Source organism: Levilactobacillus lindianensis (assembly GCF_003946095.1).
Taxonomy (GTDB): Bacteria; Bacillota; Bacilli; order Lactobacillales; family Lactobacillaceae; genus Levilactobacillus; species Levilactobacillus lindianensis.
Window position 1 is genome coordinate 1 of sequence record NZ_RHOD01000008.1, and the last position, 57,671, is coordinate 57,671.

Annotated in this window: 53 protein-coding genes (1 of these 53 running past the window's edge); 47 read left to right on the forward strand and 6 right to left on the reverse strand. The window is 50.7% G+C overall.

Annotated elements, in window-relative coordinates; all coding sequences use genetic code 11:
• Positions 1 to 134: helix-turn-helix domain-containing protein (locus EKM70_RS11645; RefSeq protein ID WP_164506290.1), on the reverse strand; the 134-nt coding region annotated here is incomplete at its 3' end.
• 152 nt (positions 135 to 286) lie between these two features.
• Complete coding sequence (mscL, locus tag EKM70_RS04480; RefSeq protein WP_125545652.1) at positions 287 to 658, reverse strand: large-conductance mechanosensitive channel protein MscL; 372 nt, start codon at positions 656 to 658, stop codon at positions 287 to 289.
• A gap of 322 nt (positions 659 to 980) precedes the next feature.
• Here mscL and EKM70_RS04485 point away from each other — a divergent pair, with 322 nt between their 5' ends.
• The 7 genes from EKM70_RS04485 (at position 981) to EKM70_RS04515 (ending at position 6,914) form a co-directional block, all read left to right on the forward strand.
• Complete coding sequence (locus tag EKM70_RS04485; RefSeq protein ID WP_057879152.1) at positions 981 to 1,298, forward strand: hypothetical protein; 318 nt, start codon at positions 981 to 983, stop codon at positions 1,296 to 1,298.
• Between the two features lie 92 nt (positions 1,299 to 1,390).
• A complete protein-coding gene (prmA, locus tag EKM70_RS04490; protein WP_125545654.1) occupies positions 1,391 to 2,341 on the forward strand; it encodes a 50S ribosomal protein L11 methyltransferase in 951 nt (316 codons plus the stop codon).
• Between the two features lie 2 nt (positions 2,342 to 2,343).
• Positions 2,344 to 3,093: a 16S rRNA (uracil(1498)-N(3))-methyltransferase gene (locus tag EKM70_RS04495; RefSeq protein ID WP_125545656.1), complete on the forward strand. Its 750-nt coding sequence runs from the start codon at positions 2,344 to 2,346 to the stop codon at positions 3,091 to 3,093.
• A 67-nt stretch (positions 3,094 to 3,160) separates the two neighbouring features.
• Positions 3,161 to 3,496 carry a hypothetical protein gene (locus EKM70_RS04500; protein WP_125545658.1) on the forward strand — a complete coding sequence of 112 codons (336 nt, stop codon included), beginning with the start codon at positions 3,161 to 3,163 and terminating at the stop codon, positions 3,494 to 3,496.
• A 31-nt stretch (positions 3,497 to 3,527) separates the two neighbouring features.
• A complete protein-coding gene (locus EKM70_RS04505) occupies positions 3,528 to 5,759 on the forward strand; it encodes a RelA/SpoT family protein (protein WP_125545660.1) in 2,232 nt (743 codons plus the stop codon).
• Between the two features lie 12 nt (positions 5,760 to 5,771).
• Positions 5,772 to 6,218, forward strand: a complete 447-nt coding sequence (gene dtd / locus EKM70_RS04510) for a D-aminoacyl-tRNA deacylase (protein ID WP_125545662.1) — start codon at positions 5,772 to 5,774, stop codon at positions 6,216 to 6,218.
• 54 nt (positions 6,219 to 6,272) lie between these two features.
• On the forward strand, positions 6,273 to 6,914 hold the full coding sequence (locus EKM70_RS04515) for an HAD-IA family hydrolase (RefSeq protein WP_125545664.1): 642 nt from the start codon (positions 6,273 to 6,275) through the stop codon (positions 6,912 to 6,914).
• A gap of 183 nt (positions 6,915 to 7,097) precedes the next feature.
• Here EKM70_RS04515 and EKM70_RS04520 read toward each other — a convergent pair whose 3' ends face one another.
• Positions 7,098 to 7,937, reverse strand: coding sequence for a fructosamine kinase family protein (locus tag EKM70_RS04520; protein ID WP_125545666.1), 840 nt, complete (start codon positions 7,935 to 7,937; stop codon positions 7,098 to 7,100).
• A gap of 92 nt (positions 7,938 to 8,029) precedes the next feature.
• Positions 8,030 to 8,884: an N-acetylmuramoyl-L-alanine amidase gene (locus EKM70_RS04525; protein ID WP_125545668.1), complete on the reverse strand. Its 855-nt coding sequence runs from the start codon at positions 8,882 to 8,884 to the stop codon at positions 8,030 to 8,032.
• 360 nt (positions 8,885 to 9,244) lie between these two features.
• Between EKM70_RS04525 and hisS the strand changes: the two genes are divergently transcribed.
• From hisS to EKM70_RS04565, 8 genes are all read left to right on the forward strand, one after another.
• Positions 9,245 to 10,540, forward strand: a complete 1,296-nt coding sequence (hisS, locus tag EKM70_RS04530) for a histidine--tRNA ligase (protein ID WP_125545670.1) — start codon at positions 9,245 to 9,247, stop codon at positions 10,538 to 10,540.
• Between the two features lie 13 nt (positions 10,541 to 10,553).
• Complete coding sequence (gene aspS, locus EKM70_RS04535) at positions 10,554 to 12,353, forward strand: aspartate--tRNA ligase (RefSeq protein WP_125545672.1); 1,800 nt, start codon at positions 10,554 to 10,556, stop codon at positions 12,351 to 12,353.
• Between the two features lie 189 nt (positions 12,354 to 12,542).
• Positions 12,543 to 13,067 (forward strand): peptide-methionine (S)-S-oxide reductase MsrA, encoded by a 525-nt coding sequence (gene msrA / locus EKM70_RS04540; protein WP_125545674.1) that lies wholly within the window; start codon positions 12,543 to 12,545, stop codon positions 13,065 to 13,067.
• A gap of 104 nt (positions 13,068 to 13,171) precedes the next feature.
• Entirely contained in the window at positions 13,172 to 14,047 is an 876-nt protein-coding gene (locus tag EKM70_RS04545; protein ID WP_125545676.1) for a YitT family protein, read from the forward strand.
• Positions 14,048 to 14,413: 366 nt separating this feature from the next.
• Positions 14,414 to 15,538 (forward strand): CDP-glycerol glycerophosphotransferase family protein, encoded by a 1,125-nt coding sequence (locus tag EKM70_RS04550; RefSeq protein WP_125545678.1) that lies wholly within the window; start codon positions 14,414 to 14,416, stop codon positions 15,536 to 15,538.
• A gap of 21 nt (positions 15,539 to 15,559) precedes the next feature.
• Positions 15,560 to 16,369 carry an ABC transporter permease gene (locus EKM70_RS04555; RefSeq protein ID WP_125545680.1) on the forward strand — a complete coding sequence of 270 codons (810 nt, stop codon included), beginning with the start codon at positions 15,560 to 15,562 and terminating at the stop codon, positions 16,367 to 16,369.
• 24 nt (positions 16,370 to 16,393) lie between these two features.
• A complete protein-coding gene (locus EKM70_RS04560) occupies positions 16,394 to 17,614 on the forward strand; it encodes a CDP-glycerol glycerophosphotransferase family protein (RefSeq protein ID WP_125545682.1) in 1,221 nt (406 codons plus the stop codon).
• Between the two features lie 2 nt (positions 17,615 to 17,616).
• Complete coding sequence (locus tag EKM70_RS04565) at positions 17,617 to 18,546, forward strand: deoxyribonuclease IV (RefSeq protein WP_125545684.1); 930 nt, start codon at positions 17,617 to 17,619, stop codon at positions 18,544 to 18,546.
• A gap of 62 nt (positions 18,547 to 18,608) precedes the next feature.
• On the opposite strand, the gene EKM70_RS04570 is transcribed toward EKM70_RS04565, so the two are convergent.
• On the reverse strand, positions 18,609 to 19,436 hold the full coding sequence (locus tag EKM70_RS04570) for a pyruvate, water dikinase regulatory protein (RefSeq protein WP_125545686.1): 828 nt from the start codon (positions 19,434 to 19,436) through the stop codon (positions 18,609 to 18,611).
• Between the two features lie 180 nt (positions 19,437 to 19,616).
• On the opposite strand from EKM70_RS04570, the gene rpsU reads away from it, so the two are divergent.
• Positions 19,617 to 19,805, forward strand: coding sequence for a 30S ribosomal protein S21 (gene rpsU / locus EKM70_RS04575; protein ID WP_011667518.1), 189 nt, complete (start codon positions 19,617 to 19,619; stop codon positions 19,803 to 19,805).
• 60 nt (positions 19,806 to 19,865) lie between these two features.
• Here the strand turns inward: rpsU and EKM70_RS04580 are convergent, their stop codons facing one another.
• Positions 19,866 to 20,891 (reverse strand): zinc-binding alcohol dehydrogenase family protein, encoded by a 1,026-nt coding sequence (locus EKM70_RS04580; protein ID WP_164506332.1) that lies wholly within the window; start codon positions 20,889 to 20,891, stop codon positions 19,866 to 19,868.
• Positions 20,892 to 21,046: 155 nt separating this feature from the next.
• Here EKM70_RS04580 and EKM70_RS04585 point away from each other — a divergent pair, with 155 nt between their 5' ends.
• The 31 genes from EKM70_RS04585 to EKM70_RS04725 all read left to right on the forward strand — a co-directional run.
• Positions 21,047 to 21,493: a GatB/YqeY domain-containing protein gene (locus EKM70_RS04585; RefSeq protein ID WP_125545690.1), complete on the forward strand. Its 447-nt coding sequence runs from the start codon at positions 21,047 to 21,049 to the stop codon at positions 21,491 to 21,493.
• Positions 21,494 to 21,583: 90 nt separating this feature from the next.
• On the forward strand, positions 21,584 to 22,066 hold the full coding sequence (locus tag EKM70_RS04590) for a GNAT family N-acetyltransferase (RefSeq protein ID WP_125545692.1): 483 nt from the start codon (positions 21,584 to 21,586) through the stop codon (positions 22,064 to 22,066).
• Between the two features lie 98 nt (positions 22,067 to 22,164).
• Entirely contained in the window at positions 22,165 to 23,151 is a 987-nt protein-coding gene (locus EKM70_RS04595) for a PhoH family protein (protein WP_057878761.1), read from the forward strand.
• Positions 23,151 to 23,639 carry an rRNA maturation RNase YbeY gene (gene ybeY, locus EKM70_RS04600; RefSeq protein ID WP_125545694.1) on the forward strand — a complete coding sequence of 163 codons (489 nt, stop codon included), beginning with the start codon at positions 23,151 to 23,153 and terminating at the stop codon, positions 23,637 to 23,639. The genes EKM70_RS04595 and ybeY overlap by 1 nt, the downstream gene beginning before the upstream one ends.
• The gene (locus tag EKM70_RS04605) at positions 23,617 to 24,018 is read left to right on the forward strand and encodes a diacylglycerol kinase family protein (protein ID WP_125545696.1); all 402 of its coding nucleotides are present in this window, start codon (positions 23,617 to 23,619) and stop codon (positions 24,016 to 24,018) included. Before ybeY ends, EKM70_RS04605 begins: the two co-directional genes overlap by 23 nt.
• Positions 24,019 to 24,030: 12 nt before the next feature.
• Positions 24,031 to 24,936, forward strand: a complete 906-nt coding sequence (era, locus tag EKM70_RS04610) for a GTPase Era (RefSeq protein WP_125545698.1) — start codon at positions 24,031 to 24,033, stop codon at positions 24,934 to 24,936.
• A gap of 25 nt (positions 24,937 to 24,961) precedes the next feature.
• Positions 24,962 to 25,759 carry a DNA repair protein RecO gene (gene recO, locus EKM70_RS04615; RefSeq protein ID WP_125545700.1) on the forward strand — a complete coding sequence of 266 codons (798 nt, stop codon included), beginning with the start codon at positions 24,962 to 24,964 and terminating at the stop codon, positions 25,757 to 25,759.
• A 186-nt stretch (positions 25,760 to 25,945) separates the two neighbouring features.
• On the forward strand, positions 25,946 to 26,371 hold the full coding sequence (locus tag EKM70_RS04620) for a MarR family winged helix-turn-helix transcriptional regulator (RefSeq protein WP_125545702.1): 426 nt from the start codon (positions 25,946 to 25,948) through the stop codon (positions 26,369 to 26,371).
• A 6-nt stretch (positions 26,372 to 26,377) separates the two neighbouring features.
• Positions 26,378 to 27,535 (forward strand): MFS transporter, encoded by a 1,158-nt coding sequence (locus EKM70_RS04625; RefSeq protein ID WP_125545704.1) that lies wholly within the window; start codon positions 26,378 to 26,380, stop codon positions 27,533 to 27,535.
• A 116-nt stretch (positions 27,536 to 27,651) separates the two neighbouring features.
• The gene (locus tag EKM70_RS04630; RefSeq protein ID WP_125545706.1) at positions 27,652 to 28,617 is read left to right on the forward strand and encodes an aldo/keto reductase family protein; all 966 of its coding nucleotides are present in this window, start codon (positions 27,652 to 27,654) and stop codon (positions 28,615 to 28,617) included.
• Positions 28,618 to 28,951: 334 nt separating this feature from the next.
• Entirely contained in the window at positions 28,952 to 31,246 is a 2,295-nt protein-coding gene (locus EKM70_RS04635) for a leucine-rich repeat domain-containing protein (protein ID WP_125545709.1), read from the forward strand.
• Positions 31,247 to 31,603: 357 nt separating this feature from the next.
• Entirely contained in the window at positions 31,604 to 32,533 is a 930-nt protein-coding gene (gene glyQ, locus EKM70_RS04640) for a glycine--tRNA ligase subunit alpha (RefSeq protein ID WP_125545711.1), read from the forward strand.
• Positions 32,533 to 34,608, forward strand: coding sequence for a glycine--tRNA ligase subunit beta (glyS, locus tag EKM70_RS04645; RefSeq protein ID WP_125545713.1), 2,076 nt, complete (start codon positions 32,533 to 32,535; stop codon positions 34,606 to 34,608). Before glyQ ends, glyS begins: the two co-directional genes overlap by 1 nt.
• Before the next feature lie 371 nt (positions 34,609 to 34,979).
• A complete protein-coding gene (locus EKM70_RS04650; protein WP_164506331.1) occupies positions 34,980 to 35,582 on the forward strand; it encodes an SdpI family protein in 603 nt (200 codons plus the stop codon).
• Positions 35,583 to 35,850: 268 nt separating this feature from the next.
• Positions 35,851 to 37,695, forward strand: a complete 1,845-nt coding sequence (gene dnaG, locus EKM70_RS04655; protein ID WP_125545716.1) for a DNA primase — start codon at positions 35,851 to 35,853, stop codon at positions 37,693 to 37,695.
• Positions 37,696 to 37,705: 10 nt separating this feature from the next.
• Positions 37,706 to 38,836: an RNA polymerase sigma factor RpoD gene (rpoD, locus tag EKM70_RS04660; RefSeq protein WP_404819856.1), complete on the forward strand. Its 1,131-nt coding sequence runs from the start codon at positions 37,706 to 37,708 to the stop codon at positions 38,834 to 38,836.
• Between the two features lie 270 nt (positions 38,837 to 39,106).
• Complete coding sequence (locus EKM70_RS04665; protein WP_125545718.1) at positions 39,107 to 39,625, forward strand: RrF2 family transcriptional regulator; 519 nt, start codon at positions 39,107 to 39,109, stop codon at positions 39,623 to 39,625.
• A 36-nt stretch (positions 39,626 to 39,661) separates the two neighbouring features.
• A complete protein-coding gene (locus EKM70_RS11485) occupies positions 39,662 to 39,916 on the forward strand; it encodes a hypothetical protein (protein WP_225416377.1) in 255 nt (84 codons plus the stop codon).
• Between the two features lie 57 nt (positions 39,917 to 39,973).
• Positions 39,974 to 42,724, forward strand: a complete 2,751-nt coding sequence (locus EKM70_RS04670) for an MMPL family transporter (RefSeq protein ID WP_225416382.1) — start codon at positions 39,974 to 39,976, stop codon at positions 42,722 to 42,724.
• Positions 42,697 to 42,936: a hypothetical protein gene (locus EKM70_RS11490; RefSeq protein ID WP_225416378.1), complete on the forward strand. Its 240-nt coding sequence runs from the start codon at positions 42,697 to 42,699 to the stop codon at positions 42,934 to 42,936. Before EKM70_RS04670 ends, EKM70_RS11490 begins: the two co-directional genes overlap by 28 nt.
• A 152-nt stretch (positions 42,937 to 43,088) precedes the next feature.
• On the forward strand, positions 43,089 to 43,796 hold the full coding sequence (locus EKM70_RS04675) for a tRNA (adenine(22)-N(1))-methyltransferase (protein WP_125545720.1): 708 nt from the start codon (positions 43,089 to 43,091) through the stop codon (positions 43,794 to 43,796).
• Positions 43,783 to 44,589, forward strand: coding sequence for a Nif3-like dinuclear metal center hexameric protein (locus EKM70_RS04680; RefSeq protein ID WP_125545722.1), 807 nt, complete (start codon positions 43,783 to 43,785; stop codon positions 44,587 to 44,589). The genes EKM70_RS04675 and EKM70_RS04680 overlap by 14 nt, the downstream gene beginning before the upstream one ends.
• Positions 44,590 to 44,645: 56 nt before the next feature.
• Positions 44,646 to 45,887, forward strand: coding sequence for a peptidase T (gene pepT, locus EKM70_RS04685; protein WP_125545724.1), 1,242 nt, complete (start codon positions 44,646 to 44,648; stop codon positions 45,885 to 45,887).
• Between the two features lie 141 nt (positions 45,888 to 46,028).
• Complete coding sequence (gene clpB, locus EKM70_RS04690) at positions 46,029 to 48,629, forward strand: ATP-dependent chaperone ClpB (RefSeq protein ID WP_125545726.1); 2,601 nt, start codon at positions 46,029 to 46,031, stop codon at positions 48,627 to 48,629.
• 139 nt (positions 48,630 to 48,768) lie between these two features.
• A complete protein-coding gene (dnaE, locus tag EKM70_RS04695) occupies positions 48,769 to 52,113 on the forward strand; it encodes a DNA polymerase III subunit alpha (protein WP_125545728.1) in 3,345 nt (1,114 codons plus the stop codon).
• 96 nt (positions 52,114 to 52,209) lie between these two features.
• Positions 52,210 to 52,938, forward strand: a complete 729-nt coding sequence (locus tag EKM70_RS04700; RefSeq protein WP_125545730.1) for a transaldolase — start codon at positions 52,210 to 52,212, stop codon at positions 52,936 to 52,938.
• 260 nt (positions 52,939 to 53,198) lie between these two features.
• On the forward strand, positions 53,199 to 54,956 hold the full coding sequence (gene pyk, locus EKM70_RS04705) for a pyruvate kinase (RefSeq protein ID WP_125545732.1): 1,758 nt from the start codon (positions 53,199 to 53,201) through the stop codon (positions 54,954 to 54,956).
• Positions 54,957 to 55,157: 201 nt separating this feature from the next.
• Positions 55,158 to 56,039, forward strand: coding sequence for a CvfB family protein (locus tag EKM70_RS04710; RefSeq protein WP_125545734.1), 882 nt, complete (start codon positions 55,158 to 55,160; stop codon positions 56,037 to 56,039).
• An 11-nt stretch (positions 56,040 to 56,050) separates the two neighbouring features.
• Complete coding sequence (gene xerD / locus EKM70_RS04715) at positions 56,051 to 56,947, forward strand: site-specific tyrosine recombinase XerD (protein ID WP_125545736.1); 897 nt, start codon at positions 56,051 to 56,053, stop codon at positions 56,945 to 56,947.
• A 54-nt stretch (positions 56,948 to 57,001) separates the two neighbouring features.
• Positions 57,002 to 57,397: an N-acetyltransferase gene (locus tag EKM70_RS04720; protein WP_125545738.1), complete on the forward strand. Its 396-nt coding sequence runs from the start codon at positions 57,002 to 57,004 to the stop codon at positions 57,395 to 57,397.
• A protein-coding gene (locus tag EKM70_RS04725) for a segregation and condensation protein A (RefSeq protein ID WP_125545740.1) crosses the window boundary here: on the forward strand, positions 57,351 to 57,671 show its start. 468 nt of this gene lie beyond the right edge of the window; only the first 321 of its 789 coding nucleotides appear in the window; it begins with the start codon at positions 57,351 to 57,353; the stop codon falls past the right edge of the window. The genes EKM70_RS04720 and EKM70_RS04725 overlap by 47 nt, the downstream gene beginning before the upstream one ends.

Genomic DNA, 57,671 nt, shown 5'->3' on the forward strand with positions numbered 1-57,671 from the left:
CGTCTAATTTCTCGTGATACAGTTGCCTTAGAGCATCCTACTTTCTTAGCAATAAGCCGAAGGGAATATTTTAAAGTTAAACCTGTCAGTATGATTTCTCGTTCTTTTAAGGTAAGATGATGATACAGGCTCATAGTCTGAGTCCTCCTTGTAATGGTGTTGTGGTGATTCCATTTTACAAGGGCTCAGGCTATGAGTCTTCTTTTATGTTCTAATTAGCGTTGCACTTCAATTGTAAATTCGTCGTACAAAAAAACATCTCCATTGCTGGGGATGTCCGATAACTCTAATTCTTTTCCTTAAGCAGGTCCACGATTTCCTTGAGATAACGTTCCTCTGCCGTAGTACTATCCACTTCTGGTTCGGGTTTCTTGGCCACGAGCTTATTAATCAATTTGATTAAGAGGAAGACGACGAAGGCAATAATGAGGAAGTTAATAATCGAGTTGATGAAGGCCCCATACTTGAAATGCGCCTTGCCAACGCTGAAGACTAGATCAGAGAAATCGATGCTACCAATGAAGATTCCTAGCAGGGGGTTGATGAGGTTGTCCACCAGGGAATTCACAATGGCGGTAAAGGCAGCCCCAACGATGACCCCAACGGCTAGGTCCATGACGTTTCCTCGGGCGATAAACTCCTTAAATTCTTTAAGCAAAATGACTCCTCCTTCACAAAAATAGTTCTTATTTATATTTTTAACGATCTTATTATAAATTGCAACCAATATGCGGGGGTTGGACCGCTGGGAGACAAGACTTTTGATAGAAGCCCATCTAAAACTATGGTAAAATGTAAGTGGTTTCAGAGGGAGACCACGTTTTTGGAAATCGGCGATCAAAAATTGCTGGATTCCGCGTCGTTTCGCTTGCAATCGTTAGTAAAATCAACTATTATCAATTATTGATACATTTTAATCCGCCTGGGTTTCGGGCGATTGGAATGAGGAACGAGTAAATAGTCATTAGGAGGTGATTACCATGCTGAGTCGAACCAAGCAATTCTTACGGCAACATAACTATCGTTACGAAAAGTCGTATATTCGGCCGTTGATGGCACCCGAAAGTGTGTATGTCTTCAAATTTGGTCGAGATTCGCTCAATAACCGGGTAATCATTCGTTATGGGCATACGTGGACCGGACGGCAGCGAATTAACGAAATTGATTTGCGGCTGCACAAACAGAAGCATCCGCGTGTATTCCAAAATGAGGCGGATATGTTAGATTACTTAGAAACACGTCTAGCCCAGCGGGATCACAAGGACGCTGAAAATCCGACCGATGCCGAAAAGATCTAAAGCGATATTTTTAAATGTTTTAGTGGTGAGCTAGCGACAAGTTGTTGTCCTGGCTCTTTTTTTAATTAAATTTTTCAAGGAGGACGTCACTTATGGAATGGACAGCAGTCAGCGTGCTGACGACCAATGAAGCGGTCGAAGCCGTCAGTAACATTTTACAGGAAGCCGGGGCCAGTGGAGTCAAAATTGACGACGCCGCGGACTTCAAGAATTTAAAAGCCGGTAAGTTCGGCGAAATTATGGATTTGGCAACGATTCCGCATCGCGATCATGGGGCCGAGATTACCGCGTACTATCCAGAAACGGTCTTCATCCCCGAGGTTCTCCCCACGATTAAGCAACGAGTTGCCGATCTGGCTAAGTTTGGCCTAGATCCATTACCGGGTACCGTAACAACGGCCGCCGTCGATGACGTGAGTTGGGCCACGGCTTGGCAGAAATACTACCATCCCGTCCGGGTGACTCGCTATCTAACGGTAACGCCAAGTTGGGAAGATTACCAACCTGAACAGGCCGAGGAAAAAGTGATTCGGTTGGACCCCGGGATGGCCTTTGGCACGGGAACTCACCCGACCACGCGGCTGTCACTGACGGCCTTAGAAATGGTGGTTCGCGGTGGCGAAACCATGTATGACGTGGGAACGGGTTCTGGTGTGTTGAGTATTGCCGCCAAGCTCATGGGAGTTAAGGACATTACCGCCTTTGACCTCGACGAGGTGGCAGTGCGTTCGGCTAAGACCAACCTCGATTTGAATCCCGCAGCCAGTGATGTCGTGGCTAAACCCAATGACCTCTTGAAAGGGATTCACCAACCGGTCAATCTGGTTGTGGCTAACATTTTGGCCGAGATTATTCTGCCACTGGTCCCACAAGCTTGGGAAAACCTGACCCCTGGCGGTTACTTTCTGACGTCGGGGATCATTGCCGACAAGCTTGAGACCGTCGTGGCCGCGCAGAAGAAACAAGGCTTTATTATTGATAACATTCTACAAATGAAGGATTGGCGTGGCGTGATTGCCCACAAACCAACGGAGGATGAGTAGGCATGCAACGTTATTTCTTAGATGATCCGCATCAGACTGGCGATCAACTAGCCTTACCGGAAACGATTGCCCGTCACTGGCTCCGAGTTATGCGGGCTCAAGTAGGCGATCGAGCGGAATTCGTCGATGATACGGCCCACCTCTTTGTGGGAGCACTCACGGGCATGGAACCCGCCCCTACGGTGACGCTGACGGCGGTGCCGACACCAGAGGTTGAATTACCGGTGGCCGTGACCATTGCCTGTGGATTACCGAAGCAAGAGAAGGCCGAATGGATTACCCAGAAGGCCACGGAATTAGGCGTTACCAACATTATCTTTTACGCTGCCGATTGGTCGGTGGCTAAATGGCAAGGTAATAAAGTTGGTAAGAAGGTCGCACGATTGAATAAGATCGCCGCGGCGGCGGCCGAACAATCTCATCGTCTACACCGGCCAGAGGTCACCTATGCGGCGAGCCTGGCTGACGTGCTTAAGCAGCCGGTGGACGTCCGTTTGATGGCTTATGAGGAATCAGCCAAACAAGGGGAGCAGAGTGCCTTAAATCAACAGCTAACGGCTTTGACGCCAGGGCAAACGCTCCTGACGATCTTCGGTCCAGAGGGTGGGATTAGTCCCGCCGAAGTTGCTCAGGCGACGGCAGCCCAGACGACACTGGTAGGCCTGGGACCGCGAATTTTACGGACCGAAACGGCCCCGTTGTATCTCTTGGCGGCTACATCAATGGTCTTGGAGTTACAAACCCCAAGATAACTTAATGAAATCTAGCTGAAAACATGCTAAAATGGTTGCAATTATCATGAGAGATGGGTGAGGGCATATGGCAGTTCTAGAAAGAATCGGCTGGCGCTACTGGCTGGTTAGCCTGGGAATGGGTTTAGTAGTCCCGGCATTAGCAACTTGGATTGGAATTAGCCCGGTTTGGCGTTTTGGGGGTCTCTTAATCGTTATTAATGGGCTGTTAGCCGTGATGTTGGGGCGCTGGATCTTTCGCCGGTCACAACCCGGTTGGTGGGTCATCGTTTGGCCGGTTGTTTATTTAATCGGGTCAATGCTTTTCTTACCACAATATACCCGGTATTTTGCAATTGTTTATCTCTGCCTGTCCTATTTAGGCTACGGGTTAACACAAACGAAGAAATCTGTCGAATCATAAATTTTAAAATTTAAGGGTGGTGGCGTTCAATATGACCAAGGAACGCGTCTGGACAGCTGAAGAAGTAATTGCTCGAGTTAGCAAATATATGAATGCACAACACGTGGAAATGGTGGTTAAAGCCTGTCATTTTGCGACGGTGGCTCATAAGGATCAATTCCGTCAATCTGGCGAACCTTACATCATGCATCCGATTCAGGTGGCAGGAATTTTGGCCGATCTGAACATGGATCCCGAAACGGTTTCCGCCGGGTTCTTACACGACATCGTGGAAGATACCGGGGTGACGTTGAGTGACGTGCGTGAACTCTTCGGTGACGACGTGGCCTTGATTGTGGACGGCGTTACCAAGCTCGGGAAGATTAAATACAAGTCGAACCGAGAGCAGTTGGCGGAAAATCACCGTAAGCTCCTGCTGGCGATGTCCAAGGATATTCGGGTCATGATTGTCAAATTGGCCGATCGCCTTCATAACATGCGGACCTTGCAACACCTACGACCGGACAAGCAACGGCGGATTGCCAATGAAACGTTGGAGATTTACGCCCCACTGGCCGATCGCTTAGGGATTAGTACGATCAAGTGGGAGCTCGAGGACGTTTCACTGCGCTACCTGAACCCACAACAGTATTACCGGATCGTGCACCTCATGAATTCACGGCGAGACCAACGGGAACAGTACATTGCGGCCGCCATCAAGGTGATTCAGTCGTCCATTGCGGACCTGAATTTAAAGCCCGAGATCTATGGGCGGCCCAAGCACATCTATTCCGTTTACCGGAAGATGAAGGATCAACACAAGCAATTTAGCCAAATCTATGATCTCCTGGCCATCCGTGTCATCGTGGACACCATCAAGGATTGTTACGCGGTGCTCGGGGCGATCCACTCTCAGTGGAAGCCCATGCCTGGTCGTTTCAAGGACTACATCGCGATGCCGAAGGCTAACATGTACCAATCCCTGCATACCACGGTGATTGGACCCGAAGGTAAGCCGCTCGAAGTGCAAATCCGAACTAAGGAAATGCATGCCGTGGCCGAATATGGGGTTGCGGCACACTGGGCTTACAAAGAAGGGGTCAAGGACAAGGTTCAAGAAACCAACTCCGGTGACAAGCTCAACATTTTCAAGCACATTATTGAATTACAAGAAGATACCGATGATGCCTCCGACTTTATGGACAGCGTCAAGGGAGAACTCTTCGGCGACCACGTCTACGCGTTTACCCCTAAGGGTGACGTGCTGGAACTACCGAAGGGGGCTGGACCATTGGACATGGCCTATGCCATCCACACCGAGGTGGGGCACCATACCACCGGAGCGACCATCAACGGGAAGATTGTTCCCCTGAACTATGAGATTAAGAACGGGGATATCGTGGATATTCGCACGTCGTCCAGTTCGGCCGGTCCCAGTCGGGATTGGATGAAGCTGGTCTCGACGCGGCGAGCCCGAAACAAGATCAAGCAGTTCTTCCGGCAGAGTGATCGCGAAAAGAATATCGTTCAAGGACAGGATTCTATCGAACGGCTCTTACGTGAAATGGGTTATGATCCTAAGGCCCTGATGACCAAGGCCAACATGGAAAAGGTCATTGGTAAGATGCACTATCAACACGCCGATGACCTGTTAGCGGCGATTGGTTTCGGGGATGTTCAGCCACGCGGTGTAGTGAACCGGTTGACGGATGATGTCCGTCAAGCCGCTGAAAATGAACGCCGCCGGCAAGAAGAACATGAATTGTTGGAAGAGCATCAAACGATCAAGAATGATTCCGACAATGACAAGAAGGATCGTAAGAATAAAGACAGCGATGGCGTAGTTATCGAAGGTGTCGACAACCTGTTGATTCGGTTGAGTCACTGTTGTTCACCGGTTCCCGGCGATGACATCATCGGGTACATCACCAAGGGGCGCGGGGTTTCCGTGCACCGGAAGGATTGTCCGAATGTCCGGCATGCCGAGGATAATGGCGAACGAATTGTGGCGGTTCGCTGGGGGAATCTGGCGGGCGATAAGACCAACTACAACGCCGATATCGAAGTCCAAGGGTACAACCGTAACGGGCTACTGAACGATGTGTTGCGGTCCATTAACAACAGTACTAAATACCTCACGTCGATTAATGGGAAGGTTGACCACAACAAGATGGCCACCATCTCCATTAGCTTGGGCACGCGGAATCTGGTCGAACTACAGCGTATTATGGATACAATTAAAAACATTGCGGACGTCTATGTTGTTAAGCGGGCGTTCCACTAAAAGAGGGTCAATATGCGAATTTTATTGCAAAAAGTAAGTGAGGCTTCCGTTACCATTGATGGTGAAGTTCACGGTGCTATCAAGAAGGGTTTTTGCTTGTTGGTGGGTGCCGAGGATAGCGACACTAGCGAAGAGGTTGACTACCTGGTACGCAAGATTAGCAAGTTGCGGGTATTTGAAGACGCCGATGACAAGATGAATCTGAGTCTAAACGACGTCGATGGCAGCGTGCTGTCGGTATCCCAATTCACACTCTATGCCAACACCAAGAAGGGGAATCGGCCGAGCTTCGTGGATGCCGGTGACCCGGCCCATGCCGAAAAGATTTATGACGAGTTCAACCAAAAGATGGCGGCCACGGGGATTCCCGTCGCAACCGGTATCTTTGGGGCGGACATGCAGGTGGCCCTAGTGAATGACGGGCCAGTCACGATCTGGTTTGACACGGATCATAAATAAACCAATGATCACGAGGGGTCGGCACAGTCCGGCTCCTTTTTTAGGAGGAAAATGATGCGTTATCAACATTATTTTTGGGATTTTGATGGCACGCTGGTGAACACCTACCCGGGGATGGTGCGGGCCTTTAGCGACGCCCTGGTAGCCAGTGGGGTCAATGATTTTGAGATTGATACGGAGGCCATCTATCAAGCCATGCGGCAACACAGTGTGGGCACGGCCTTTCAACGGTTCACAGCCGAATACCAGCTGGATGAAGCCCGCCTGCGAAAGATTTATCAACGGTCTGTGGGTGAGGCAATTGCCGATGCCGGGGTCTTCGCTGGGGTGACCGATCTGTTGTCAGCGATCGTGGCTGCTGGCGGTCATAACTATCTGGAAACGCATCGTGATAAGGGCGCATTAGACTTCTTAGCGGATCTGGGCTTAGCGGATGACTTCACCGACATGGTAACGGCCGATGACCACTTTCCCCGTAAGCCTGATCCCAGTGGACTCCAGTCCCTGTTGACACGTTATGATATCGACCCCAAGACAGCTATTATGGTTGGTGACCGCAACTTGGATATCGCCGCGGGTCACCGCGCTGGTATGGCCGGGGCACTGTTTGATCCAGAGCACATGATTGTCGATGAGAGCCAACCAGAGGTTCGGGTGACCCAGATGGCTGAGCTGCAGGAATGGCTAAGAGTGTAAAAAAGGCGTTTAACCGGCGAGTATTAACGGTGATAACCGAGAAATCTCGTTTTGGGATCTCTTGGCTATCAGTGTTAAGCGGAGTCGGCTGTCTTTTTTATACGGTTTCGACCATGTAGAATTGCTCAAAAATAAGGCGTCCCACCCGATCCCGGTAGGACGCCTTTAACTCACCTAAAATTTTTAGCCGCGGGCCAATACACTATCCACAGCCCCGCCATAGGTTTCCCCGAAGAGATTCAGATGGGCCAAGAGGTAATAGAGTTGGTAGTGTGGCAGTCGTTCCTGATAGCCCGCCGTCAACGGATAACGTTCCTGATAACCACGATAGAAATCGGCGGAGAAGCCACCGAAGATGGTGGTCATGGCGAGATCAAACTCACGGTCACCGTACAACACGTCGGGATCGATCAAGGTCGGGGTGCCATCGGCCGTGAAGAGGTAATTGCCGGACCACAGATCGCCATGAAGTAAGGCTGGCGTAATCTTTCGGTCGCGGTTCTCATCGATGATGTTCTGGCGAACCCGATCGTAAGCTTGTTGCCGGTTGGCATTCCAGAGGTGATGTTCCTGGGCGCGTTTAACCAGGGGATCGAGACGTTGTTTCAGATAAAACGTCGTCCAGTCGTCCTGCCAAGCATTGTTCTTAGGTAGCTTATCGGTTAAATTGTTCTGATCAAAGCCAAATTGTGGGGCAGTAATTTGGTGAACCCGAGCTACGGCCGCACCCAGTTCGCGCTGACTACCTTGGCCAATTTCCAGAAATTCCAGCAGCAGATAGGCATCGCCGTCGATTTGACCCGAGCCAATGACCTCGGGCACATTGATGGCCTGACCCAAGGCCTGGAGACCCGCGACCTCGTGGTCATAAAAAGCGGCCGGTGTGTGCGGTTGAACCAGCAGAAAGTAGGGTCCCTCGGCAGTCTGGAGGCGGTAGGCATCGTTGATGTCGCCACCGGAGACCGGATCAACTCCGGTGACCTGTTGGAGGGGAAGCTGTGCTAGCCATTCAGAAGATAACATTGAAAAACCTTCTTTCACGAAAATAAAGGACGCCGTGAGCCAGATGATCCTGACTAACGACGCCCTCTGACAAGTCTATTGTAACACCACGGCTAAGCGTTACCGGCCTTAAAGTAGGTGTTCAAACCCTTGACGACCCGGGTCGCCACTTGTTTTTGATACTGGGTACTTTGAATGTAGTGGAAGTCCTTCTTGGTGTTGATATAACCCATTTCGAGCAACAGGGAAGGCCGATTATTGTCCCGAATAACCTCGAAGTTGCCGTACTTAATGCCGCGGTTCTGGAGAGGCAGATCGTTCATCTCACCATTGATGTCTTCAGCCAACTCATAGGACGTGTCGCGGTGGTAATAGTAGGTCGTAGCCCCGGAAGCTAAGTTACTGGAGGGTGAGGAGTCAAAATGAAAGCTGATGAAGGCACTGGCCTGTTTGGTATTGGCCAACGACGGCCGATCCGCCAGGCTGACGTACTTGTCACTGTCACGGGTCATGATAACGTGAGCCCCGGTTGCGCGGAGTTGCTTGGCTACCTGTTGTGCTAGGGCCAACGTGTAAGTTTTCTCGTTATGTTTCTGATCGATGGAGAGGGCGCCGGAGTCGTTGCCCCCGTGTCCCGGATCGAGAACGATGGTGGCTTCGGAGAGGCTGGTGGCTCGCTTCAATTTGCCAGGATGATCGACCAGCCAGCTAGCGACCCACCCGAAGTGGTTGTTGTGATCGCGGACGTGGTACCAGTTATCCTTTTCACCGATAATGGTGAGGCGGGTATTTTTTTCAATTTTATGGGTGACCTTGTAGGTCAATCCGGGCCCGTCACGCAGGTTAAGGTTACTAATGGTGGCGGTCACAGAGTTGTTGCGGGTGAAGCTAAAGAGTAGCCCGCCGGCAACCAAGAGGATGGCTAGCGCGGTGATAATTCCCGGCCAGTTGCGTGGTTTAAAATGCATATGAAATCTCCTTAAATAAATTAGCTTTTATTATACCACGCCAGGCTTTCATTCCCGTTAAATTTCAGGTAAGTCGCCTTGACTTTTCACGTCCATTTCAGTAAGCTTAGGAAGAATAAAATAGATTGCCAATGAGAAAGATTAGTAGAGGAAAGCCCGTTTCCAGAGAGACCGTGTTGCTGAGAGCGGTTAGCGGTGTGACTTCGAAGACACTTTTGAGGCTAATGACGGTTGTCCGTCATTCGTTTGCAACGTTATCCTGCAGAGAAATTATTAAAGGTGGTACCGTGCATACCTGCGCCCTTGTCTATTGACAGGGGCGTTTTTTATTTTCAGCAGGCGTAGAAAGGGAGAATGCTCATGCGTTATCAACGACCAAAGGGAACGGCCGACATCTTACCCGGTGATTCACAGATCTGGCAGTACGTCGAAGCCACGGCCCGCAAGCTGTTTGCGACTTACCGTTTCGATGAGATTCGGACCCCCATGTTTGAAAATTTTGAGGTCTTCTCACGTACCTCGGGTGATACGTCCGACATTGTGACTAAGGAAATGTATGACTTTAAGGACAAGGGTGATCGCCACCTCTCCTTACGGCCAGAAGGAACGGCCGGCGTTGTTCGGGCGTTTGTTGAAAACAAGCTTTACGGTCCCGAGACCCAGAAGCCTTACAAGGTTTACTACATGGGACCGATGTTCCGTTACGAACGGCCCCAATCAGGTCGGCAACGTCAATTCCATCAGATCGGGGTGGAAGCCTTTGGGAGTGATGCTCCTGAATTAGATGTTGAAGTCATTGCCCTGGGGATGACACTCCTCAGTAAGTTAGGCTTGAAGCATTTGCGGTTGGCCTTGAACACCTTGGGTGACAAGGAATCTCGTGACGCTTATCGTCAAGCCTTGATCGACTTCTTGGAACCTCACTTTGATGAACTGAGTGACGACTCCAAAGTCCGTCTGCACAAGAACCCATTGCGAGTTCTCGACAGCAAGGACCAGCATGACCAGGCGATTGTAGCCGATGCGCCGTCCATCTTGGACTTTCTAACGCCAGCCGCTACCAGTCACTTCGACCGGGTTAAGGCCAGCTTAGACGCGCTAGGCATTGCCTATGACGTCGATGCCACCATGGTGCGGGGACTGGATTACTACAACCACACCATCTTTGAAATCATGGCCGATTCACCGGCCTTGGGTGAAGGCTACACCACGGTTCTTGCCGGGGGCCGCTACAACGGTCTCGTGGAAGAACTGGGTGGACCTGACATGCCTGGTGTTGGTTTCGGTCTTGGGGTGGAACGTCTTGTCTTACTGATGCAAGCCGAGAAGGTCGCTGTGCCCAACGACAACGCCTTAGATGTCTACGTCGTCGGCATCGGTGACGAAACGTCATTGGAAACCCTGAAGTTGGTTCAGTCGATCAGAGCGGCTGGTTTAACCGCCGACAGAGACTACCTGGGTCGTAAGCCTAAGGCCCAATTCAAGACGGCCAACCGGTTGTCGGCAGCTTACACGTTGACGATTGGGAGTCAGGAACTGGCTGACCAAACGGCTAACCTGAAGTCCATGGCCACGGGTGAAGAAATCAGCGTCCCATTAGCCGATATTTATCAAGATTTTGAAAACGTCGTGGCTACCAAGTTTACGGCAAAATAAGAGGGGAAAAGTTATGGAAAAGAATTTAAAGCGGACCACTTACGCCGGTTTAGTCGATGAACAATACCTCGATCAGACTGTCGTTTTAAAGGGTTGGGTGCAGAAGCGCCGGGACCTTGGGAGCCTGATCTTCGTCGATCTACGCGACCGTGAAGGCTTAGTTCAATTGGTCTTCAGTGAAGAATACGACAAAGAAGCCTTAGCCGTGGCCGACCAGCTTCGTAGCGAATACGTGATCGAAGTTCAAGGAACGGTTGTGGCCCGGACGCCAAAGGAAATCAATCCTGACATGCGGACCGGGAAGGTTGAAGTTCGGGTTACCGGCATCAACCTCTTAAACAAGGCCAAAGATTTACCATTTGAAATCAAAGATAACGTCAATGCCTCCGATGACTTACGGTTGAAGTACCGTTACCTGGACTTACGTCGTCCAGAAATGCAACGGTCATTGATGCTGCGTAACCGGATCGTGCAATCCGTTCACAGTTACTTCGACCAAAATGGTTTTGTCGATATCGAGACGCCAGACTTAACCAAGTCGACGCCAGAAGGTGCCCGCGACTACCTAGTGCCTTCACGGATCTACAAGGGTCACTTCTACGCTTTGCCACAATCCCCACAACTGTTCAAACAGTTGTTAATGGGTTCTGGCTTTGACCGCTACTACCAAATTGCCCGTTGTTTCCGTGACGAAGACTTACGGGGTGACCGTCAACCTGAATTTACGCAGATCGATATGGAAACATCTTTCCTGACCGCTGAAGAAATTCAAGACATCACCGAAGGCTTGATCGCAAAGGTCATGAAGGACACGTTGAACGTGGACGTCAAGTTACCATTCGAACGGATGGACTGGGACGACTCCATGGCGCGCTTCGGGACCGACCAACCAGATGTCCGGTTCGGGATGGAATTGAAGGACTTGTCGGCTATCATGGCCAACACCGACTTCAAGGTCTTCTCTGGCGCCGTTGCTAACGGTGGTCAAGTCAAGGCGATCGCCGTTCCTGGTGGTGCTGACAAGTACAGCCGTAAGGATATCGACAAGTACGGCCAATACATCGAACGCTTCGGTGCTAAGGGTTTGGCTTGGATGAAGGTGACCGATGACGGTTTCAGTGGCCCAATCGCGAAGTTCTTCAAGGAAGGTGACTGGTTCGACCAGATCACCGCAGCTACCGGTGCTAAGAGTGGTGACCTGCTGTTGTTTGCCGCTGACTCCAAGCGTGTCGTTGCCCAGACTCTGGGTTACTTACGGGTTGCCATTGCTAAGGAATTAGACATGATCGACCAGAACAAGTGGGCCTTCCTTTGGATCGTCAACTGGCCACTGTTCGACTACGATGTCGACTTGAAGCGTTGGGTTCCCGCCCATCACCCATTCACGATGCCTGCTGAAGGGGATGCGCACTACTTGAACGACGGCGAAGATCCACACAAGGCCTATGCACAGAGTTACGACATCATCCTGAACGGTTTGGAATTAGGTGGGGGATCCATCCGGATTCACACCCGTGAACTCCAAATGAAGATGCTGAAGGCCTTAGGCTTTACGCCTGAACGTGCCGACAAGCAATTTGGCTTCTTACTGAGAGCCTTGGATTACGGGTTCCCACCTCATGGTGGTTTAGCTATCGGGTTGGACCGTTTCGCCCGTCTGTTGGCTAAGCGCGACAACATTCGCGATGTGATTGCCTTCCCTAAGAATTCGAAGGCCACTGAACCTATGACAGAAGCGCCAAGCACGGTTGCTGATAAGCAATTGGTTGACTTGGACTTACAGATTACGCCCGACGAACCAGCCGATAAGTAGGCCATATTCCGGACAACTAAGAGACTAAGTTAATGAGACCGAGCGATCACTCATCTGGGTGATCGCTCGGTCTTTTTCTAATAGAGATCCCCCTAAACATTGGGCACTGATGGTGGTTCACCCGGTGACGGGTTGACCTGGGCGGCGAAAAGACGTTTAATAGAAGCATTAGAAATTGGAGTGATTATGATGAGTGAAACGGAAACAGCGATTTTTGCGGGTGGGTGTTTTTGGTGCATGGTCCAACCTTTTGAAACGTTACCTGGTATTCAAAAAGTTCTGTCGGGCTATACCGGAGGAACTGTCCCTAATCCGACCTACGAACAGGTCAAAAGTCAGACAACCGGTCACACGGAGGCCGTGAAGATTTGGTTCGATCCGCAGGTTATTTCTTACGATAAATTGGTCAGCCTGTATTGGCAACAAACGGACCCAACCGACGCTAGTGGCCAGTTTCAGGACAGGGGTGACAACTACCGCCCCGTTATCTTTGTCAGCAGTCCGAACCAACGTGCCGTCGCCGAGGCCTCTCGTCAGGCCCTCCAGGATCGCGAGCAGTTTGACCAGCCAATTGTTACCAAAATTGAGGATGTTAAACCGTTTTATGTGGCGGAAGAACGGCATCAAGAATTCTATAAGAAGAATCCTCGTGTTTTTGCCGAACAGGAAGCCGGGGGTCGGGCGGCCTTCATTGCCCAGAACTGGAAAGATTAGAAGTCACTAAGAGACCAGTTTGGCCGTGGCCGCCACGGGGGATAAATGCTATACTAAGCCGAGCAATAACAACGATGGAAATAAGTGAGGTCGGGTTTTAAATCATGGATGATGTGCAGCAGTTAATGAAACGGCATACCTACACGACAAAGTTTTCCGTAGCGTTCTTTTATGGATTGCTGGTGTCGATCGCGGTGAACTTCTTCTGGACGCCTGGTAAAATTTATTCTTCAGGGGTGACCGGACTGGCCCAATTGGTTAACACGTTAACCACGGGTCTCGGAGCCTTTCACATCAACACCGCCTTGGGATTGTTCTTGATTAACATCCCCATGTTCGTGTTGGCGTGGAAACAGATTGGTAAAACGTTCACTGTGTTTACCTTTATTTGTGTGCTATTTGCGTCGATTATGATTCGGTTGATTCAACCAATCCATTTAACCAGTGACCCCATTATCTGTGCGATCTTCGGGGGAGCTGTCAACGGCTTCGGAACCGGGTTCGCGTTGAAAAATGGGATCTCTACCGGTGGGTTGGATATCATTGGAATTGTTGTTCGGCGGAAGACCGGGCGAAGCATGGGGACCATTAACATTGCCTTCAACAGTCTGATTGTAATCAGTGCGGGCTTCGTTTATGGCTGGCCGTACGCCCTGTATTCAGCACTGGGACTCTACGTGAATGCCAAGGTTATCGACATGACGTTTACGCGGCAGCAGCGGATGCAGGTCATGGTCATTACGGATCGACCTAAGACGGTTATCGATAGTATTCAGAACCACATGCGACGGGGGATCACGATTGTCCACGGCGCAGAAGGGGCGTACCATCACGATGAGAAGACGATTCTCTTCACGGTGATTACGCGTTACGAAATGGACGCGTTAGAAACAGCAATGGAAGAGGCCGATCCTAAGGCCTTCGTCAGCATCTCCGATACAGTGAAGGTGTTGGGGCATTTCTATGAACCTAAGTGGTAAAAGATCAGAGTGCGCTCAAGGGCGGTTAGCTGGCGAGCATTAAGGCTGATAAGCAGATAATCCTGGTCTTGGATTATTTGCTTATCAGGTTTAAGCGGAACCAGCTGCCCTTGAGTGCACGTTTCGACCACATAAATTCAAAGAACCTAGAACCACAAAAACAAAAATCACCAAAGGTGAGGGACTGTGACCATTGTCATGGTCCCTCACGGTGATCAAATAGGCTTCACGCCCGTTTCTTAAGCCTTTTTAAAATTCTCTAGGTTCACCGGGCAGATGTGGTATAATTCTCGGTGTTATGGGTAGCGAAAATAAGTGATATTGGTGATGAACGTGAAAGAGATTTATTTATGGTTAGTTCGACTAATGTCGCAGCTATGGCGTTGGCAGTCTCGGCGAGATGTGGTTTACCTCATGAGCTTCGACGACAACGTCCCTTTTATACGGGCAATGGCCCAGTCGTTACCGCCAGATCGGCAGTTGTGGGTGCTCTATCGGCCTAAGCAACGTGCTGCGGCGAAACGATTGGTAGCCGACGGGATTCGAATACAAGAATTTCAGGATGGGTTACGGTTCGTGCTGACGGGAATTCCCGTTGTCATGCGGGCCAGGGTCCTATTCTGCGATAATTATTATGCGTTTCTCGGTGGGCTAGCTCATCCGGCAAATCTGCGGATCGTGCAGCTGTGGCATGCCGCTGGAGCCATCAAACGCTTTGGTTGGGAGGATCCCACGACACCAGAACGTTCGGCAAGTGATCAGCGGCGGTTCCAAGCCGTCTATGACCACTTCGACGAGTATGTTGTGGGCGCGCCGGCCATGGCCCAAGTATTTGAACGCAGCTACCGGGCGTCAGCCCAGCGGATGCACGTTCTTGGTTACCCACGTTCCGATCGGTTGTTAGACCCCAACTGGCGAGACCAGACCCACGAACGGGTTGTGCGGTTAGCACCAGAGTTGGTTGACCAGCGGGTTATTCTGTATGCACCAACGTATCGCGAAGGGGTCACATTTACCCCCCCGAAAGGGTTAGCGGAAGCGTTGCGTGCGGATCCTAAGGCTAAGGTGGTGGTTAAGCTCCACCCGGCCCTAGCGAACGCCGCGGAACAGTTACAGCGTGAATTGGGCCCCCAGGTTGTGGTGGCGAAACACCTGAGTACGACGGAATTATTGACGGTTGCCGAAACCTTGGTAACCGATTATTCTTCCGTGGCATTCGACTACAGCCTCTTGCCTAATGCACACAGTTTGCTATTTTATCTTTTTGATTTACCAGCCTATCAACAAAATCCTGGAGTTCAAAGCGACCTTGCTGACTGGCTGCCAAGTCCAATGCTCACGACGAATGCGCAATTGGCAGCAGCAATTACGGCTGACGAAGCGACTGACTTGACTCAGTTTAACCGTCACTGGAATACTGCTAACGACGGTGCCGCTACGACACGGGTTGTCCGGCGTTACGTTGATCTACTTAACGAGGTTAACGATTAAAAATTAAAGGAGTGCAGTGCCTTGAAAGAGGTTATCACCTTATTTAAAGAGCAAATTTCAAGCTTGGGGATTATCTTACGGATCTCTCGTTATGAGGACCAAGCCAGCTATCAGAGTCATTACTTAGGTTTAATGTGGGAATACTTATATCCCTTAATTCAAATCGGGATTTACTGGTTGGTGTTCGGTGTTGGTCTGAAGCATGGTCAACCATTGAACGGGGTCAGTTACTTACCATGGATGGTTATCGGGTACTCGGCATGGTTCTTCATGAACCGGGCAACTTTGGATGCCTCAAAGAGTATCTTCCAACGGGTCAACATGGTGGCCAAGATGAAGTTCCCAGTCTCTGCTTTACCAACGATTAAGATCGTCAGCAATCTGAGTTCTTTCTGGACGATGATGGTCTTCTCCGTCTTCATCGGGGCCTTGAATGGCGTTTACCCCAAGGTGTCTTGGTTACAGTGGATCTACTACTTCTTCGCAATGATCTGCATGTTAGTGGCCTTAGGGATCTTCAACTCTTGTATCAGTGTGTTGGTTCGAGACTACCACATCTTGCTGCAATCCCTGATGCGGATGTTATTCTACATGTCCGGGGTGCTGTTTAACTTCGTGACGACGTCGTTCCCCGCACCATTCGTGCACTTGTTGGAATTGAACCCTTACTACTACATCGTTTCTGGTTTCCGGGAATCCTTCCTGGGAACGGGCTGGTTCTGGGATCGGCCACTGTTGACGTTAGAATTTTGGTTATTCGTGTTCATCGTCTTCTTAGTGGGATCACACCTGCACTTCAAGTTCCGGTCACGGTTCGTTGATTTAATCTAGTTGAATTTGAAAGGAGCACGCGTCATGACTAAGGCAGTTCGCAAGATTACTCAGTCATTGAAGCTAGTTGCTCGTTATGGGCTCATCGTCTTGAACGATGGGCTTATTTGTTTACCCATTAAACAGCGACTAGTCCTCTTTGAAAGCTTTAACGGGAAGGACGTCAACGACAATCCGGCAGCGATTTACCGGGCGTTGGTGGCCAGTGACCCGCGGTATCGCCAGACAGCTTACTTCAGTGTGAAACCTAGGGAGTACGCCAAACTAAGGCGGCAGTATCCTGAGGTCCAATTGGTTCGACGGTTCACGCCTAAATGGGTCTGGCTCATGGCTAGAGCGCAATACTGGGTGTTGAATTCGCGGTTACCCAATTGGTGGCGGTCTAACCGCCACACCCGGACCATTCAGACGTGGCACGGGACCCCGCTGAAGAAATTGGGAGCCGATATCGAACACGTAGCCATACCGGGAACGTCTACAGCTGATTACCATCAGCAGTTTGTTACGGCATCTTCGCGGTGGGACTACCTGATTGCGCCGAACCAGTATTCACGGGATATCTTTAAACGGGCGTTTGGTTATCGAGGACATTTTCTCACGGTGGGCTATCCCAGAAATGATGTACTCTATACCGAAAATCAGCCGGCTAAGTTGGCCGCTCTTCGGCAACGGTTACTGGGGTCGGTGAAAGGCCCCGTCGTGACGTACGCCCCAACTTGGCGTGACGACATGGCCGTGAGCGAGGGCGTCTATCGCTTTGATTTGCCGTTTGACCTGGGGGAGTTCTTCAAGCATGTGCCAGCGGGAACCCACCTGATCATTCGGCCCCATTATCTGGTCAAGGATGCCGTGAATATTCGCGGCTATGAGGACCGCGTCACCGTGTTGGCCGATACGGACATTGCCGAACTCTATCTGATTACGGATCTCCTGATTACGGACTATTCGTCGGTCATGTTCGACTTTGCGAATTTAAAACGGCCCCAACTCTTCTTTGCCTACGACCTGGAACACTATCGCGATCAGCTTCGCGGGTTCTATTTCGACTATCAAAAGGAAATTCCAGGTCCCTTAGTCACCACAGCGGCGGCCTTCTACGACCAGCTGGACGAATGGCGACAACAGGGAGGCTTCCCGGACTATCGTGAGAAACAGGCGGCCTTTACCCACAAATTCTGCGAGTGGGAAGATGGGACAGCCAGTCAACGAGTCGCAGGCTTAATCATCAGTGGAAAGGACGAATAAATATGTCAGAATTTCTAATTGGTTCACACGTCAGCATGAAGGGAAAACCCATGTTTCTGGGGTCGGCCCAGGAGGCGGCTCAATACGGTGAAAATGTCTTCATGATTTATACCGGGGCGCCACAGAATACCCGGCGTAAGCCCATCGAAGAGCTCAACATTCCGGCGGGTCAGGCCTTTATGGCCGACCACAACCAACGCGCAGTGGTGATCCATGCGCCTTACGTGGTTAATCTTGGGAATACGCTCAAACCTCAGAATTTTGGCTTTGCAGTAGCTTTTTTGACGGCTGAAATCAAGCGGGCCGCAGCGTTGGGGGCCACTCAGATTGTCTTGCACCCGGGCGCACACGTTGGGGCGGGGCCAGATGCCGCGATTGCTCAGATTGCCAAGGGTCTCGATGAGATTCTGGCGGCAGCAGATGAGCCGGTTCAGATTGCCTTGGAAACCATGGCGGGTAAGGGAACCGAAGTTGGCCGGAGCTTTGAAGAACTGGCCGCAATTATGGATGCTACCAGCGCCAACGACCGGCTGTCGGTCTGCTTCGACACTTGTCATACGAGCGATGCGGGTTATGACATTGCTACGGACTTTGATGGGGTACTCAATGAATTCGACCATATCATTGGCGTCGATCGGCTGAAGGTCATTCACCTTAACGACTCCAAGAATCCGCAAGGAAGTCATAAGGACCGCCACACCAACATCGGATTGGGAACGTTAGGCTTTGATGTGCTAAATAGCATTGCTCATCATCCCCAATTGACGGCGGTGCCGAAGATTATGGAGACGCCCGTGATCGGTCCCGATCGTAAACACGGTGTCAATCCTCACGGGTACGAAGTGGCCATGTTGAAGGCCCAACAGTTCAATCCAGATTTAGAGGCCGATGTGTTAGCTGGAAATCCGGTAGATGCCTATTTGATTCGATAACACCATAAAAAATCACGTTCTGCCCAACAAAGGCGGAACGTGATTTTAGATTTAGAGTCTGGTTAATCGGTCAAGGAGTGGGGAATCAAATCATAATCTACGCTCTCCATGATGAGCGTAGCGGTCTCTTCAATTGACTTGTTGGACACGTCGATGACCAGGCACCCGATCTTCTTGTAGAGCTGTTGCGCGTAATCGAGTTCTAAACTGATCTTGTCGGTATCTGAATAGGCACTGTCGGCTGGAAGGCCATAGGACAGCATCCGTTCCTGTCGAATCTTACGCAGAATTTCGGGTCGGTTAGTCAGGCCGAAGATCCGCTTGGGGTCAACTTGCCAGAGTTCGTCTGGTAGCTGCGTCGTGGGCCCCAGAGGGAGGTTTGCGACACGCAAGCCCCGGTTGGCCAAGAAGAGTGACAGTGGGGTCTTAGACGTCCGGGAGACGCCGAGAATGACCAGGTCGGCCTTAAGCAGGCCGGTGGGGTCTTTCCCATCATCATAAGCCACGGCAAATTCCATGGCAGCAATGCGGTCGAAGTAGGTGTCATTTAAGTTGTGCACCAGACCGGGGACCTCGACGGGGGTCAATCCCGTGGCCGCTTGCAGGACGCCCATGGCTGGTTGAATACAATCGAATTGTTGTAACCGGTTGGCAGTCGCAAAGTCTTTGACGTGGGCACTTAATTTTGCATTAACCAACGTGTGAAAAATCATGGCACGTTGTTTTTTCGCCAGGTTGAGAATCCCTTCCAGGATGGAATCCGTCTGAATGAAGGGGAAGCGTTGATAGCTGGCTTCGACCTTGGGAAACTGCGAGACGGCCGTCTGGGCCACGGTTAGCGCGGTCTCACCGGATGAATCGGAGATAATAAATATGGCAATCTTTGGCATAGCACCCAACTCCTCTAGTTATTTCTTATAGTGTACCCCGGCGACCAAATCCGTTCAAATTTTATTTGCTGGCATTATTGACGCGGTTTAGCAGTTTATGTATAATAGTTAAGAACCGTTACGCCGATGGATGAAATCCAATTGGTGTTATTATTTGTGCTCGGAGGGAGGGAATTTTATATGGCAAAGACAGTCGTTCGCAAAAACGAGTCTTTTGACGACGCTCTTCGGCGCTTCAAACGTACGGTTTCCCGTAGCGGTACTTTACAAGAATACCGTAAGCGTGAATTTTACGAAAAACCAAGTGTGAAGAAAAAGTTAAAATCAGAAGCTGCGCGTAAGCGTAAGGCCAAAAAGAAGCGTTTCTAAGTTCTTTTTGCAAGCTTAAAGAAAAACCATCAACCGTTTTCGGTTGGTGGTTTTTTGTTGTTACTCGAGTTCGTTAGTCAGGACCACTTTGCCCATCATGTGGTGGCTTTCAACGAGCTGATGGGCGGCTCGTAAATTGGCGGCATCGATGGGATGCAGGGTCTTGGTCAAGGTCGATTGTAATTTACCGTTATCGAGAAATTGGCTAATTTGTTCGAGAATTTCGTGTTGGCTGATCATATCGGCTGTTTGATAGTAGGACTTGGTATACATCCATTCCCAGGCGAAGGTGGCGCGCTTCTGCTTTAGGGCGCGTAGATCGAGGGGCTGGTCGCTTCCCGTAATGGAAACGATGTGTCCGCTGGGAGCAATGAGGGCCGTGATCTCCTGCCAATGCTGGTTGAGGTCGCTGAGCTCTAGGATATAGTCGACGTACTGGTAACCGAGATCACTTACCTGCCGGACGAGGTCTTGCCGGTGGTTGACCACGGCATCTGCGCCATGAGCCTTGGTCCAAGCAATGGTTTCTGGGCGAGAAGCCGTGGCGATGACCTTGAGACCAGCTAGGTGGGCCAATTGCGTCGCCACGGATCCGACGCCACCGGCACCGTTGATGATGAGGATGGTCTTGGGTGCCGGTTCAGCGTCAGGGGTTAGTGGTAGCCCAAGTTGCTCGAAGAGTGCCTCCCAAGCCGTGAGACTGGTTAGGGGCATGGCCGCAATCTCTGCAGGCTTTAAATTCTTGGGGGCGTGACCCACGAGGCGTTCGTCCACGAGCTGGTACTCACTGTCCGTTCCTGGACGAATGAAGGAACCGGCATAAAAGACCCGGTCCCCTGGTTGAAAGAGGTTGACGGCCTCGCCAGTGGCCTCTACGGTACCGTAAGCATCCCATCCCAGGACCTTGGGCTGATCTAGCGGATCTTGAATTCCTTGGCGAACGCCAGTATCGACCGGATTGACCGAAGTTGCGATAATTTTAACCAATAAATCATGGTTAGTGGGTGTCGGTTTCGGTTCGAAGAAGGTCGTAAAACTCTTCGGATCTGCGATCGGCCGATACTGAGTGACACCGATGGCGCGCATATCTGTCATACTAAGACTTCCCTTCATGTTTTCCAGACTACCGCATCGTTCCCGGAAAGACAATTTTAGCCCCTCGGGAAAGGTATCTTTACCTGACGCCACCGCCAATAAGGTGTAAACTTAATCTTAAGATTGAATTTTTAGGAGGAAATGTAATGAGTTTAGAAACCCAACTCAACACTGATTTAAAGACCGCTATGAAGGCTCACGACAAGTTATCCCTGAATGTTATTCGGATGATGAAGGCTGCTTTGACCAACGAAAAGGTTAAGCAGGGCCATGACCTATCAAGTGACGAAGAGTTAACCATTGTTTCCCGTGAGTTGAAGCAACGTAAGGAATCCATGGAAGAATTTGCCAAGGGTAACCGCGACGACTTGGTTGAAGGCGTTAAGGCAGAAATTGCGATCGTTGAAAAGTATGCTCCCAAGCAATTGAGCGAAGACGAAATCACTAAGATCGTGGTTGATGGTATTGCCAAGGTTTCCGCTAGCGGCATGAGCGACTTCGGTAAAGTCATGGGTGTTGTGATGCCACAGGTTAAGGGCAAGGCCGATGGCGCCTTGGTCAACAAGACCGTTAAGGCGCAATTGAACAAGTAATGAAGAGACCCGACGTGGTGTAACAGGCCAACGGGTTGTGGCCGTCACGAGCTCTCGTGGCGGCCTTTTCAATCTGAGGAGGTGGACGCAATGGTGTTAACTTATCAACGGGTGACAACGCCGACAACCGAAGAGAATCGGCTTTTATTGTTGGCAGATCCTAGCCAGCGGTTAATCGATAACTACGTGCCGGTCAGTACCGTTTATGCGGCGAAGGACGTCACGGGTCTTGCAGGGATGCTGGTCTTAAAGCCTCAGGCGCCATTGACAGTGGAAATCATGGCCCTGGCGGTCACGCCGGCTAAGCAACGACAGGGATACGGCCGTGCCTTACTGGTCTTTGCCAAACAGTGGGCCATCGAGCATGGCTATCGCACGGTGCGGATTGCGACAGGAACCACCAGTCTGATGCAGCTGTACCTCTACCAGCAACAGGGATTTCGCGTGGTGCGGGTCGACACAGATTACTTTACTCGAAACTACAGTCAAACGATTCTCGAAAATGGCTTAGTTTTGCGGGATCGCTTGGTGTTGGAACGGACAATTCACTTGCCCAAGTTGCCAATCAACTGAGCACCAGCGACTTTTCACGCCGAATCCTTTTACAATCCCCGGCAGTATGCTAAAATTTGTCTATCAGACACTAATTAAAAACAAAGGAGCCACCGTATTTGACTGAGAACGCAACGATTGAAAAAGAATATATCTTAGAACGGCCCGAGGACGAAATGGGGTTATTGGGCGCTCAGGATCAATTTGTAACGATCCTTGAGGAAGGGCTTAACGTGACGATCAAGCCCTTTGGCAATTCAATCAAAGTCGCTGGTACGACCGAAGCGGTTGACCAAACGTTGGCTATTCTAGGCAACATGAGTGATCTCCTGGCCAAGGGCATCAAGCTGAACAGCGCCGATGTCCTCAGTGCGATGAAGATGTCTCAGAAGGGCACGCTGACTTACTTTAAAGACTTCTACACCGAAACGCTGATTCGTGATGCGAAGGGCCGCTCTGTGCGGGTCAAGAACTTCGGTCAACGCCAGTATATTGATTCGATCAAACACAATGATATTACCTTCGGCATTGGACCAGCCGGGACTGGGAAGACTTTCCTGGCTGTCGTGATGGCCGTGGCCGCACTGAAGAGTGGGGATGTGGAGAAGCTCATCATCACCCGTCCGGCCGTCGAAGCCGGTGAAAGTCTTGGGTTCTTGCCAGGGGACTTGAAGGAGAAGGTCGACCCTTACTTGCGACCAATCTATGACGCCTTGTATGCTATTCTCGGGGCAGAACATACGACGCGGCTAATGGATCGCGGCGTGATTGAAATCGCCCCATTAGCCTATATGCGGGGGCGGACATTGGAATCAGCTTTCGTTATTTTGGACGAAGCGCAAAATACCACGAACATGCAGATGAAGATGTTTCTGACGCGGCTAGGCTTTGGGTCCAAAATGATCGTCAACGGGGATATCTCCCAGATTGACTTGCCCCACAATGCGAAGTCGGGGTTGATTCAGGCGCAACACATTTTACAAAACGTTAAACACATTAACTTCGTCACCTTTAGCTCAGATGATGTGGTCCGGCATCCCGTCGTGGCCAGCATCATCAACGCTTACGAGGCTAACGATACTAAACCAAATGGAGCTAAAAAATAATGGATTTAGAGATTTTTGATAAGACCAAAGATGGCGTGCCTGCAGAGCACGTGAAGCTGATTCAAGACGTGTTAACCTATGCCGGAGACTACCTAAAGTTGGCCGACAATACGGAAATGTCGGTTACGTTAATGAATAACGAAGACATTCACCGGATCAACAAGCAATACCGCGGTGTTGACCGGGCAACCGATGTCATTAGCTTTGCGATTGAAGATGACGACGATGAAGCCGCTGAATTTCCACTTGTCATGGATGACGAGCTGGCAGCGGAGATTCCCGAAAACATCGGGGATATCTTTGTCTCGATGGATAAGGTTGAAGAACAGGCGGAATACTTGGGTCATTCCTACGAACGGGAACTCGGTTTTCTCGTGGTCCACGGATTCCTACACCTCAACGGCTACGATCACATGAAGCCGGAAGATGAAAAGGTGATGTTTAAGCTTCAGGCGGACATCTTGGATGCCTATGGCCTCAAGCGATAAACGAAAACAAACCGGGAAGAATCGGGCCTTTGTTCAGTCGTTGGGTCACGCGTGGGATGGCCTACGGGCCCTGTTTCACTATGAACGCAACTTTCGTAAGCACCTGGCCTTCGGCACGGTAGCCGTGTTGGCCGGCCTGGTCTTACGACTCGATGTTAACGAGTGGTTGTGGCTGATGTTAGCGATCTTTCTGGTGTTAATCGCGGAGACCCTCAATACCATTGTGGAGGCCGTCGTGGATCTAGTGGTGGGGACAACCTATCATGATTTAGCGAAACGTGCCAAGGATGTGGCCGCCGGCGGGGTGCTGCTGGCCGCGACCTTTGCGGTGATTGTTGGGGCACTCGTGATGTTACCAGCGCTGAGTCGTTGGTTTTAAGTGGAGGAAAATATGGATAATCCAAATTACAAATCAGGGTTCGTGGCCATTGTTGGCCGGCCTAACGTGGGGAAGTCAACGTTTTTAAACCGCGTGATTGGCCAAAAGATTGCCATCATGTCGGATACGGCACAGACTACCCGGAACAAGATTCAAGGAATTTACACGACAGACGAAGCACAAATCGTCTTTATCGATACGCCTGGGGTGCATAAGCCGAAGCACAAGCTGGGTGACTACATGGTCAAGTCGGCCCTGTCAGCCTTAAACGAAGTCGATGCCGTGTTGTTCATGATTAACGCCGCCGAGAAGCGGGGAGCCGGAGACAACTTTATCATTGACCGCTTGAAAGATATCAAGGCACCGGTCTATCTGTTAATCAACAAGATCGACCAGATCCATCCCGACGATCTGTTGCCAATCATGGAACAGTACAAGACCGCCATCCCATGGAAGGCCGTTTACCCAATCTCCGCTCTGGAGGGGAATAACGTCGATGAGTTCCTGAGTGATCTGGTTGACCAGATGCCAAATGGGCCGCAATATTACCCCGAAGATCAAGTGACCGATCATCCGGAACGTTTCGTGGTAAGTGAACTCATTCGTGAAAAAATCTTCATGTTAACGCGTGAGGAAGTGCCGCATTCAGTGGCCGTTGAAATCGAAAGCATGAAGCAAGAGGACACGGATCACGTCCACATCGAAGCTACAATCATTGTCGATCGCCCAACTCAAAAGGGTATTATGATCGGTAAGGGTGGAAGCATGCTCAAGAAGATCGGGACGTTAGCGCGTCGCGATATTGAACACTTGCTCGGTAGCAAGGTTTACCTGCAACTGTGGGTCAAGGTTCAGCCCAATTGGCGCGACAAGTCCACGTTGCTGAAGAGCTACGGTTACCGGAAAGACGATCTTTAAAACTGAAGGAAAGTAGGGATGCGGTGTGGCACGTCATGTTACGGATTTTCACGGCATCCTTTTATTTCGCCGTGACTATGCCGAACGAGACTTCCTGGTGAAGTTTTTGACGCAAGAGTTCGGTAAAAAAATGTTTTTGGTTCGTGGAGCTAAGAAACGAGGCTTCAAGATGGTGGCGGATATTCTTCCGTTTACCGTGGGCGGTTATGTCGGTGATATTGCCGACGATGGGCTCTCCTACATTCGAACGGCCCGTGAGACACATCAGTTTCAGAATATCTCTGCCGATATCTTTAAGAATGCCTATGCGACCTACGTCATGAGTCTGGTCGATGCAGCTTTTCCGGATAGCCAACCGTTGCCGGAATGGTATCACAAGGTTGAACGGGCGCTGACGTTGATTGACGACGGGGTGAATGCTGCTATCGTCACCAACATCATGGAGATCCAGTTGATGCCGTCCTTCGGGGTGGCACCGCAGCTCCAGGGGTGTGCGATCTGTGGCCGGAACGATTTGCCATTCGACTACTCGGAAAGTTACGGGGGTCTGTTGTGTCAACAGCATTGGCAACGCGATCCCCGGCGACTCCACTTAGCCCAGCGGACGATCTACTATCTGCGGCAGTTCTCCGTCTTGGACCTAGATCGACTGCATTCCATCAAGGTAAAACCGCAGACGGAACATGCCTTGCGACAACTGATGGATGAGATCTACGACAGTCAGATCGGGGTTCATCCCCGTAGTAAGCGTTTCTTGGATCAGATGCAATCCTGGTCGGCTCGGATGACGATGCCACCGGCAGACAAACCCAAAGAACAATAAGCTTAAAGCGATTCAGACCGACTCCTGGCGAGTGGTTTGAACCGCTTTTTTGGTTTAGATTGGGTGTGCTCTGACGACTAGATGGTGGATGAGATCCAACTGGGGGAAGCTATGGGGATCGGTGTTTGGGGCCGATGCTTTTAAAATTATACAGCTAGTTGTACAATTAACTGTAGAGGTGATCACATGGATAGCAATCAACTGGTGTCTTGGAAACTGGTCCTACTGGGACGGAAGATTCGCAATCGGCGGAATCGGTTCGTGCGACACCTGAATTTAACGAGTGAACAGGCCGATGCCTTACGTTTCTTCGGTGATTTTCCCCACAGCACCATCACCGATTTTAAAGATCGCCAACAGGTGACTCACCAGACAGCTCGGTTAGTTGTGAAGCGGATGGTCGATCGGAACCTGCTGGTGTTAGAAGCCAATCCGGCCGACCGGCGCGAAAAGTTAGTCGGGTTTACCGAAGCCGGGTTAGCGAAACGCCACCAACTAGATGATTACATTAAAGATACGAGTCAAGCCTTATTTACCGGATTTACGGGTGCTGAACAGCAAGCGGTCCTCACTATGTTGGACCGAATCGAACAGAATTTAGAAAGGGACTGAGGGCGTTTGAAGACACGGCTGTATACAAGAGATGTCAAATTGGTTTTGGCGTCGAGTTTTTTCTTCCTGATGAGTCCCATGATGGTCAATCCCATCATCGCTGGCTTCTCGAATAACGTGGGAGCGAACAGTGTTCTCGCCGGAATTGTGGCGGGGATGATGAACCTCACTTCGTTACTGCTACGACCAGTGGCTGGGAATCTCACCGACCGTTTTTCGAAGTATCGGTTGAGTTTGATTGGGGGCAGTCTGATTCTCATTGCCTGTATTGGGTATGGGGTCACGACGTCGGTACCTCTAATTATGTTGTGGCGAGTCGTCAATGGGGTTGGCTATACGTTGTGCTCCGTCTGCATGGCCACTTGGATGGCTAGTCTGCTACCAGCCGACAGAATCGGTGCCGGAATGGGAATCTATGGAATTGCCAATGCCCTGGGAATGGCGATTGGTCCTGCAGTGAGTGTTTACCTGTATCATCGTCTTGGCTATCGTAGTGTCTTTTGGGTGGCCGCAGGCTTTGTGACCTTACTCTTGGTGACCATTCAATTTGTCGGGGATAAGAGTGTTCCGCATCCCGATTATCAAAAGACTAAGCGACAGCACCCGAAGATTCGGTTGGTTCAACCCAAGGTCGTACCGGTTGCCGCCATTCTCTTGCTGTTTTCACTTCCTTACTTTGCGACGCAGACCTATATCGTGAGCTACGTCTTTCACCGGGGGTTTGCGATCCCAGCCGGGGCCTTCTTCCCGGTCTACGCGTTGGTGTTACTGGCCATGCGGCTCATTCTTCGCGACGCCTTTGACCGCGTTCCCTTTAAAAAGTTTTTTTGGATCTGTCTCGGTTGTAACCTCATTGGGATCGTCGGCCTAACCGATATGGATAATTGGCTGATGCTCATCGTCGGCGCTGTGGGTCTGGCTGCCGGCTATGGTCTGATGTTTTCCATTTGTCAGGCTAAATCGCTGACATTGGTTCCTAAGGCCGATCGGGGGTTGGCCAACAGTACCTTCTACATTGGGATTGACCTGGGGATGACCCTGGGACCCATGCTGGCGGGGGTCATCACAACCTATCTACCATGGTCCTGGCTCTATCCCGTCATGGCCGTGACCTTACCGGCAATCGCGCTGGTTTACTGGGATAATCGCCGAGGATTGGCCTGAAATAGTGGCCGGCCTGACTGAATAATTGGTCGCACGAGTTCAGACGTGGTAAACTAACTTCATATCGTTTTCTAATCAAAATCTTATTGTTTTCCAATGAATAGGAGGGCGTACAGATGAAGTATCGGCAATTAGGCAAGTCAGGTTTAAAGGTGAGTGAAATTGCATTAGGAAGTTGGTTGACGGATGTCAGTGATCCGGCCAAACAGGAACTGGCAGCGCAGAGCGTCCAATTAGCCTATGACCGTGGGATTAATTATTTTGATTGTGCGGATGTGTATAGTGGCGGCGGGGCCGAACGGTTTCTGGGCCAGGCGTTGCAACAGTTTCCCCGTAAGGAATTGGTCGTCTCGAGTAAGGTTTATTTTCCTTCAGGCAAAGGGGTTAATGACCGCGGCCTGTCGCGGAAACACATTACCGAGTCGATTGATCAGTCATTGACTAATTTACAAACAGATTATTTGGATCTGTATTTCTGTCATCGTTTTGATACCCAGACACCGTTGGCAGAGACGCTGGAGACCTTGAGTGGGTTAGTCGACCAAGGAAAGATCCTGTATTACGGGGTCAGCGAGTGGACACCGGTACAGATTCTTAAGGCAGAACTGATTATTCAGGAACGGGGACTCCACCCGATTACCGTGGTGCAACCTGAATACAACCTCTTTGACCGCTACATTGAACATGAATTGTTGGATTTGTGTGGCGAACTGGGTTTGGGGGTCGTGCCATTCTCGCCACTGGCTCAGGGCTTACTGACGGGTAAATACCGTCAAGGACAGCCGGTTCCAGCGGGGTCACGCGGATCGTTCCAACCAGACTTACAGGCACAGTTAGTTCCTGAAAATCTAGCGAAGGTTGAAGAACTGTCGAAGATGGCCGCAGAGTTAAATACGGACCTGGCAACCTTTGCTTTGGCTTGGGACAAACGAGATGCCCGAATTTCCAGCCTGATCATCGGCGCCAGTAAGCCAGCCCAGTTACAGAATAACTTGAAGGCTGTTGATTTGGAGATTCCAGCCGAATATGAAGCGCGGATTGACAAGTTATTTGGATTCAAGAAGTTTTTCCGCGAAATTTAAGAGACAGATGGTGTCACATTCGAGTTAATCACTCGGATGTGACTTTTTTGTTGGCGAGAGGGTCGAACTGGCAAACTTATCAAATATTTATGAAACTATCACATTTTTACGAAAGTGCTTACTCTCAAAGAACGCGTTACGGTGATAAAAGTCAGGGAAGCCTGGCACTTTAATGGTTGGCTAATTTAAACTAAAAATAGTTTTATGGGGTGACAATTGGTTAACCTGGAAAACTGAACTTGACGTGGTACGATGAGATTATATGCATAAGATGCATTTGATTTTTGAAATAAGTTTGATCTAAAAATGTGGACAAATTGAAGGAGCCTCGTCAATGTCAGTTTTTCAGCAACAAGCTAAAAATTTACAAGTTTCCCATCGTCGGCAATGGTTGTTTGTAGGTGTGGCCGCGGCGGTTCTCAGTACCGAACTTCTCGTGGGTGGTGTGACGCCAGCCCAAGCTGCAACCGATGATCAAGCACCCACGGCGGTGTCTGGTGAGAAGCCAGCCGAAAGGGTTACTAAGTCGGCAGAGGTGGTTAATGAGAATAAACCGGGAGCTGAGAAGACTGGCACCATTAGTTCAGACAAAACAACCGATGGGGCTGGCAACTCTAATGATGGTATTGGAAGTGCAGAGAATGACACCGGAGATGGACAAGCAGCTTCTGATGGCAGTGAGTCTATTAAGCCAAAGTCGAAAGGAAAAGTCGGGCCGTTCTCAGCACGAATGGCAGCGCCAAGCGCGTCGGACCCAACAGAAACTGATCCAGCGGACACGAGTTCTGACGACAATCAGCCGGTAACAGATTCTGCGGGGTTTACGTACACGAAGCATGTGGATGAAGATGGGAATACAACCGGTTATGACATTACAGCCTATTCTGGTAGTGATACTGATATCACGATTCCAGACAGCTATCAGGGGTTGAGTGTGGTTGGTATCGGTGAGGGGGCCTTTAGTCAGAAGGGCCTAACTGGTGTTAAGTTGCCGGATAGTTTGATTAATATTAGTAATGGGGCTTTTCAGAATAACTTTCTGAAGACAATTACATTTGATAGAGCCTTAGAAACAATTGGTAACGGTGCATTTTTAGGAAATCAGTTGAAGGATATCGTTATTTCAGATCATGTGCGAGAGATTGGTGATTCAGCCTTTTTAAATAACGGTGCCACACAATTGACACTGGATAACGATCTTGTGAAGATTGGTAATGCGGTATTTGAAGAAAACAACATTGGTGGTGATTTGACGATTCCAGATAGTGTCACAGAGATTGGCATGATGGCTTTTGTTAATAATCAATTAACCGGACTGGCTTTTGGAACTGGCAAGGCACAGCTGAAAACAATTGGTATCAATTCATTTTCGCATATGAAAACTTTAACGGGTGGCCTATCCGGCGGACCGCTGATTATTCCAGACAGTGTCAAGACAATTTCACCGGCAGCATTTGTAAATGATGCTATTAGCAGTCTCATTCTTGGGAAGAATGTTGAAACGATTGGGGATGATGCCTTTAATGTTAACAACCTCCAGGGTACCATCGATATTCCAGATAGCGTGATTAGCATTGGCGACACCGCCTTTGACGGCAATCATCTCTCCGGAGTGAAGCTGGGAGCCAATGTCGAAACCATTGGTAACAGAGCCTTTGGCGGGGCATCGGATGGTAACCACCTGACGGGCTCATTGATAATTCCGGATAAGGTTCAGTCGATTGGGACGAGTGCATTCGATGAAAACCAACTCAGTGGAATGTTGACAATTCCAGCCAGTGTGAAAACAATTGGGGCTAGTGCCTTTTTGCAAAATCAATTAACAGGTGTCCACTTTCTAGGCGTCCCGGATAGTATTGGGAACGGTGCCTTTGTCCAAAATAATCTGCAACATATTCAGGCTGATTTGCCGGTGAACACGTTCGATGACGAGGCTCTCGCAACTCAGCAAACCTTAACGGTGCCAGTCAAATTAGTTAACGGTAAGTTCATTGGCGTTAAGCAGGCTATTTTGAACAAAGTTATGCCAACCAATTTGGCCTTAAACGATCTGACATTTACTCTTGATGACACGCCAGTAACGTACAATCCAACTGAGGATTCTTTAACGTTACCCGATGGTTTTACCGGAGAAAAGCTGACAGTCATGATGACCTCGGGAACATCCGGCGATAACTCTGGGAATTATGGTGTCTTGCAGCTGACGCTGGATGGGACGCCACAGTCGACACCCACCACCCCAACCGATCCCGTCACGCCAAGTCAACCAGTCAATCCGGTCGACCCCACGACGCCAGTCACACCGGTTCAGCCAATCAAGCCGGCCCAACCGATCAAGCGACCCACACAACCTAAGAAGGCCGCTCAGAAGCAGGCTAACCGTCATGGTAAGCCAACGGGACAGGCAGTTACAGGCCAACGTTTGGCAATAGGGGTACGTTCGGCTGGACCCGCAATGCGTCCGACAACGATAACCAGCCAATTAAAAGCCAGTCGTCAGACCAGTACACAACACCAAGCGACCCTGCCACAGACCGGTGAGCGTACAAAGCTCTGGACGGTGATCGGGGGATGGCTACTGGCGATTCTCGGGTGGCTGGGACTGGGTAACCGTCGGCGAGAACACTAGCCAGAAGAATGGGGGTCAACCATTGACATCCCCGTCCCAGACAGCTATCATAAAACTCAGTTAAATAAGTCGATTATGATGAATGAGAGTTACCGCGTGGTTGGTTAAGCGAGTTCGGGAAAGTGTAAGCCGAACCCAAGGCGTGGTGAGTTGGCACATTCGGAGTCGTTTCCAAGTAAGCTGCTAGTCACGTCTGACTAGAAGTAGGGTGGAACCGCGAAATTAAAACTTCGTCCCTACGTGAATTTGCCTAAGTGAATTCTCGTAGGGATTTTTTGCGCGCTTATTTGTTTAATCGATTGACCAAAACGGCCGAATTTAGTCGCTTGGCAACCACACAAGGAGGAAACAGCACCCATGACAGAAAAACTGTCCATGCAAGCAATCATTTTGAAGTTACAACAGTACTGGTCCGCACAGGGCTGCATGCTGATGCAAGCTTACGATACCGAAAAAGGGGCCGGGACGATGAGTCCTTACACCTTCTTACGCGCGATCGGACCAGAACCTTGGAACGCCGCTTACGTTGAACCTTCCCGCCGGCCAGCCGATGGTCGTTACGGGGAAAATCCTAACCGGTTGTACCAACACCATCAATTCCAAGTGGTCATGAAGCCTTCACCAGATAACATTCAGGAACTTTACCTGAACAGTCTGAAGGAACTTGGCATTAACCCACTCGAACATGATATTCGTTTCGTGGAAGATAACTGGGAAAACCCATCCATGGGTTGTGCCGGTGTTGGTTGGGAAGTTTGGTTGGACGGAATGGAAATCACTCAGTTCACTTACTTCCAAGTCGTTGGGGGGATGGCAGTTGATCCCGTCACTTCCGAAGTGACCTATGGTTTGGAACGTCTGGCGTCTTACGTCCAAGATGTTAACTCCGTCTTCGACCTGGAGTGGGCCGATGGCGTTAAGTATGGCGATATTTTCAAGGAACCTGAATACGAACATTCCAAATACAGCTTTGAAGAAAGCAACCAAGACATGCTGTTACGGCACTTCAACGAATACGAAGATGAAGCCAAGAAGCAAATCGCCAACGGCCTGGTTCACCCGGCCTATGACTACATCTTGAAGTGTAGCCATACCTTTAACTTGCTCGATGCCAGAGGTGCTGTGTCCGTGACTGAACGGGCCGGCTACCTGTCCCGTATCCGGAACATGGCACGTGCCGTGGCTCGCGCCTTCGTTAACGAACGGAAGAAGCGTGGTTTCCCACTGATCAAGGATGAAGCCCTGCGGACAAAACTATTAGCAGACGACGAGGAGGCCAAAAAATAATGGCACACACATTTTTACTGGAAATTGGACTAGAAGAAATGCCAGCCCACGTGGTAACGCCAGCTATCAAACAACTGGTTAAACGGACGGCAGATTATTTAAAGGAACAGCGCGTGGCTTACGATGACATCAAGCCATTCTCAACGCCTCGCCGGTTGGCCATCCAAATCAGTGGTTTAGCCGACAAGCAGGAAGATATTAGCGAATCCGTTAAGGGTCCCGCCAAGAAGATTGCTCAGGATGCCGATGGCAACTGGACGAAGGCCGCTATTGGCTTTACCCGCGGGCAAGGTTTGACTCCTGACGACATTACGTTTAAGGAAATTAAGGGGACGGAATACGTCTACGTTGACAAGTTCATCGCTGGCGAACCCGTCGCTGCGGTCTTGGCTGGGTTAAAGGACATTGTGACCGCCATGACCTTCCCAACCATGATGAAGTGGGGCACCCATCACTTCGAATACATCCGACCAATTCGCTGGATCGTCGCCTTGCTGGATGCTGACGTGATTCCATTTAGTATCTTGGACGTCACGACCGGCCGCAACACTCGCGGTCACCGTTTCTTAGGGACCGACGTGGACATTGCCACGGCAGCCGACTACGAAGCCGATCTTACGGCTCAATTCGTGATTGCCGACGCCGACAAGCGTAAGGCGCTCATCAAGAGCCAAATCGAAAAGATTGCCACCGATAACAACTGGACGGTTACCATCGACGGCGGGTTATTGGAAGAGGTTAACAACCTGGTCGAATGGCCAACTGCCTTTGCCGGGAGCTTCGATGAGAAGTACCTGACTATTCCCGAAGAAGTCTTGATTACCTCGATGCGTGATCACCAACGGTTCTTCTACGCACGGAATGCCGAGGGCAAGCTCTTGCCTAACTTCATCTCTGTTCGTAATGGGAACGACCACGACCTGCAAAACGTCGTTGCTGGGAACGAAAAGGTTCTGACGGCACGGTTGGAAGACGCCATGTTCTTCTACACCGAAGACCAGAAGAAGTCGATTGCCGATTACGTGGAACGACTCAAGTCAGTTAGTTTCCATGATAAGATCAGCACGATGGCTGAAAAGATGGATCGGGTCAAGGCCATCGTGGGCGTGCTGGCCAAGCACCTGCACCTAAATGATACCCAGACTCAGGCCGCCCTGCGTGCCAGTGAGATCTACAAGTTCGATCTGGTTACCGGGATGGTTGGCGAGTTCGCCGAATTACAAGGGGTCATGGGTGAAAAGTATGCCTTACTGGCCGGGGAAGACCCAGCCGTGGCCCAGGCCATTCGTGAACACTACGAACCGATCTCCGCTAACGGGGACTTACCAGAATCCGTGCCGGGTGCCGTATTGGCCTTGGCTGACAAGTTCGATAGCATCCTGACCTTCTTTGCCGCCGGTATGATTCCTAGTGGATCCAATGACCCTTACGCTTTACGCCGTCAGGCCATCGGAATTGTGCGGATTGTTACCGACCAACAGTGGTCCTTGCCAATTGCTGACCTGGCTCAGGCCTTCATCACGGCCGAAGCGGACGCTAAAGTGGCGCCTCAGCTTGATCAAGCTAGTCAAATCGACGCTGTGATTGGTTTCGTGAAGGATCGGATTCGGAAGATCTTGCGTTCTGCTAAGCAACGTCACGACATCATTGATGCCGTCACCAACAGTTCTAGCAGCGATGTTCTGCGGATCTTTACGGCTGCCGACATTCTGGCTAGCCATGCCGACGATGCCAACTTCAAGGCCGTTATTGAGTCCTTGACGCGGGTCATTCGTTTGGCGCAGAAGGCCCCAGCCGAATTGGCGACGGCCACGGTTGATACCGATCTGTTTGAAAATGACAGTGAGGGTGCCTTGCACCAAGGTGTTGCTGAAGTAGCGACCGCCGCTGACAAGACGCTGGCTGACCTCTACGCAGCCTTAGCTGACATTCAACCGACGATTGCGGCTTACTTTGAAGCTACGATGGTTATGGATAAGAACGATGCCGTTCGGAATAACCGGTTAACCGAATTGAGCGGCTTAGCTCGTCTGACTTTGAAGTTGGGTGACTTGGACCAATTAATCGTTAAATAGAAAGAGTGGGTCAAAAGGCGGTTAGCTGGCGAGCATTAAGGCTGATAACCGAATAATCCCAGGCTTGGATTGTTTGGTTATCAGGTTTAAGCGGAACCAGCTGCCTTTGGACACACGTTTCGGCTATATAGATTTGACGCTACTGGTGGGTCTGAGGATTGTCTCCTATCCGTTGAAATGGTTGTGACTGACACTTTTGGTGTGGGTCACGGCCATTTTTGTTTGGTCAAAGTGATTTCGGATGAGGGGTCGAAATGACTTGGTTTGGGTACTACCCAATCTAACTTCTTTATTGGGGACGTGTTTCCCAGGCAACTATGATCGTCTCAGGTGTAGGCGGGTTTTGCCCGCCTAGAAAGGAGACGGTGAGGATGTTAGTGCCACGGTTACGAGTCAAGAATTGGCAATTGTGTTTAGGTAATGTGGTTTTAATTATTCTATTGTGGGACGCGCAGGCAACTGGTCTGCGTTGGGGCCTGAGCGAGCCCATTCGGTCGGAGAAACTCTTATTGGTACTGACGCTATTTGTCGGAATTGCTGGGCTTTTACCGAGCGCATTACCAGCCCGGTTCTCAGCGAATCAGACCACTTATATCGCCCGCGATGCCAATATATTACTCATCTTGTATCAGGTCATTTACTTGGCGGTACCACGCGTTCTAATCGCGGCCTACCCGCTGACTAGTGTGGCGGGCGCTGGCATTATCTTTAGTCTATTAGGGGTTATCATGATGTATATGCCACGAAATGGTGTCATTGGCATTCGAATTCCGTCGACGGCAGCTTCACCAGTTATCTGGCACAAGACGAATGTTTTAGGCGGGCGGTTATTCTTTCTGTTGGGGATGGCCATCTTGCTTTCAGCCGGCTTACTGGGGGATACTTGGGGACTGATCGTCATGGGGGTTGGAACCGTGATTATGGCGGCGGTGACCGTGTTCTACGCCCATCATTTATCAAAAATGGCGCATTGAGCGTTAACGGTGGCCGATTCAGTCATTGGTCACCGTTTTTATAGCAACAATGGACCCCGTAAACGGACAGGAGAGGCGGCGTGCGGTATACTGAAACCATGGGTTACCAGAGAGGCTTATGAGTTGACATGCGCCGTAATAGGAGTAGTATGTATAGTGTATTTTTGCGCACGAATTCTAATTAAAGAGTCGCACTTTTCGGGTTTCCGGGGTGCGACTTTTCAAGGCTATGGTGAGTCAGGGTCATCCACGATAAGGGAGTGATTGGGTGGCAAAGATACCTGAAGACGTCATTGAAACGGTTCGGACGGCCACGAATATCGCGGATGTCGTGGGTCAGTATGTGCAACTCAAAAAGTCCGGGAAAAACCTATTCGGGCTGTGTCCGTTTCATGAGGAACGGACACCGTCGTTTTCCGTTTCGGAAGACAAACAGATTTTTCATTGCTTCAGCTGTGGTCGCGGGGGAAACGTCTTTAAGTTTCTGATGGAACTTGAGCACGTCTCTTTCCCGGAGGCCGTGGTGAAGGTCGCCGATTTTAGTCACGTTGATCTGGCTAGTGAATACCGGCAGGAATCGACGGGGCCAGCGGTGGACTCCAAGACAGGACAGCTATTGGCATTGCACGAGCAGGCCGCCAAACTCTATCACCACATCCTGGTGAACACCGAGATGGGACAACCGGCTCTGGATTATCTCCACGACCGGGGCTTGACCGACGAGACAATTGAAACCTATCAATTGGGCTTTGCACCCGGGCAACGTTTATTGAAACCGTTCTTCGAGCAACGGCAGAGTGACTACCAACTGTTGCGCCAGACGGGACTCTTTATTGAAAATGCTGACGGTGAATTGCGTGACCGGTTCACGGAACGGGTCATGTTCCCGTTGCGAAATGCGAGCGGACATGTGGCGGCGTTCTCCGGTCGTTTACTGAAGACGGCGCCGGATCAACCCAAGTATTTGAACAGTCCAGAGACCAGTTTGTTTAACAAGAGTCGTTTGCTCTTCAACTTCGACCTTGCACGGCCGGCAATTCGCCAGGCCGGGGAAGTCACGTTGTTTGAAGGGTACATGGATGTTATCTCGGCCACCCAAGCGGGCGTGCTGAATGGGATTGCCTCCATGGGAACGAGTCTCACGACCGAGCAAATCTACGCTATTGAGCGGACGACCGATCGGTTGAATGTCTGTTACGACGGGGATGAACCCGGACAACGGGCCATCGACCGGGCACTGCGACTCCTCGGAGAACACAGTCATCTGCAATTGCGGGTGATTCAGTTACCTGAGGGGGAGGACCCGGACGAATACCGTAAGGCACACGGTGACGAAGCGTTTCGACAAATGCTCGAGACCGCTAAGGAACCACCGTTGCAATTCCAATTGCGGTATTTGCGGCGTTCTCAGGCGTTGAACACGGACAGTGAGCGGTTGGCCTATGTCAATCAGGTCATGCCATTGCTGGCTCAGGTCACCGAACCCGTTGAACTTGATCTTTACTTGAATCAGTTGACGACGGAGCTCGGGATCGACAAGGCCGCCTTGCTGGCCCAACTCAAACAGGTCCAGCGAGACAGTGCGGCACAACAGGAACGTCAGCGACCGACGCAGCAACAACAGCCGGCGCCTAGCGAACCGGTAATGACCGTGCATCAACAGCAACGGCCATTGAACCGCCTCGAACGAGCCGAACGGAGTTTACTGTATCGGTGTTTACACGATCGAAACGTGTGGACGCGGTTGAGTGATGTGCCGAATTTCAGCTTTGTTCATGAGGATTATCAAGTGATTTATACCCTGGCCCAGGGCTATTTCCAAATGCATCAAGATTATCAGGCCGCTCAGTTTACGGACTTCGTTCAAGAAGACCGACTGCAGCAAATGGTTATCGACTTAGAAACGATCAACATGGCCGCGGCGGTAACCCCGCGGGAAATCGATGATTATTTAGCGGTAATTATGGACCAAGCGCCAGTCGATGCGCAACTCCGACAAAAGAAACAACAGTTGGCGGAGGCTGCGCGCTTAGGTGATGCCGACCAACAGCGCCAACTCGTGGTTGAGATTGTGCAGTTAGAGCGGCAGCGACAGGCGAATAAACCAGTTTAGTCTAGGGGGTATTTTAATGGCAAAAAAAACCACGGATCAACCAATGTTTGACCAGAAAGCATACAACAAGACGGTGCGTGCTCTGATTAAGAACACCAAGAAAGCAGGTCAGATCACCTATGATGATTTGACTGATAAGGTGGCTACCCCGTACACGCTGGATGCTAAGCAGATGGATAAATTGCTCGAAACAATTTCCGATGCTGGGATCAGCGTGGTTGATGCTAAGGGTGAGCCAGACCCACGGGCGGTTAAAGCCCAAAAGGCCGTTTCTAAGAAGGAATTGAAGGCTGCCGGTTCAACGACCGGGGTTAAGATTAACGATCCTGTCCGGATGTACCTGAAGGAAATCGGTCGGGTTAGCCTGTTAACGGCGGATCAAGAAGTCGCTTTGGCTTTGCGGATCGAAAAGGGTGAAGAAGCTGCCAAGAAAGAGTTGGCTGAAGCCAACTTGCGGTTGGTGGTTTCCATCGCCAAGCGTTACGTGGGTCGGGGGATGCAATTCCTGGATCTGATTCAAGAAGGGAACATGGGGCTCATGAAGGCCGTCGAAAAGTTCGACTACCGTAAAGGGTTCAAGTTCTCGACGTACGCTACTTGGTGGATTCGGCAAGCCATTACACGGGCGATCGCTGACCAAGCACGGACGATTCGGATCCCTGTGCACATGGTTGAAACCATCAACAAACTTATTCGGATTCAACGGCAATTACTCCAAGACTTAGGGCGGGAACCAACGCCTGAAGAAATTGGGGCCGAAATGGACATGCCAACGGAAAAGGTTCGTGAGATCTTGAAGATCGCGCAAGAACCCGTTTCTCTGGAAACGCCTATTGGTGAAGAAGATGACTCTCACTTAGGTGACTTCATCGAAGACCAAGATGCGACGAGTCCTGCCGATCATGCGGCCTATGAACTCTTGAAGGAACAGTTGGAGAGTGTCTTGGACACCTTGACTGATCGGGAAGAGAATGTACTGCGGTTGCGTTTCGGACTCGATGATGGCCGGACGCGGACTTTGGAAGAAGTCGGCAAGGTCTTCGGGGTTACCCGTGAACGGATTCGTCAGATCGAAGCCAAGGCTTTACGGAAGTTGCGTCATCCATCACGGAGCAAGCAACTGAAGGATTTCTTGGAATAGCTTAACTTTTGAGAGGCACCTGGCGTTCACTGCAATTTTTGTGGTGAGCAGCGGGTGCTTTTTTTATTTTCGGCTAGCTTCGGTTACAGATAATTCCGTTAAAAGACGGTCAAAATTTCCGCAAAAATAAATTGCCGAGTTGAAACCGTTTACACTGAAAAATGATTCCGGTAGACTTAATTTATTCTTTAAAAGTCTTGCAATAATTTTTAAAGGGGATATAATGTATCTCGTTTAAAAGAAATGACTTCGTGAGAAAGGAGGGCCACCGTGAAGAGCAAACCGAGTTTGGAACAGGCCTTTTGTATCGTGGCGATCTTGGGAATTCAAGACCGAAAAGTCCCGTTACATAGCCATTTAGTGGCCGAGAGATTGGGAATCTCGACCAGTTATTTGAAGAAGGTTGTCCAGAAGTTAGCGGGTGGTGGCATCGTCAAGACCGTTTCCGGTCGTGAAGGTGGCATCGTCTTGGCGCGAGACCCCAAGCAGATTACACTGCTGGATGTCTTCAAGGCCATCGAGACTGAGACACCCTTCGTCAAGAGTACCGGTCTAGTTTCCAAGGTCTTTGGTTTTGGCAAAGAGAGTGCGTTTATCAAGACGTATGCGTTAAAAGACTTTGAGAGTCAGCGTCCGGTTGCAACGGCTTTGGCCGTCTTCGCTGAAGCTGAGCAACGGTATCGAGAACAATTAGCCACACTGTCGATTGGGGATATCTTACCTACGGCAGAGAACCAACCCCTCCAACTGGATTGGACCACCTGGCTAACGCGTCATTCAGCAGAATAGATAAATTTTTAAAAATTGATTAGGAGGTTTCACAGCGTGCGATGGATGAATAAGCATTACATCTGGAACGTGATTGGCTGGCTAGCAATTGTTATTCTAGCCGTCGTTACAATTCCCAGCATGAGTAAATTAGTTGCGGAAAAGGGGCAAATTACCGTCCCTAGTAGCTACCAAAGTACCCGCGCCACCAACATGCAAAAGCAATGGGGGCGGTCACAACGGGGAACCACAGCGGTCGTCGTGGTCTTTAACAATGGGAACTCAGCCTTAACCTCGGCTCAGAATACCTAGATCGACAAGACGATTAACCGGATCAAAGATAATGAGAACAAGTATGAAATCCGGTCAATCACTGCGGCCAGTGATAGTTCTACGGCGGCTTCACAGTTGATTTCTAAGGACAAGAGTACGCAGCTACTCCAACTAAACGTCCACAAGTCCAACAGTCATTCCGTCACCCAGATTCGTTCTGACATCACGTCGTTAGCGAAGACGAGTGGCGTGAAGACCTACGTGACCGGGGCAGATGTCTTAAACCAAGACTTCTCCGACGCCACGCAGGCTGGGGTGCAAAAGACCGAAGTCATTGCCGCCATCTTTATTTTCTTGGTGCTCTGGTTAGTCTTCCGGTCACCCGTTACGCCACTCTTCTCCTTACTGACGGTGGCGGTATCCGTCATCACATCAATCTCTGTCGTGGCCAATCTGGTCGATCGGTTTAACTTCCCATTCTCCAACTTTACGGAAGTCTTTATCGTCATCGTGCTCTTCGGGATTGGGACCGACTATAACATCCTCCTATATAACGAGTTCCGAGAGCGGCTGGCCAATGGGAAAGACCGCTATACGGCAACCAAGGAAGCCATCAAGATTGGTGGACGAACCGTGCTGTATTCCGGCCTATCCGTCCTGATTGGGATGAGTGTGTTGGGTTTTGCCAACTTCTCACTCTACAAGTCAGCCGTTGGGATTGCCGTTGGGGTTGTGGTCTTACTGGCCGTACTCCTGACGTTAAACCCATTCTTCATGGCGATCTGTGGTCCCCACATGTTCTGGCCCGTGAAGAAGTTCCAAGGTGAAGGTGATAGTAAGCTCTGGCACGGTATGGCCAAACACGCCATGATTCGGCCGGTCCTCACGTTAATCGTGACCGGCTTAATCTTTGTGCCACTAGCCCTGACGTCTCACGGGACGTTGGACTATGATAACTTGGTAGAAATTGGGGACAATGTTCCTGCCAAGCAAGGGTTCAAGATCGTTCAACAGCATTTCTCCAAGGGGACTGCTGAACCAACGACTATTTATATTCAAAGTGATCACAAGTTAGATAATGAAAAATCCTTATTGTTGATTGACCGTTTGACGAAGCAACTCCAAGCTTCCGATGGGGTCAAGACCGTGGCTTCCGTCACCCAACCAGGTGGGAAGGCCATCAAGAAGCTCTATGTCCGGAATCAAATGAGTTCCGTGACGTCTGGCTTAGCGCAGGCCCAACAAGGGGTTAATAAGGTCAATAAAGGCCTCAAATCCGCTAATAGCCAACTGAGCAGCCAAAACGTTTCCGGGGCCGTTAGCGACGCGAACAAGCTGGCTAATGGGGCTCAGCAGGTCAGTGCCGGCACGAGTCAACTACAATCAGCGCTCAGCCAGGTTTCCACGGGGATGAACACACTAAACAGCCAAGTCTCCTCCGCTTCTGGCGGCAAGCAGGCGGCGCAATTGGCCCAACTGGAAACTGCCTTGCCACAATTAAATGCGGCGATCCAAGAATTAAACTCTCAAATTCAAAACAGTAGCACTAACACCAGTGGCATCAAGTCGTCTCTGACCAATATTGGGGCCAAAGCCACCGACATCGGCTCACAGATCGGAACGGTTCAGAGCGAAATGAAGAGTCTGCCACAGATCGATGCCGCAACGGTTGCTCAGGCCTTTGCCCAAAGTGGCGCGCCACTGAGTGCCAAGCAACAGGGCGTCTTAGCGGGCGTTCTGAAACAACAGAGTGCTGCTCAAAGTAAGTTACAATCGACGCTGACAAGTGCCTTAACCAGCATTGGTGGAGATGCGACTGCAATCGGGGCTTCAACCAAGAGTGTTGGTTCACAGCTCGAATCCCTCCAGAGTTCAACGGGGCAACTTCAGACGGCCGTGGCCACTTTGGCTCAGAAGTCCGGGGTTGCATTACCGGGAGCCGCCACAGCCTTGAGTGCCGCTAGTTCACAGTCGGCGCAATTGGCCAGTGCTACGGGTCAACTTTCCGGGGCGATGTTTAGCATCAACGGCAAGATGCCAACGTTGGTCTCCGGGGCGAGTCAAGTCGCTGCCGGGAACCAAACGATGGCAGAAAAGTTAGCCGCAATGAGTAAGCAGTTAACCGCTTTGCGGAAGGGCTTAACTTCCGCCACCGGTGGGTTAACGCAGGTTTCCAGTGGGGTTGGTACAGCCAACTCTTACCTGAAGGGCTTGCAGAAGTCGGCGGCTGCCGAAACCTTCTACATTCCAACCAAGCAACTTCACGGTAGTGACTTTAAGCCAGCCTTAGACACCTACGTTTCGCCAAATAAGAAGTTGACGAAGCTGACGGTTGTTCTCGATGACGATCCCAGTTCCGCCGCTGCTATGGCCCGGTTGCCTAAGCTGGAAAAGGTTGTTAACGGGACACTGAAGGGAACCAGCCTGGGTAAGGCTAAGGTGGCCTTTGGTGGGAATACCTCACAGACTAACGATATTAATGCTATGGCCTCCAGTGATTTCACGCGGACTGTTATTATCATGTTAGCCGGAATCTTCGTGGCCTTGATGGTTGTGACGCACTCGCTGGTTCAACCAATCGTGATCGAAGGAATCCTGTTGGTGGCTTACTCCGGGGCCTTAACCATCGTGCACTGGTTAGTCGATCCCGTTCTGGGGACCAACATGTTGACGTGGAACACGCCGTTCTTTACGTTCGTGATGCTGGTTTCTCTTGGGGTGGATTACTCGATCTTCCTGATGCGTAAGTACCGTGAATACCTCCACGAACCGGGTGCCACCAGTGACAAGATGTTACAGGGGCCACAGTTATTGGGACGGTGGTCATCTCCGCTGGGGTCATCTTAAGTGGGACCTTCGCGGCCTTGATGCCATCCGGTGTCATGACGCTGATTCAGATTGCGTTAGCCGTAATCATCGGGATTATCCTGTTGGTTATCCTCTTACCAATCGTGATGCCAGCCGTTATGAAGATTACGTATCCGTACCCGTATTCTAAGATGGGGCCAACCCCGACTGACGATCAGCCGGCAGAACCTCAAACGAGAAGTGGTCATTAATTTCTGAAAGCTTAAAAAAGTGTGTGGCGTGGGCCACGCACTTTTTTTCTACTCGAGGCGAACATATGTTTTGATTTGTGGGGTATTCAAGAGCCAGTGACTAGCTTATACTAGGAGTAATGAGAGTTTAAATGCGAAAGGAAGCGTAGAAAATGGATGCAGACCACTTATCAAATCGACTGGCGACCGTTGCTAGCTATGTGCCAAAGGGGAGCCGACTAGCCGATATTGGCACCGATCATGCCTATCTCCCAGTGAACCTCTTAAAACGCGGCCTGATTGCTGGCGGTGTTGCCGGTGAGGTCGTCCGCGGTCCCTTTGAAAATGCCGCTCACGAGATTCAACGCGAGGGCTTAACCGACCGACTGACAGCCCGCCTGGCCAATGGTTTAAAGGCCATTGAACCGGCCGATCAGATCGATACGGTTGTGATTGCGGGGATGGGGGGGACCCTGATTACCCAGATCCTGACCCAAGACTTCGATCGGTTGGCTGGCGTTAACCGGTTGATTCTTCAACCTAACGTGGGTGAAATGGTGGTTCGTCGATTCCTGATGACCCACGGTTTCCAACTGGTGACCGAAGAAATCTTGGCCGAAGATGGCCACACCTATGAAGTCTTGGTTGCCGATCGGGCTGAACAGCCAGTCATCTATAACGATGAAGACTTGCGTTTTGGGCCGTACCTGTTACGGGAGCATTCAACAATCTTTATCGCGAAATGGCAACGTGAACTGGTGCGGACAGAAGCGGTCCTCAAGCAGGTGCAACAAGCTGCGGTGGTTCCAGAGGACAAGGTTGCCGAATTGACAGCCGAGATTCAAGAGATTGAGGAGGTTTTACACCGTGTTAGTGCGTGATTTAGTCGAACGATTTGAACAATTTGCGCCCCAGACTTGGGCCGAACCGGGTGATCCCGTTGGGTTACAGCTGGGAAGCCTGGATGCCCCAGTCCACAAGGTTTTAGTGACGCTCGATGTGCGACCAGAGATTGTGGCCGAAGCCATTGCCTTTAACGCCGATTTCATCTTTGCCCACCATCCGATGATGTTTCATCCGGCTAAGAACCTTGACTTGGCCGACCCACAGAATCAGATGTATGCGACCCTGTTACAGCACCACATCACGGTGTACGGGGCCCACACGAACCTGGACAGTGCGCCCGGTGGGATGAATGACTGGCTAGCCGCAGCCCTAGGTCTGGAAGACACCACAGGCTTGGTTCCCAGCAATGGTCGTGGTGCGACACCGGCGGTTATGATGGGTCGGATTGGTAACTTACCAGAACCAACGACCGTCCTAGACTTTGCCTTTCGTTGCAAAGAGATCTTTAACATTGCGGGTCTGCGGCTGATTAGTCAGACCCCTAATGCCCCCGTGAAGCGCGTTGCCGTGCTGGGAGGCAGTGGCAGTCAATTCTATTCTGAGGCATTAGCGCAGGGTGCCGACGTGTACGTGACGGGGGATGTATCCTACCATACCGGGCATGACATGTTGGCCCATGGCCTCAGTGTGATCGACCCCGGTCACCACATTGAGAGCATCTGCAAGGCCCAATTGACCACATTATTCAAGCGGTGGGCTCAGGAAAATGACTGGCCAATTACGGTGGAAACCTCCGGGTTGAATACCGATCCCTTTACTTTTCTTTAATTTCAAAAACAGGTACACTTAATTTGTTGATTAACTTAACTGAGGAGTGATTTATTTTGGCAAAGTATGAAAATTTGATTCCCCGCTTTCTGAAGTACGTTAAGATTAATACCCGGTCTAATCCGGAGTCGACGACGGTTCCTTCCGATCCACGTCTGACTGAATTCGCTAAGGGCTTAGTAACCGACCTTAAGGCAATCGGCTTGAAGAACGTGCACATTAATCCACAGTCAAGCTACGTTTTTGCCACGTTGCCAGCCAATACTGACAAGACCGTTCAGAAGTTGGGCTTCATTTCCCACTTTGACACGGCGGACTTTAATAGCGAAAATATTACGCCTAAGTTCGTTGAAAACTACGACGGCCATTCCGTCATCAAGTTGGATGCTGCAGGCAAATACACCCTGGATCCAGCCGTCTTCCCCAACTTGAAGAACTACAAGGGGCACACGTTGATTACCACCGATGGCAGTACGCTGTTAGGGGCCGACGACAAGTCCGGGGTTGCCGAAATCATGGCTGCTGCCGAATACCTGTTGGCTCACCCAGAGATCAAGCACGGCGAAATTGAGATTGGCTTGGGACCCGATGAAGAAATCGGGACTGGGGCTGACCACTTTGACGTCAAGGATTTTGGGGCCGACATCGCCTATACCGTCGATGGTGGGCCACTCGGTCAATTGGAATATGAAACCTTTAATGCCGCGGATGCCCAGGTTGAAATTACCGGGACCAACGTGCACCCAGCCGAGGCCAAGGGCGTCATGGTCAACGCGTCGCAAGTAGCCATGGACTTCCATGCTGCCTTGCCAGAACACGACCGGCCAGAAAACACCGAAGGCCGTGAAGGGTTCTTCCACTTGTACAGCATGACAGGGACCGTGGATTCTGCTCACCTGAGCTACATCATTCGCGACCACGACCGTCAAGTCTTTGAAGACCGGAAGAAGCTCTTCCAGGGCGTGGCTGATCAGTTGAACAAGCAGTATGGCTCGCAACGGGTTCAGGTGACCATTAAGGACCAGTACTACAACATGCGTGAAGTGATTGAAAAGGACATGACGGTTGTCGACCTGGCTAAGGAAGCCTTGGAAGACCTCGATATCAAACCACTGATCTTCCCAGTTCGTGGTGGGACCGATGGGTCTAAGATTTCCTTCATGGGCTTGCCAACACCAAACCTCTTCGCCGGTGGGGAAAACATGCACGGGCGCTTCGAGTATGTCTCCGAACAGACCATGGAAAAGGCCACTGATGTGATTATCAAGATCGCTGAACTGACTGAAAATAAAGCTTAAATCGATTTAGTCAAAATTGGTCAAATTATTTTGATTTTGGCTGCGGATCGGTTAAAATATGAGTGAAAATGGAGGTTGACCTAAGGGTTACCTCTTTTTTAGACCCTGAAAAACCAATGAAACCTTGAGGAGGATGTTTAGATGAACCCAGAAAAAATGACGCAGGCCCTCACCGATGCCTTGGCGGAGGCCCAACGAATTGCGATGACTCGTAAGCACCAGGCGGTCACGGTTGCCCACCTGTTTAAGTTTTTAGTCCAACCGGGGGAACTCGGTCGGCAGCTCTTCGAGGATGCCGGGGCTGATGTGACGGCTCTGGATGGTGAATTGGATCGGGAACTCGACAGTATCAGTACCGTGAGTGGCAGTGGTGTGCAGTACGGCCAGGAGTTCTCACGGAATCTAACCGATCTGCTACAGAAGGCCGATAGCATTCGCGAGGCCTATCATGATGACTTCATGGCGGTCGACACCGTGCTCATCGCGGTTACCCAGTTGAATGGAGATAGCCTGACAGATTATTTGAAACAAGTCGGGATTACCGAAAAGAAGATGCGCCAAGCCGTGGACAAGCTTCGTAACGGTGAACGCGTTACCTCGAAGAATCAGGAGGACCAATACAAGGCTCTCGAAAAATACGGGATCAACCTCGTTAAGGCCATGCGTAGTGGCAAGATCGATCCAATCATCGGCCGGGATGATGAGATTCTTTCGGTCATTCGTATTTTATCGCGAAAGACCAAGAATAACCCGGTTCTAATTGGAGAACCCGGGGTCGGGAAGACCGCGATCGTCGAGGGCCTGGCCCAGCGAATTGTTCGGGGGGATGTTCCCGATAACTTAAAGGATAAGACGATCTTCTCCCTGGATATGGGGTCGTTAATTGCTGGGGCCAAGTACCGGGGTGAATTTGAAGAACGGTTGAAGGCCGTCTTAAAGGAAGTCACCAAGAGTGACGGTCAAATCATCATGTTTATTGATGAAATTCACAACATTGTCGGGGCTGGCAAGGCCGAAGGCAGTATGGATGCCGGTAATATCTTGAAGCCAATGTTAGCCCGGGGTGAGCTTCATCTGATTGGGGCGACCACGTTGGACGAATATCGCCAGTATATGGAAAAGGATAAGGCTTTGGCGCGGCGGTTCCAACGGGTCGTCGTGGCGGAACCGAGTCTGGAGGACACCATTACCATCTTACGGGGACTGCGCGAACGGTTTGAAATTCACCACGGCGTGCGGATTCACGATAATGCCCTGATTGCGGCGGCTAAATTATCCGATCGCTATCTGACCGATCGTTTCCTGCCAGACAAGGCGATTGACCTAGTTGACGAGGCTTCGGCGTCGATTCGCGTGGAAATGAACTCGGCACCAACGGAATTGGATCAGGCCCGGCGTTCACTGATGCGGATGCAAGTTGAACAGACGGCGTTGAAACAGGAAACCGATGACGCCTCCAAGAAGCGCTTGGCGGAACTCCAAAAGGAACTGGCCGATACCAAGGAAAAGGTGGATCGACTCGGGGCTCGCTGGACGCAAGAAAAGACGGCTATTAAGGGCCTCGGGGACAAGAAACAGGAGCTGGATCGCGCCAAACGTGACTTAGCCAACGCTGAATCCGCCTACGACCTGAATAAAGCCGCCGAACTTCAGCACGGTACAATTCCCCGTTTGCAAAAAGAACTGGCAGATCTGGAACAGGCCGACCAACAGCAGGATTGGTTGGTTTCCGAATCGGTTACTGAAAATGAAATTGCAGCCGTAGTTAGCCGTATGACGGGGATTCCCGTCACCAAGTTGGTCCAGGGTGAACGGGAGAAACTGTTGAAGCTAGCCGATCGGTTACACGATCGAGTTGTCGGGCAGGATCAAGCAGTGACGGCGGTAGCCGATGCCGTCTTGCGTTCACGAGCCGGTCTGCAGGATCCCACGAAGCCCTTAGGATCGTTTCTCTTCTTGGGACCAACCGGGGTTGGGAAGACCGAACTTGCCAAGGCCTTGGCGGAAAACCTCTTCGACAGTGAAGACCACATGGTGCGAATCGACATGAGTGAGTATATGGAAAAGGAATCGGTTTCTCGGTTAGTCGGGGCCGCACCCGGCTACGTGGGTTACGAACAAGGAGGCCAATTAACCGAGGCCGTCCGGCGTAATCCGTACACTATCGTTTTATTTGACGAAGTGGAAAAGGCCCATCCAGATGTTTTCAACCTGTTACTGCAGGTCTTAGACGATGGGCGCCTGACAGATAGCCAAGGGCGGACCGTGGACTTTAAGAACACGATTCTTATCATGACGTCTAACTTGGGATCGGATATTCTGTTGCAGGGAACCGATGATCAAGGGCAGTTGAAACCTGAGGCTCAAAAGCAGGTCGCTCAGCTCTTACAAACGCACTTCCGGCCAGAATTTCTGAATCGAATTGACGAGACGATTATGTTTACGCCACTGACCTTAGCGGATGTTCAACAGATCGTGGTCAAGTTGATTGGTCATCTGGCAACGCGGTTGCACGAACAACAGTTGGATCTGACCATTACGCCGGAGGCTCAGGCGTGGATTGCCGAGAAGGGTTATCTGCCGGCATACGGGGCCCGGCCACTGCAACGGTTCATCACCACGCACGTGGAAACGCCACTGGCCAAGGCGCTCATTGGCGGAGAGATTCCGGCCAAGAGTCTAATTACCATTGCCGTTCAAGCCGATCAGTTAACGTTTACGCATGCACCCTTAAAACAATAAGTATTTTAGCGGGGTCGACCATGGTCGCTCCCGCTTTTTTGGCGGAAAATTCAGACTGGAACGTACGTTCTTCTGTGACGGATCGATTCCGATTTTCTGGTATAATAGCGATAAAGAATTCTTGAGAGGAGCGTCCAACATGTTTGTCCCGTTACAGGTCATCAGTACGTACAGTCTGTTACAGAGTACCAATCGAATAAATGAATTGGTCCAAACGGCCAAGGAGCGGGGGTACACGACGCTAGCGATCACCGACAGAAATGTTATGTACGGGGTTGTCGCCTTCTATAATGCCTGTCAACAGGCGGGAATTAAGCCTGTCTTGGGACTCACCCTGACGGTTCAAATTGCCGGGGATGAGGCGGGGGCCGATCTGGTGGTTTTAGCACGCGACTTCACGGGGTACCAGCAACTCATGCAGCTCTCCACGGCTTATCAAGTGGCGGCGGCACCGGTTGACCTGACCCAGCAGCACGCCAATCTGACGCATTTAAAGGCCGTTGTGCCGCTGAATGGGGAGGCCCCCAGACTGTTGGCCAATGGGGATCGGACGGCGGCTAGTGAAGCGCTAGGCCGCTTACAGACCCTCTTTACCCCGGAGAATGTCTCACTGGGGATTAGTGCGGATCAGAGTGAGGAGACGCGGTTAGCCTTACAACAACTCAGTCAGGCGACGGGGATGCCGCTAATGGGTCTATCTCCCGTCGAGTACCTCAATCAAGATGACCATTTCGCCGTCACGGTCTTGCGCGCCATCGACGCTGGGGCAACGATTACCGATATTCCTGCCGAGCAGGCCACGTTGGGCACCCACTGGTTACGACCAGCTGCCGAACAACAGGCCCGGTTTGCCGCGGTGGGTCTAGAGGCCGCAGCGATGGCGACCGCTACCTTAGCCGCCGACTGTGAGGTCACGTTGAAGTTTCAACAGCCACAGCTCCCGCAATTTCCGACGCCCAACCAACAACCCTCACAGGACTACCTGCGGGCACTCTGCGGTCAGGGGTTACAGCGACGGTTACAAGCTAACGGCATCACCGATGGCCAGCCTTACCGGGAGCGATTAGACCATGAACTTTCGGTTATTCACCGGATGGGGTTTGATGATTACTTCCTGATTGTTTGGGACATCATGAACTTCGCTCACCGGGCCCATATTCAGACGGGACCAGGTCGGGGCTCTGCGGCAGGCTCTCTGGTGGCCTATGTGCTGGCCATTACGGAAGTCGATCCCTTAGCCTATAACCTCTTATTCGAACGTTTCTTAAATGAAGAACGGGCGCAGATGCCCGATATTGACTTGGACATTCCGGACGACCGTCGAGAACAGGTGCTCCAGTATGTCCACGGAAAGTACGGGCATACCCGGGTGGCTCAGATCATTACCTTCGGAACGCTGGCGGCTAAGGCGGCCTTACGTGACGTGGGCCGGGCCCTGGGGATGGCGCCGTATCAGATGAGTGACTGGAGTGCGGCCATTCCTAACCAGCTACACATCACGTTACACGCCGCCTATGACCAATCCCAGCGATTGAAGAATTTAGTCGCAGACAGTCCCGAGAATCGGCTATTATTTGAAACGGCCTGCAAGGTCGAGGGGCTACCGCGGCATTACTCCACACATGCTGCTGGGATCGTATTGAGCCAGGGACCTCTGACCGACGTGGTGCCCCTGCAACCCGGGGCCGAAGAATTACTTATGACGCAATACCCCAAGGATACCGTCGAGGCGGTGGGCCTACTGAAGATGGATTTGCTGGGCTTGCGGAACCTGAGCATCTTGGCCAATGCATTGGCGTTGGTTAAGCAACAGACGGGAAGGGTCTTTGACCTTGACCAGATTGACCTCAATGATCGCGAGACCCTGGCACTCTTTGCTCAGGGGGAAACCAACGGGGTCTTTCAATTTGAATCCGCCGGCATCAAGCGGGTTCTACGACAGCTTAAGCCGGATAGCTTCGAATTGGTGGCAGCGGTCAACGCACTCTATCGGCCGGGGCCAATGGAAAATATTGAAACCTTTATCAACCGTAAGGACGGTAAGGAACCCGTGCAGTACGCGGCGCCGGCCCTGAAGCCGATTCTAGGACCAACCTATGGTGTCTTGGTCTATCAAGAACAGGTCATGCAGGTCGCTGCGGTTATGGGGGGCTTTAGCTTGGGGGAAGCCGATCTGCTTCGCCGAGCCATGAGTAAGAAAAAGAAGGCCACCATGGATGCCATGCAAAAGAAGTTCGTGGCGGGGGCGCAGAAGCTAGGCTACGACGTGGCTACCGCGCAGCAGGTCTTTGCCTACATGGATCGCTTCGCCAACTACGGGTTCAACCGGTCACATGCCGTGGCGTATAGTAAGTTAGCCTTTCAGTTGGCCTATCTCAAGGCCCACTATCCGGGGCCGTTCTATGCGGCCTTGATGAATTCGGTTATCAACGTGCCAGATAAGACAAAGCTCTATCTGGCTGAGGCCAAGCGTCATGGTGTTACCGTGTTACCACCGGACATTAATCATTCGGCGGCGTACTTTAGTCTGCAACAACAAGCGATTCTCTTTGGATTGAGTTCAATTAAAGGGGTTCGTCGTGACTTTTTGCGAGCGGTCTTGGCCGATCGTAAGGCGCAGGGACCATTTCGTGATCTGCACCAATTTCTGGAACGCATCGAGGCCAAGTACCGAAAAGAAGATCTCTTGGATGCGTTGGTTTACGCGGGCGCCTTCGATCACTTTGGCTATAACCGAGCCGAGTTGATCGCCGCCTTACCGGAATTTCTGAGTACGGTCGAGCTGTCCGGAGATAATGTCGAATTGTTTGCGGCCCTGGCACCCAAGGTCAAACGGCAACCGGACTTCGACCTGATGACCAAGTTGGGGCATGAGGAACAAGTTCTCGGAGCCTACCTATCGGGTCATCCCGTCGAGCAGTATCGCCACCTGGGTGCCCAGCGGCAGGCGGTGCCGATCAGTGATTTGACAGTGAATTCGCGGGTGACAGTGATTGTCTACGTGACCAAGATTCGGACGATTCGCACGAAACGCGGGGAGCCGATGGCCTTTGTGACTGGGAGTGATGAGACCGGTGAGATTAGTTTGACGGTCTTTCCCAACCAGTACCGGATTGTCAGCGAGTGGCTGGCCCCTAATCAGGTGGTTCTGGTTACCGGGAAGGTTGAACAACAGCGGGGACTACAGATCGTCGTGGATCGGTTGGAACAACCAGTCACCGAGTCAACCCAACCAGCTAAGTTACCGGCCGGGCCTTGTTGGTACATTCGTGTGGATGCGCAACATGACCAACGACCAATCGCTAAGCAACTAGGCCAATTCATCAAATCTAACCCCGGAAAAGTCCCCGTAATCATCTATCAGGCCCAGACCGATCGGAAAAGAATCTTACCTAATGAACAATGGCTTTCAAATGAGAAGACTGTTATGACGGGTTTGGTAAGCCTGATGGGTGAGAAAAATGTCGTTTTGAGAAATGGATAGACCAATTTTGTGAAAAATACTTCTGGACTATTGTTATCAAGTTCGGTATTATATATACCAATGAACGAGATAATCTATTTTGGGAGGATATACAAAATGAAATTAAACGTCAAAGTCTTTTCCGATGGGGCAGAATTATCTGCTATGAAAGCTGTTGCTGCTAAGGGGTTAGTTGAAGGATTCACGACGAACCCTAGCTTGATGAAGGCTGCCGGGATTACCGACTACTTAGCCTTTGCCAAAGAAGCTGTTGCAACTTTCCCAGACCAATCGATCAGTTTCGAAGTCTTTGGAAACACACCGGAACGGATGCTTGCCGAAGCTCAGACATTGGCATCATTGGGGAAACACGTCGCAGTTAAAATCCCAATCATTCGGGCAACTGGTGAAGACAATACCGATGTCATTTCTAAGTTATCCGATGCCGGGGTTCGCGTGAACGTGACGGCAATTACCACCTTAGAGGAAGTTCGTTGGGCTGTAGATGCCTTGAACCCAGAAGTTGGCGGGATCGTTTCTGTCTTCGCTGGCCGGGTAGCCGACAGTGGGGTTGATCCATTACCATTGATGAAACAATCTGCCAACTTATGCCATGCCAAGGCCAACATTGACCTGTTGTGGGCCAGCACCCGGGAGTCCATTAACATTATCCAGGCCAATGAGACTGGTTGTGACATCATCACCGTGCCACCAAAGATTTTGAACAAGTTAGATAAATTTGGTAAACCAGCTTTCCAAATCTCGGTTGATACGGTGAAAACTTTCGATGCTGATATCGCAGAACTTGGTTTCACGATTCCAGTGGCTGACGGCGTCCAAGAATAAAAACAAAATTATCCCCTTTATAACCTACTCGTTATCAAACGAGTAGGTTTTTAATTGCCCTGCGGCCCGGCAGCTCGCAGAAAACGCTTACTTTGAGAAAAGATGTACAAAAGGCTCGAAATTCGATAAACATAGCAGACAGAAAAAATTAAAAGTGCTAGAATATTGGTGTAATGAAATTTGTGCCGAAACTTTTGGTCTGCTAATTTTTCTAAAAGATTAGTAACCATCGGGCCAATTCTAAAGGAGAGATTTTTCTAATGAAGAAAACCAAGATCGTAAGTACCCTTGGGCCTGCAAGTAATGACGTCGATACGATTGTTAAGTTAATCGAATCCGGTGCCAACATTTTCCGGTTTAACTTTTCACATGGTGACCATGAAGAACATTTAGGTCGCTTGGACAAAGTTCACCAAGCCGAAAAGATTACTGGCAAGACCGTTGGTATCATGTTAGATACCAAGGGTGCCGAAATTCGGACGACCGTTGAAAAGGGTGGCAAGCTGCAATTTAACACTGGCGACCAATTCCGGATCTCCATGGATGCCTCACTTGAAGGAACTAACGAAAAGATCGCGGTTACTTACCCAGGTCTTTACGATGACGTTCATGAAGGTGGCCACGTACTGTTTGATGACGGTTTATTAGACACTGTTGTTGACAAGAAGGACGACGCAACTAAGGAATTAGTTGTCACTGTTCAAAACGATGGTATCTTAGGTTCCCGTAAGGGTGTTAACGCCCCTGGTGTTTCCATTAACTTACCTGGGATCACTGAAAAGGACTCAGATGACATTCGCTTTGGTTTGGACCACGAAATCAACTTCATCGCCGCTTCCTTCGTACGGAAGCCTCAAGATGTTATGGACATTCGTGAACTCCTTGAAGAAAAGCACATGGAACACGTGCAAATCTTCCCTAAGATTGAATCTCAAGAAGGTATCAACAACTTTGATGACATCATCAAGGTTTCCGATGGATTGATGGTTGCTCGTGGTGACATGGGTGTCGAAATTCCTACGGAAAACGTACCTTTAGTACAAAAAGCTTTGATCAAGAAGTGTAACATCTTAGGCAAGCCCGTAATCACGGCTACCCAAATGTTAGACTCCATGCAAGAAAATCCACGTCCTACGCGTGCCGAAGCTTCTGACGTTGCCAACGCCGTCTTTGATGGTACTGACGCAACGATGCTTTCTGGTGAAAGTGCTAACGGTGAATACCCAGTACAAGCCGTTGCAACTATGAACCGGATCGACATCAAGGCTGAAAATGCTTTACCAGACTTTGGTCGTGACAACTTGAACTTCGACAACGGTGACGTTACCGAATCAATCGGTGCTTCCGTTGCACGTGTTGCCAACGAATTAGGCGTTAAGACGATCGTTGCCGCTACTGAAAGTGGCTACACTGCCAAGATGATTTCTAAGTACCGGCCAAATGCTGATATCTTAGCTGTTACCTTTGATGACCGGACTCGTCGTGGCTTGATGGTTAACTGGGGTGTTTACCCAATCGTTACCGAAAAGCCAGCTAACACTGACGAAATGTTCGATCTCGCCGCAGCCAAGGCCGTTGAAACGGGCTTAGCTAAGGAAGGCGACTTAATCCTGATCACCGCTGGCGTGCCAGTCGGCGAACGCGGGACGACTAACTTGATGAAGATCCAATTGATTGGTTCAAAGTTAGTTCAAGGTCAAGGTGTCGGTGATGACACGGTTATCGGTAAGGCAATCATTGCCAACACCGCTGCTGAAGCCAACGCCAAGGTTGTTGAAGGTGGTATCTTGATTGCCAAGAACACCGACAAGGACTACTTGCCAGCTATCGAAAAGTCTAGTGCCGTTATCGTTGAAAACGGTGGGTTGACTTCTCACGCTGCTGTTGTTGGGATTTCCATGGGGATTCCTGTTATCGTTGGGGCTACTGGTGCCAGCGACAAGATCTCCGATGGCGAATTGATTACTGTTGACTCACGTCGCGGTATCGTTTACCACGGTGCTTCCAACGCACTTTAATAAGAGATAAACCTGTTATGAAAACGGACCCTCTGTCGGGGGTCCGTTTTTTCGTGCTTTTGAAGACCTGTGAGACACACAAGTCGAGAAGATTGCCACGAATTTTGCGAGAAAAGGTCGCTAGTTGGGGCGTTTCCGTGTAAAATAGGCATTAGACACTTTGAACGGAAAACTGGCCTCGCCAGTAGAATTGAGGAGATTATGGAAGAACTATTAGGCCGCATCGTTGCGGGTAAAGTTACCGATGAAAACGAAAAAGATTATTACGTGCAGGTGGCGGGGACGACCTTCCGCTTGGACAAGTCAGAGATCAAAAAGCCCCTTAAGCTGGGCGCTGACTTCAAGGGCTTCGCTTACGAAAACGAAGACCATGACATGCAGATCACTCGGGACGCACCCGAGGTTCAAGTCGACCACTATGGTTTCGGGACGGTTGTGCGGACGCAACGGACGTTGGGCGTCTTTGTTGATATTGGCTTACCTAACAAGGATATCGTGGTATCTTTGGATGACCTCCCAGCAATGATGGAACTTTGGCCACAACAGGGGGACCGGTTGTTGATTGCGTTGCGAGAAGATAAGAAGCAACGGCTCTGGGGTGTGCTGGCTGATGGCGATATTTACCAGGCCATCGGTCAACCGGCTAAGAAGAAGCTCCAGAACTCTAACGTGGTTGCCCGGGCTTATCAACTAAAACTCGTGGGAACTCGGGTGATGACCGACCACTACGAATTAGGCTTCATTCACCCCTCAGAACGGGAAACAGAACCCCGTTTGGGTGAAGAACTACACGCCCGAGTTATTGGCGTTCATGATGATGGGACTCTAAACTTGTCATTGCGGCCCCGGACCTTTGAAGCTATTGACGACGATGCTGCGATGTTACTCGCTGCGTTGGAACACAGTGGCGAGGGTTACCTGGACTTTAGCGACAAGAGTGATCCCGCTGCTATCAAAGCATACTTTGGGATCAGTAAGGGGCAATTCAAACGGGCCATTGGTCATCTGCTAAAGGCTAGAAAAATTACGCAACACGACGGCCAGCTTTGGCTGGTTAAGGACGACGAACAAGCAACGAAATAGGAGGTGACACCATGACCGAATTAGCAACGCAGATTGCGGATTTTGCCCACTATCTCACGGTAGAACAGGGATTAGCTAAGAATTCGGTCACGAGTTATGCCCAGGAGTTGCGAGGCTTTGCTGGCTACTTGACGACGCAACAGGTTACGTCGCTGACACAAGTCGATCGTCTCCAAGTGATGGCTTACCTGGAAACGTTGACGAAGAGTGGCAAGTCGCGTAATTCCGTGATTCATGCGGTCTCTGCCTTACGGAAGGCCTACCGTTACCTGGTTCAGACGCATCAGATGGCGGAGAGCCCCATGGCCAATATTGCGGCCCCTAAGCACGCAGAACACTTGCCGGCAGTCTTGACCGTTGCCGAGGTGGACCGGTTGTTGGCGGCTCCCGATACGGCTAATAAGTATGGGATTCGGGACCGTGCCATCCTCGAGGTCATGTACGCGACGGGATTGCGGGTAAGTGAACTCGTTCACCTTAAGTTCGGCGACCTCCATCTGGAGATGGGGTTGATTCAAACCCTGGGTAAAGGGGACAAGGAACGGATCGTGCCGATTGGTGATGTGGCCACTGATTGGATTCAGCGCTACTTGACCGACAGTCGCCCGTTGCTGTTAAAGCAGCGGACCAGTCCCTATCTGTTCTTGAATGCCCACGGTGGTGGATTGTCGCGTCAGTCCATTTGGCAGAAGATCAAGCGCTATGTAGCTCTGGCCGACATTACCAAGGATGTCACGCCCCATACCCTGCGACATTCTTTTGCGACGCATCTGTTGGAGAATGGGGCGGACTTACGGGTAGTTCAGGAACTCCTGGGCCACGCGGATATCACGACCACGCAGATTTACACCCACATTTCCAAGAAGCGTCTGGTAGCCGTCTATGATCAGGCACACCCGCGTGCCTAGCAGGGACCGGATCTTTGTGGTAAAGTATAGGGACGATTTAAACGGAGGCAGACCATGTTACTGAAATATCGGAGCGATTATCAAAAGATTGCGATGGGACTCCTGAGCTTGTTACCCACCTTTAAGGATTGGGATCGGCTACAGCGGGAGTTGACCTGGTATCAGAGTGATGATAGCAGGCGACTCTACCTGTGGAAGGACGACCACGATGACTTTGCCGGGGCCGTGGGCACCGAGGTTCAAGGCGACTACCTGATTGTTCGGCTGGTCACCCTGACACCGGATCAGGACCTCACCGAAAACACTTGGCAGATGCTGGATCAACTCGCAACGGCGCTACCGGATAAACGGTTGATGGGCACCCTGACAACCGCTAAGATTATTGCAAAATGGGAGTATCAACATGGACAAAGTCACACCCAGCGGTCAACCACTGATTCAGGTCAGTGATTTTGAGGGACCGCTTGATTTATTGCTCCACTTAATTAAAACCAATGAAATGGATATTTATGATATTCGTATTGCGACCATCACGAGTCAGTATTTGACGTATCTGCATCAGATGCAGGTGTTAAGGTTAGACATTGCCGGGGAGTACTTCGTGATGGCGGCCAATTTGATGGCCATTAAGGCGAAATTGCTGTTGCCTAAGCCGACCCTGGTGGCAGACGATGATGTCGCACCAGAGGACGATCCGCGAGAGGATCTGGTCCAACGCTTGCTG

Coding starts and splice junctions, on each gene's coding strand:
- EKM70_RS04485 (WP_057879152.1), top strand. CDS start 981: ATGCTGAGTCGAACCAAGCAATTCTTACGGCAACATAACTATCGTTAC.
- prmA (WP_125545654.1), top strand. CDS start 1,391: ATGGAATGGACAGCAGTCAGCGTGCTGACGACCAATGAAGCGGTCGAA.
- EKM70_RS04495 (WP_125545656.1), top strand. CDS start 2,344: ATGCAACGTTATTTCTTAGATGATCCGCATCAGACTGGCGATCAACTA.
- EKM70_RS04500 (WP_125545658.1), top strand. CDS start 3,161: ATGGCAGTTCTAGAAAGAATCGGCTGGCGCTACTGGCTGGTTAGCCTG.
- EKM70_RS04505 (WP_125545660.1), top strand. CDS start 3,528: ATGACCAAGGAACGCGTCTGGACAGCTGAAGAAGTAATTGCTCGAGTT.
- dtd (WP_125545662.1), top strand. CDS start 5,772: ATGCGAATTTTATTGCAAAAAGTAAGTGAGGCTTCCGTTACCATTGAT.
- EKM70_RS04515 (WP_125545664.1), top strand. CDS start 6,273: ATGCGTTATCAACATTATTTTTGGGATTTTGATGGCACGCTGGTGAAC.
- EKM70_RS04520 (WP_125545666.1), bottom strand. CDS start 7,937: ATGTTATCTTCTGAATGGCTAGCACAGCTTCCCCTCCAACAGGTCACC.
- EKM70_RS04525 (WP_125545668.1), bottom strand. CDS start 8,884: ATGCATTTTAAACCACGCAACTGGCCGGGAATTATCACCGCGCTAGCC.
- hisS (WP_125545670.1), top strand. CDS start 9,245: ATGCGTTATCAACGACCAAAGGGAACGGCCGACATCTTACCCGGTGAT.
- aspS (WP_125545672.1), top strand. CDS start 10,554: ATGGAAAAGAATTTAAAGCGGACCACTTACGCCGGTTTAGTCGATGAA.
- msrA (WP_125545674.1), top strand. CDS start 12,543: ATGAGTGAAACGGAAACAGCGATTTTTGCGGGTGGGTGTTTTTGGTGC.
- EKM70_RS04545 (WP_125545676.1), top strand. CDS start 13,172: ATGGATGATGTGCAGCAGTTAATGAAACGGCATACCTACACGACAAAG.
- EKM70_RS04550 (WP_125545678.1), top strand. CDS start 14,414: ATGTCGCAGCTATGGCGTTGGCAGTCTCGGCGAGATGTGGTTTACCTC.
- EKM70_RS04560 (WP_125545682.1), top strand. CDS start 16,394: ATGACTAAGGCAGTTCGCAAGATTACTCAGTCATTGAAGCTAGTTGCT.
- EKM70_RS04565 (WP_125545684.1), top strand. CDS start 17,617: ATGTCAGAATTTCTAATTGGTTCACACGTCAGCATGAAGGGAAAACCC.
- EKM70_RS04570 (WP_125545686.1), bottom strand. CDS start 19,436: ATGCCAAAGATTGCCATATTTATTATCTCCGATTCATCCGGTGAGACC.
- rpsU (WP_011667518.1), top strand. CDS start 19,617: ATGGCAAAGACAGTCGTTCGCAAAAACGAGTCTTTTGACGACGCTCTT.
- EKM70_RS04580 (WP_164506332.1), bottom strand. CDS start 20,891: ATGCGCGCCATCGGTGTCACTCAGTATCGGCCGATCGCAGATCCGAAG.
- EKM70_RS04585 (WP_125545690.1), top strand. CDS start 21,047: ATGAGTTTAGAAACCCAACTCAACACTGATTTAAAGACCGCTATGAAG.
- EKM70_RS04590 (WP_125545692.1), top strand. CDS start 21,584: ATGGTGTTAACTTATCAACGGGTGACAACGCCGACAACCGAAGAGAAT.
- ybeY (WP_125545694.1), top strand. CDS start 23,151: ATGGATTTAGAGATTTTTGATAAGACCAAAGATGGCGTGCCTGCAGAG.
- EKM70_RS04605 (WP_125545696.1), top strand. CDS start 23,617: ATGCCTATGGCCTCAAGCGATAAACGAAAACAAACCGGGAAGAATCGG.
- era (WP_125545698.1), top strand. CDS start 24,031: ATGGATAATCCAAATTACAAATCAGGGTTCGTGGCCATTGTTGGCCGG.
- EKM70_RS04620 (WP_125545702.1), top strand. CDS start 25,946: ATGGATAGCAATCAACTGGTGTCTTGGAAACTGGTCCTACTGGGACGG.
- EKM70_RS04630 (WP_125545706.1), top strand. CDS start 27,652: ATGAAGTATCGGCAATTAGGCAAGTCAGGTTTAAAGGTGAGTGAAATT.
- EKM70_RS04635 (WP_125545709.1), top strand. CDS start 28,952: ATGTCAGTTTTTCAGCAACAAGCTAAAAATTTACAAGTTTCCCATCGT.
- glyQ (WP_125545711.1), top strand. CDS start 31,604: ATGACAGAAAAACTGTCCATGCAAGCAATCATTTTGAAGTTACAACAG.
- glyS (WP_125545713.1), top strand. CDS start 32,533: ATGGCACACACATTTTTACTGGAAATTGGACTAGAAGAAATGCCAGCC.
- EKM70_RS04650 (WP_164506331.1), top strand. CDS start 34,980: ATGTTAGTGCCACGGTTACGAGTCAAGAATTGGCAATTGTGTTTAGGT.
- EKM70_RS04675 (WP_125545720.1), top strand. CDS start 43,089: ATGGATGCAGACCACTTATCAAATCGACTGGCGACCGTTGCTAGCTAT.
- clpB (WP_125545726.1), top strand. CDS start 46,029: ATGAACCCAGAAAAAATGACGCAGGCCCTCACCGATGCCTTGGCGGAG.
- dnaE (WP_125545728.1), top strand. CDS start 48,769: ATGTTTGTCCCGTTACAGGTCATCAGTACGTACAGTCTGTTACAGAGT.
- EKM70_RS04700 (WP_125545730.1), top strand. CDS start 52,210: ATGAAATTAAACGTCAAAGTCTTTTCCGATGGGGCAGAATTATCTGCT.
- pyk (WP_125545732.1), top strand. CDS start 53,199: ATGAAGAAAACCAAGATCGTAAGTACCCTTGGGCCTGCAAGTAATGAC.
- EKM70_RS04710 (WP_125545734.1), top strand. CDS start 55,158: ATGGAAGAACTATTAGGCCGCATCGTTGCGGGTAAAGTTACCGATGAA.
- xerD (WP_125545736.1), top strand. CDS start 56,051: ATGACCGAATTAGCAACGCAGATTGCGGATTTTGCCCACTATCTCACG.
- EKM70_RS04720 (WP_125545738.1), top strand. CDS start 57,002: ATGTTACTGAAATATCGGAGCGATTATCAAAAGATTGCGATGGGACTC.